Below are 55,140 nucleotides of genomic sequence, written 5' to 3' on the forward strand. Positions count from 1 at the left end.
GAGGGCTTCGGGGCCCATGCCGAGGCCGCGGTCCTCGATCTCGACGGCGTAGCCGGTGCCGACCTGTTCGCCGCGGATGTGCACCTTGGTGTGCGGGGGCGAGAACCCGGTGGCGTTCTCGACGAGTTCGGCGAGCAGGTGGGTGAGGTCGGCGACGGCGGGGCCGGTGACGGCGGCGTGCGGGAGGCGGTGGACGTCGATCCGGGCGTACTCCTCGACCTCGGCGACGGCGGCGCGGACCACGTCGGTGAGCGGGACGGGTTTGCGCCAGGCGCGGCCGGGGGCGGCGCCGGAGAGGATGATCAGGCCTTCGGCGTGCCGGCGCATCCGGGTGGTGAGGTGGTCGAGCCGGAACAGGTCGTCGAGTTCGGCGGGGTCCTCGGTGCGGCGTTCCATGGCGTCGAGCAGGGTGAGCTGGCGGTGCACCAGGACCTGGCTGCGGCGGGCGAGGTTGACGAAGACGCCGGAGACGCCGGAGAGCACTTCGGCGCGTTCGACGGCGGCGGTGACGGCGGCCCGCTGCACGGTGTCGAGGGCCTGGTGGACCTGGCCGATCTCGTCGCCGCCGTGGTCGCGCAGCGGCGCCTCGGCGTCCACGTCGACCTCTTGGCCGGACCTCAGCCTGCGCATGGTGGCGGGGAGTCGGCGTCCGGCGAGTTCGAGGGCGGAGTTGCGCAGGGCGTGCAGTTCGGCGACCAGTCCGCGGCCGATCCGGACGGAGATCAGCAGGGCGGCGAGGACGGCGAGCAGGCCGAGCAGCACGGTGGCGCCGGAGGTGGTGAACAGGCCGAGGGCGTAGGGGTCGGCGCGTTCGGCGGCGGCCTGGCCGGCCTGCTGTTCGACGGCGGCGAGGTCGTGGGCGGTGGTGGCGGCGACGGTGTTCCAGCGGTCGGCGGGGACGGCGGCGAGCGCGGCGCGCGGGTCGGCGGCGGCGGTGAGGGCGTCCTCGTAGCGGCGCAGTTCCCGGTAGTCGCTCCCGTCGGTGACGGCGGCCAGCGCGGTGCGGTCGGCGGGGCGCAGGTCGGGGGCGGCGGCCTGTTCGAACTGGGTGCGGGCCGAGGCGGCCTGTTGGACGGCGCGGAACTGGGGGTCGTCGAGTCGTCCGGCCCGGGCGGCGGCGCGTAACAGGGCGTCCTCGCGGGCGAGTTGTTCGCGGGAGCGGGCGAATTCGAGCAGCACGCGGGCGTCGGCGGCGACCCGGTGGTCCTGAAGGGCGGTGAGCGAGCCGGCCACGGCGAGGGCGTGGTCGACGGCGGTGGTGTAGGCGGTGCAGGCGTCGTCCCAGCGGACGCCGTGGCCGAGGATCTGGCGGCGCAGCGCGGGGAGGGCGGCGAGGGAGCGGGTCAGGGTGTCGAGGCGGTCGGCGGGTTCGGCGCCGAGCCCTTCGGCGTCGGCGAGGTTGTAGCCGGGGGCGAGGGCGAGCGGGGCGGCGGCCCGGTCGGTGTTCTGGGCGGCGGTGCGGAGTTCGGCGTCGCGGGCGGGGTCGGGGCCGGTGGTGGCGAGGAGTTGTCCGGCGGCGGTGCGTTCGGCCTGTAAGGCGGTGACGGTGCGGTCGAGGGGGCCGCGGAGGGTGGTGTCGACGTCCTTGATCCGCAGCAGGTTCCAGACGTCGCTCGCGGTGCTGACGGTGGCGAACGACCAGAGGGCCATCAGGGCGACGACGGGGAGGATCAGGACGGCGACGATCCGGGCGCGGACGGTGCGCGGGCGCAGGCTCGGCCGGGTCGGCGGGGCGGCGGGGGGCGGGGTCTCGTCGGCGGGCGGTCCGGCGTGGGCGCCGCGGCGGGGGGCGCCGGGCCTGCCGCGGGCGGGTCCGCGGGGGGTGCTGGGGGCGGGTGGGCCGTTGCGGGCGGTGCCGCGGGGCGGGCGCATGGGCGGGAGGGCCTTTCGGGGGGACGGGCGGTCAGGCGGCGCGGCCGAGTTCTTCGACGGCGATTTCGCCGGCTTCGCGGTAGGCGGCGTTCTCCTGGGCGGTCGGGGAGAGCGAGACGAACGCGGCGGTGAGGAAGAGGAAGGAGCCGAGTCCGACGGCCAGCGGGAAGACGAACTGCATGGGGGTGGCGCCGCCGAGTCCGCTGCGGGCGGGTTCCATGTGGACGTGGACGGCGGCCATGCCGGTGTAGTGCATGCAGCTGACGGCGATGCCCATGACGAGCGAGGCGGCCGCGGCGGCGTACACGTTGCGGATGGTGACGGCGGCCCAGAGGGCGGCGGTGGCGGCGCCGACGGCGATCAGCACGGACAGTGCGACGGTGCCGAACCGGTAGTGGAGTTCGCCGTGGATGCGGACGGCGGCCATGCCGATGTAGTGCATCGCGGCGACGCCGAGGCCGGTGGTGAGACCGCCGAGCAGCAGGCTGCGGCCGCGGTGCCGGCCGTGGCCGACGACGAACACGCCGAGGCCGACGACGGCGACGGCGACCAGCAGGCTGAGCACCGTCAGCGGTATGTCGTAGCGGAGTTCGGTGCCGCCGACGGTGAAGCCGAACATGGCGACGAAGTGCATGGTCCAGATGCCGGAGCCGATCGCGGCGGCGGCGGTGAGCAGCCAGTTGCGGCGGGAGGCGCCGGTGGCGGAGAGCGCGCGCAGGGTGCACCGGAGGCCGAGGGCCGCGCCCACGCAGGCCATCGCGTAGGAGAGGACTGGGGTGAGCCAGCCGAAACTGAAGTGGTCCATCGATCCCATGGGTGCCTCCCGCGAGTGCCCGGCGGCGCTCGCCCACTCTGGTGTTGTGCAGGGCTCCTGGGTGCCAGGGCTCCTGTGGTCCGGGGACGCTGGACGCTACCCAGAGTTGAGAGATGGTCACCAGAAGATCTGAAAAACACCACGCGTCGTAGGCGCGGTGTGCTCGAATGGGCCTGCGGCCTATGCCCGTTGCATGCTCCGCCGGCCCCCACCGCGCGCTCCGCGTACCGCCGGCGGATATCCCGGGTGCGAACTGTCGGCCGGAGCCGATACCCTCCGCGTGCTTCCCTGTTGGAACATCAATTCGAGGGTGTCCGTTGTCCTATCCTGTCCCGCCCCCGCCGACCGGTACGTTCGGCGCCCCCATGGACGCCTTTCCGGGCGCGGAGGGCGCAGTCGGCCCGCAGGGGCCGTTCGCCGGGCCGTTCTGCCGCTTCTGCGGTTCGGTCCCCGCCGTGGAGGCCACCGTCCGCGGTCACCAGGGCATCGTGGTGATCATGCGCTTCCTCAAGCTGGGGGGACCGTTCTGCCGCGACTGCGGCCTGGCGACGGTGCGCCGGATGACCGCGCGCAGCATGTGGCAGGGCTGGTGGGGCTTCGCCTCGATGGTGATCAACCCGATCACCATGCTGTACAACCTGGCGGCCTGGTCGAAGATCCGCCGCCTGCCCGCGCCGCTGCCGGGCGCGCCGGGCACCCCGGCCGCGCCGGGCCGTCCGCTGTGGCAGCGGGCGGAGGTCCTCGGCCTGCTGCTGCCGGTACTGCTGGTCTCCGCGCTGGTGTGGAACGGCGGCCACTCCTGGCGCGACACGGGCAGCGGCCCCGCCCCGACCCGGATCGACGTCAGCCCGTACCCGACCCCGACAAGCTCCGTCGCCGACCCGGCCACCATCAAGGCCGGCGACTGCGTGCGCCAGACCGGCAGTTCCTCCCGCACCTTCCTGGTCGTGGTCGACTGCGCCGCCCCGAACGCCGACGCCAAGGTGGTCGGCCGCTCCTCCTCGACCGCCGACGACGCCTGCGACGCCTTCCCCGAGAGCGACAGCGCTCTCGTCCGCAAGGACGGCCCCAACCCCGTCACGCTCTGCCTGGTGAAGGTCACCCACCCCACCGCCTGAGCCACCCGCACCGCCCGCTCCCCCGTCTGCACTCCGGGAGCGGGCGGTGCGCGCTGTCTACCGGCGGGTCAGGCGGACCCGGACCGGGCCGCGGACCTCCAGGGTGATGCCGGTGCCCAGCGGGACGTCGGTGTCGACGGCGCTCACCTCGAACTCCCGCAGCAGCATGGCCAGCGCGAGCACCGACTCCATCATCGAGAAGTGCTGGCCGATGCAGGCGCGCGGGCCGCCGCCGAACGGGAACCAGGCGTAGCGGTGCCGGGCGGCCTCGCGCTCGGGGGTGAACCGCTCGGGGTCGAAGCGCTCGGGGTCCTCCCAGTGGTCGGGGTGGCGGTGCGTCACGTACGGGGCGACCAGTACGTCCGCGCCGGCCGGGATCTCGACGCCGCCGACCACGGTGGACTTCACGGCCCGCCGGCCGACCGAGTAGGCGGCCGGGAAGAGCCGCATCGTCTCCTTCAACACCTTGGTCAGGTACGGGAGTTCGGCGTAGTCGGCGGCGGTGGGGCGACGGCCGTCGGCGAGCAGGTCGACGGCCTCCCGGTACGCCAGGCGCTGTTCCTCGGGGTGCTTGCCGAGCAGGTGCAGGGCGAAGGCCATCGAGGTGGCGGTGGTCTCGTGGCCGGCCAGCAGGAAGATCAGCACCTGTTCGCGCAGTTCGGTGGCGTCGAGCTGGTTGCCGTCCTCGTCGCGGGCCTTGGCGAGCAGGCCGAGCAGGTCCTCGCCGTCCCGGTCGTCCGTGACGCCCTCGGCGGCGCGCCGGGCGATGATCCCGTCGCACACCGCGTACAGGGTGCGTTCGGCCTCCAGCGCCTTGCGGTGGCCGGGCAGCGGCCATTCGCGCGGCAGGCGGACGGGGGACATGCCGCGGCTGCGGACGAACGCGGCGAGGGTCGGGAAGGCGTCGTGGACGGTCTCCACGGCCTGCTCGACGTCCTGCCCGAACAGGATGCGGGCGACGGTGCGCAGCGCGAAGCCGGACATCTCCTCGGCCAGCTCGACCGTGGCGTCGGGCCGGGCGGCCCAGCGCCCGATCAGCGATTCGGTCTCGACGGCGATGGCGTCGGCGTACTGGTCGACCCGGCGGCGGGTGAACAGCGGCTGGACCAGGCGGCGTTGGCGCAGGTAGTCCTCGTCCTGGGAGGTCAGCAGGCCGTTGCCGAAGCTGGCCCGGATCTCGCCGTAGAAGACGTTGTCCTTGCGGAAGTTGGCCGATTCGGTGGCCAGCACCTGCTGGGCGCCCTCGGGCGAGGCGACCAGGTAGATCTGGGCGCGCAGCCCGGGCGGGCCGGCCTGGATGCGCAGCACGTCTCCGTGTTCGCGGCGGGCGGCGAGGTAGGTGGCGAGCGCGTCGCGCTTGAGGTCGAGCAGCGAGCCGATCAACGGCAGTCCGGCCGGGCCGGGCACGCGGGTGGTCGCGGTCATGGAATTCCCCCTCTGTCGGCGGGCGAACCCCCGACTGGCAGGGGCACGCTGACTGTGCGTCAGTATTCCCTGGTGGGACGCGGTTTGGCGAGGAATGTGCGCGGTGGCCGGATCCGGCGCTTGAGGGCGGCACATGCGGCCCTTAAGTTGGCCTTAAGGTCGCTGGTGCGAGGGGAAGGGGCTGTCGATCCCCGCAGCTGCGGCACTATGCTGCGGCACTATGATCTGCTGATCGGCCCCCGACCACCGCCGTGTCCGCCCACCACGACCAGGGGAACCCCTCCATGCGCAGCGCCAGAAGCCTCCTCGCCGCCACCGCCGTGCTCGCCCTCGCGGTGGGCCTGACCGCGTGCACCGCCAACAACTCCCCGTCGAACAACTCGGCGCAGAACGCGCCCAAGGTCGAGGGCACGGTGACGGTGTTCGCGGCGGCCTCCCTCAAGGAGTCCTTCACCGAGCTCGGCAAGCGCTTCGAGACCGCCTACCCGGGCGCCAAGGTGACCTTCAACTTCGGCGGCTCCTCCGCACTCGCCCAGAGCATCGTCTCCGGCGCGCCCGTGGACGTGTTCGCGGCGGCCAGCCCGGCCACCATGAAGACCGTCACGGACGCCAAGCTGACCGGCCAGGACCCGCGGGTGTTCGTCCGCAACACGCTGGAGATCGCCGTCGCCAAGGGCAACCCGAAGCACATCGCCGGCCTGAAGGACCTCGGCGGCGCGAAGACCGCGCTGTGCGCCAAGGAGGTGCCGTGCGGCGCGGCCGCCGTCACCGCGCTGAAGGCCGCCGGCGTCGAGCTCACCCCCGCCACCTACGAGCAGGACGTCAAGGGCGCGCTCACCAAGGTCGAGCTCGGCGAGGTGGACGCCTCGCTCGTGTACCGCACCGACGTGAAGGCGGACGCGGCGAAGATCGACGGCGTGGAGTTCCCCGAGGCCGCGCAGGCCGTCAACGACTACCCGGTCGTCGCCCTCGGCAAGGCGCCCAACGCCAACGGCGCCGCCGCGTTCCTCGGCTACCTGAACTCCATGGACGCCCGCCGGGTGCTCACGGACGCCGGCTTCCAGGTGCCGTGAGCACTCCCCGAACCACCACCGCACCACACCCCCGGGGCCGGCGGCGGCCCCGGGGGACCCCCCGCGTCCCGGCAGCGCTGCTGCTGCCCGCCCTGCTCGGCCTCGCCTTCCTGGTGCTGCCGCTGCTCGGCCTGCTGATCCGCGCGCCGTGGAGCGCGCTGCCCGAGCTGCTCACCGGCCCCGAGGTGTGGCAGGCGCTGCGACTGTCGCTGATCTCCGCGACCGCCGCCACCGGCGTCTCGCTGCTGCTCGGCGTCCCACTGGCCTGGCTGCTGGCCCGCACCGAGTTCCCCGGCCGCCGCCTGCTGCGCGCCCTGGTCACCCTGCCTCTGGTGCTGCCGCCGGTGGTCGGCGGCGTCGCTCTGCTGCTGGTGCTCGGCCGCAACGGCATCGTCGGCCGCTGGCTGGACTCCGCGACCGGCATCACCCTCCCGTTCACCACCGCCGGCGTGGTCGTCGCCGAGGCGTTCGTCGCCATGCCGTTCCTGGTGATCAGCGTGGAGGGCGCGCTGCGCGCCGCCGACCCGCGCTACGAGGAGGCCGCCGCGACCCTCGGCGCGTCCCGGCTGACCGCGTTCCGCCGGGTCACCCTGCCGCTGGTCGCCCCCGGCATCGGCGCGGGCGCGGTGCTCGCCTGGGCGCGCGCGCTCGGCGAGTTCGGCGCGACCATCACCTTCGCCGGGAACTTCCCCGGCCGCACCCAGACCATGCCGCTCGCCGTGTACCTCGCCATGGAGTCCGACCCCGAGGCGGCCATCGCGCTCAGCCTGATCCTGCTCACCGTCTCCGTCGCGGTCCTCGCCGGACTGCGCGACCGCTGGATGTCCACGCCGTGACCGCCGCCCTCGACGCCCGCCTGTGCGTCGCCCGTGACACCTTCACCCTCGACGTCGCGTTCTCCGCGCAGCCCGGCGAAGTCCTCGCCCTGCTCGGGCCCAACGGCGCCGGCAAGTCCACCGCGCTGCGCGCCCTCGCCGGGCTGCTCCCGCTCACCTCCGGCCGACTCGCCCTCGACGGCTCGGAGTGGGACTCCCCCTCCGCGGGCGTCTTCGTTCCCGCCGAGCAGCGCCCGATCGGCGTGGTCTTCCAGGACTACCTGCTCTTCCCGCACCTGTCCGCGCTCGACAACGTCGCCTTCGGCCTGCGCTGCAAGGGACGTCGGCGCGCCGCCGCCCGCGCCGAGGCACTGCCCTGGCTCGACCGCATGGGCCTCGCCGAGCACGCCGGGCAGCGCCCCGCGAAGCTCTCCGGCGGCCAGGCCCAGCGCGTCGCCCTCGCCCGCGCCCTCGCCGTCCGCCCCCGCCTGCTGCTCCTCGACGAACCGCTGGCCGCGCTCGACGCCCGCACCCGGCTCGACGTCCGCGCCGAACTCCGCCGCCACCTCGCCGAGTTCGAGGCCGTCGCGGTGCTCGTCACGCACGACCCGCTGGACGCGATGGTGCTCGCCGACCGCCTCGTCGTCATCGAGGCCGGCCAGGTCGTCCAGACCGGCCGCCCCGCCGAGGTGGCCCGCCGGCCGCGCACCGACTACATCGCCCGCCTGGTCGGACTCAACCTGTACCAGGGCACCGCCGACGGCCGCCGCGTCACCCTCCCCGAAGGCCAGGTCCTCACCACCGACGAGGAGTTGACCGGCCCCGCGTTCGTCGCCTTCCCGCCCGACGCGGTCACCCTGCACCGCCACCGCCCCGAGACCAGCGCCCGCAACCTCTTCCCCTGCACCGTCGCCGGCCTCGACCTCCACGGCGACCGCTTCCGCGTCGACCTCACCGGCCCCCTCCCCCTCGCCGCCGACCTCACCCCCACCGCCGCCACCGCCCTCGACCTCACCCCCGGCACCCCCGTCTGGGCCGCCGTCAAGGCCACCCAGACCCACGCCTACCCGGCCTGACGGGCGGGCGGCCGCGCCCGCCGTTTCGCGTTCAGGCCTGGACGGGCTCCGCCGCGCAGCGTCGGGAACGGGGCGTCCGTTCGTCGCGGGTGGTCGCCGCGGCCACCGCGCACGCCGCCAGCGCGAGTGCCGCCGCCGCGAGCGGGAACCAGCGCCCGCCCAGCAGCCCGATCGCCGCCGACCCGGCCACACCGCCGGCCGCCGTGCCCAGGTACAGCGCGCTGCTGTTCAGCGAGATCAGCAGCGGCGCGCTGTCCGGATCGATCGACGCCAGGCGGTGCGGCAGCGCCACCGACACCGCCCACCCGGCCAGCGGCACCACCAGGGCGTACCCGAGCGCCCCCGGCATGGAACGCCCCAGCCAGGGCAGCGCGGCGAACGCGCCCGCCGCTGCCGCCGAGCCGACCAGCAGCACCCGGCGCACCCCGAGGCGGTCCACCAGGCGTCCGCCCAGCCAACTGCCGGCCACCGACATCACGCCGACGGTCAGCAGGATCACGCTCAGCCGACCCCCGTCGCCGCCGGTGGCGCCCGAGACGGCGGTGGCCAGGTAGATGTAGACGCTCTGGAAGGCGAGGAAGAACACCAGCGTGGTGGCCGCCGCGCCGAGCACCCGGGGCCGGGCCAGCGGCGCGAGGCGCGACCGGAGGGTGGGGGCGGCGACGGGGGTGGGCAGGCCGCGCAGCAGCAGGGCCAGGCCCGCGAGCGCGGCCAGTCCCAGCGCGGTGACCAGCCACATCGTCAGCCGCCAGTCGGCGCGCCCGACCCAGGTGCCCACCGGCACGCCCAGCGCGGTGGCGACCGTCATCCCGCCGAGCACGGTGGCCAGCGCCCGTCCGCGCCGCTCGGGGGCGACCAGGGTGGTGGCCACCGCGTTGGCGGTCGGCGTGTAGAGGGCGGCACCGGCCGCCGCCAGCACCCGGGTGGCCAGCAGCAGCCCGTAGCTGGGAGCGACCGCGCTGAGCGCGTTGGCCGCGCTGAACACCGCGAGCGCGGTCAGCAGCAGGCGCCGGCGCGGCCAGCGGGCGGTGAGCGTGGCCAGCACCGGGGCGAGCAGCGCGTAGCCGAGCGCGAAGACGGTGACCAGTTGGCCGGCGGCCGGCACCGACACCCCCAGGTCGGCGGAGACGGGACCGAGGATGCCGGCCACCACCATCGAGTCGGTGCCCACGGCGAAGGTGCCGAGGGCGAGCAGGAGCAGACGTACGGGCACAGGAAGCCCCCCGGGGCGCAGGAACGGGTTCGGCGAATGGCAGGACTGCGCCACGGACTGTTGGACGAGCATGCAACAGTTGGACGCTCGTCAAACATTCGGGGATGGGTGGATGATTGTCAAACAATCACTGCCCCGACCCCAGCCCCGGCCCCGGCCCCGAGGAGCACGCGCCACCGTGACCGACACCGACCGGCTTCCCCAGCCCGCCACCGCCGACATCGACCTCGTCACCGTCCTGCACGCCCTCGGCGACCCCGTGCGCATGACGCTGCTGCTCAGCTACGCCGACGGCGCCGAGCACTCCTGCGACCCGGGGGGCCTCGGCCTGGAGCACCTCCACAAGTCGACCGTCTCCCACCACATGCGCGTCCTGCGCGAGGCCGGCGTCACCACCACCCGCGTCGCCGGCCGCAACCGCCTCGTCAGCCTGCGCCGCACCGACCTCGACACCCGCTACCCCGGCCTGCTCGACGCCCTCCTCGCAGCCGCGTCCTCCTGACCGACCGACACCGACTGCTGTGCGCACGGGGCAGGCGACGACGCCGCCGTCGGACCCGTCCGCCCACCGAAGCAGCGGCACCCGCGGCCGGCCCCACCGCAGCAATTCGGCACCCGTCCCCACGCCGGCCCGCCGGGACGCGAGGTCCGAATGCCGCCAGCACCCGGCCCCCGGTCGGACGAGGATCGAAACCCTCCGGTACTGCGCCGCCCCGCCCCCGCAGGGCCCGTGGACGCCGCCGTCGCCGACGGGCCGTTGCCGTCCCGCTCGCCGACGGGACGGCCCCGGTCTCCGTACCGCCGCCCGACCCGCACCCGAGGACATCCCGTGCACACCGCCACCGCCCCGACCGCCGCCGAACGCGCCCTCGGCACCGCCGACTGGTCCGCGCTGACCGCCGAACTCGACTCCCACGGCTGCGCGTTGACGCCCCGCCTGCTCGACCCCGCCCAGTGCCGGCAACTCGCCGCGCTCTACGACCGGCCCGAACTGTTCCGCAGCACGGTCGACATGGCCCGCCATCGCTTCGGCTCCGGCCAGTACCGCTACTTCACCCACGACCTGCCCGAGCCGGTCGCCGCCCTGCGCGAGGCCCTCTACCCCCGCCTGCTGACCGTCGCCCGCGCCTGGGCCGACCGGCTCGGCCGCCCCGCGCCCTGGCCCGACACCCTGGCCGAGTGGACCGCCAGGTGCCGCGCGGCCGGCCAGGACAAGAGCTCCCAGATCCTGCTGAGCTACGGCCCCGGCGACTGGAACGCCCTGCACCGCGACGTCTTCGGCGACCTCGTCTTCCCGCTCCAGGTCGTCGTCGGCCTCGACGTTCACGGCACCGACTACACGGGCGGCGAATTCCTCCTCGTCGAACAGCGGCCCCGCACCCAGTCCCGCGGCACCGCCACCGTCCTGCCGCAGGGCCACGGCCTGGTCTTCACCACCCGCGACCGCCCCGTCCCCTCCGCCCGCGGCCACTACGCCGCGCCCGTCCGGCACGGTGTCAGCACCGTCCGCAGCGGCCGCCGTCACACCCTCGGCCTGGTCTTCCACGACGCCTGACACACTGCTCACCATGATCAACGACGGCATACCCGCCACCGCCCAGACACCGGCCCCGGCCCCGGCACGCACCTACACCCTCATCGGCCCCGACGGCCGCCCGTACACCAGTACCACCCCCGGCACTCTCGGCGGCTACCGCCGCGATCGCCTCTACGGCCGCCTCGACTGCCCCTCCGCCCTGCGGTTCATCGCCGCCGGCGGCTACGTCAGCCACCGCGTCTTCTTCCCCGACGAGGCCACCGCGATCGCCGCCGGCTACCGGCCCTGCGCCAAGTGCCTGCCCGAGAAGTACCGGCAGTGGAAGACCCGAAGGACCCCCGAATCGTGAACGCCCGTTCCCCCTTGATCCCCACCCCCGAGGCCGCCGCCTACGGGCCGTTGCCCGCGCCCGCCGCGCACACCGCCGCCGAACTCGCCGCCCTGCTGCGCCTGCTCGCCGAGCACCGCCGCCCGCCCCTGCACAGCGTCACGATCGGCCACAGCCGCGACGACGCCTCCCGCGCCGCCGCCACCGCGTTCGCCGACGCCTGGCGCGCCGCCGGCCGCACCGTCCTCGCCGTCGTCGACTGGCCCGAACAGGCCGCCTCCTGGCTGCGGCCCGCCCACCGCCTCACCGACCCCGGACCCGACGCCCTCGTCATCGCCGCCGCCCCGCTCGGCTGGGCCCAACTCGCCCGCCGCCTCGCCCGCAGCACCCCCTGGCGCCCGGAGCGCACCTTCGGCTTCGCCTCCCTCGCCGAACCGGCCGCCACCGCACTGGCCGGACCGGGCGTCCTGGACGGCGTGCGCGGCGCGGGCCCGGACGGCGACACCTGGCGGATCGGTCCGTTTTCGGTCAGATGCGAGTCGACACGCATGACACGTTCAGTCGCCGGATACACACTCTCAGGCACCTGAGCGTCTTCCGGGCTACATGTGAATGAACACAAGGATGTGTCAACGCATGGTGAATGTCGCAACAGTCGATTCGCAGTTACGGGGCTTTCGCGAGCGGGGCTACCTGGTCCTGCCGGGCTGGCTCCCGGACGACTTCGTCCAACGTCTCGCGCAGGAGGTGGACTTCTGGGTGGACACGGGCTGGCGGCAGCGATCGATCGATGCCTGTGGGCGTCCCGCCGACGGCGAGGGGCCCGAGGTCGTGGAGCTCGATCTGGCGGCACACGGCGAACTGGCCGTGCATCCACCGCTGTTGGAGCTGATCTCCCGCAACGAACTGCTCGGCCGCTCCTTCGTCTTCCACCATCTGCACAGCGACCGCCGCCCGTGCGCCGGTGGCGGCAAGAGCTGGCACCACGACTACGAGCAGCCGGCCGGCGGCGGACGCCGGCACCCGATGGTCCACGCCCTGCACTACATCCGCGGGTTGCGTCCGGGAATGGGCGGGCTGGCGGTGCTGCCCGGTTCCCACCGGGAGCCTCTCGGCAAGGACGCGCGCGGCCACCTGGGCACCGACGCGCTCCCGGGCGAGGTGCTGATCGACGACCTGCCGCCGGGATCGACCGTGATCCTGCACTCCGCCCTCTTCCACACCCGTCGGGCTCCTGTCGCGCCGGAGACCGGGGTGCGGTACATGATCGACGCCTCCTACTGCCGCACCGGCGTACAGTGGCCGCCGGTCAAGCCGTACTGGCGGCAGATCCTGAACGCCGCGAACCGCCGCGGTCTGGCCCGCGACCGCTGGCCGGAGCTGTTCGCCGCACGGCACTTCACGGAGTACGTCCGCCCGGCGGAAGGGGCAAGGGCATGAGGGTCCTGGAGGCCGTGCCGTTCGAGGCGGTGATGGAACACTTCTCGCGGCAGCACCCGCACGACCCGTCGGACGCGGCCAACTCCAATGACGAGGCCCTGCGCCACGTCACCAATGCGCAGCGCATCCTGCGGGGCCGCTGGCACAAGGTGCTCCTGGACGGGCCGGAGGTCCTGCGGGTGGTGCTCCCCTGGCACCTGGGCGAGGCCGGCGAGGTCGAGCTGGTCCCTCGCACGGGCCTCACGGTGACCGATGCCGCCCGTCGGCTGAGCCGTCTGCACGCCACCTACGCCACCACCAATCCGCTGTGCGCGGCCAAGCTCGCCCGGCAGACCGGCGCCCCGCCGCTGCCGCTCTTCCTGAGCACCGTGCCGATGCCCGGCCCCGACTACGAACTCCTGTCGGTGCGCCACGGCTTGATCCATCTGGACGGTCTGCACCGGATGCTCGCCTGGGCCACGGCCGGGCGCCTGACTCCGGGCCGCTGGACGCCGGCGTACGTCGCGGGGCTATCCCCGTCCGACGTAGGGCATGGCGCTGGGCATGACCAGGACCGACTGGATGTTCACGCCGAGCGGCAGGGCGGCCATCGCCCGGACCATGTCCACGACGTGGCGCACGTCCATCGTGGGCTCGACCCGCAGTGACCCGTCCGCCTGCCGCACGGCGGGCTGGGGCCGGTCCTCGGGGGTCACGTTGCCGATGTCGATCTGGCCGCAGGAGATGTCGAAGCGGCGGCCGTCGAGGGACAGCGATCGGGTCAGGCCGGCCACGGCGTGCTTGGCCGCGGTGAACGCGATCGAGTCCGGCCGCGGTACCTGGGAGGAGGGCGCGCCGTTGTTGATGATCCGTCCGCCGCAAGGGTCCTGGTGCTTCATCAACCGGAACGCGGCCTGCGAACAGAGGAAGGTGCCGGTGGCGATGGATCCCATGACCCGGTTCCAGTCCGCCGCGCTCACCTCCTCGACCGGGACGTACGGCATGGTGTCGGCGGCGTTGTTGAAGAGCAGGTCGAGCCGCCCGAACCGGTCCGCCACCGCGTCGAAGAGGGCTGCCACGGCGTCGGGGTCGGTGATGTCGGCCGCCATGGGGACGGCACGGTCACGCCGGTCGACCGGGGCGAGGGCGGCGGTCTTTTCAAGCCGTTCGACGCGACGCCCGACGAGCACCACCGTCCAGCCGTCGGCCAACAGGCCCAGCGCGCAGGCCCGCCCGATGCCGGTCCCCGCTCCCGTCACGATCGCGGTCTTCCTGACCATCCGTCATCTCCCTCTCCACAAAGCCCACTTGGGCGCGCCACCCGAGCGTGCCCACCGGCCCCACCCTCGAACCGGGAGCGACACATGATTGGCGACATCCAGGCACTGGGCGGCACCGAAGGCAGCCGCGCCTGGTACGAACGGGCACAGGCGTCCCTCGCCGGCGGCATCAGCTCCTCCGCCCGGCTGACCTCCACCGGTCCGCACCCGTACCCCCTGTACATGGCCGGCGGACGCGGCGCGCGGATCCGCGACGTCGACGGCAACGAGTACATCGACTACCTGGCCGCCTACGGCAGCGCCGTCCTCGGGCACGCTCCCTCGGTCCTCACCGATGCCCTGGAACCGGTGCTGCACGGCGGCACGATGTTCGGCACCTGCAACACCGCGGAGGTCGAACTCGCCGAACTCATACAGGAGATGGTTCCCTGCGCGGACCTGGTGCGGTTCGCCAACTCCGGCAGCGAGGCGGTCCAGGGGGCGGTCCGCGCCGCCCGCGGCCACACCGGGCGGACGAAGATCCTCAAGTTCGAGGGCCACTACCACGGCTGGACCGACGTGCTGGCCGTCTCCAACCGGCCCGGCGCCGACGAGGCCGGCCCCTACGACCACCCCCACCCCGTGCCGCACTCGCCGGGCATCCCGGCCGGAGTCGTGGACGACGTGGTGGTCTGCCCGTGGAACGACCCCGACGCCCTGCGCGCCGTGCTCGACGCCCACCGGGGCGAACTGGCCGCCGTCATCTGCGAGCCGATCGTCGCCAACAACGCCTGCACGATGCCCGCGCCCGGCTTCCTGGAACTGCTGCGCGAGGAGTGCACGCGGCGCGGCATCGTGCTGATCTTCGACGAGATCTGCACCGGCTTCCGGACCGCACCGGGCGGCGCGCAGACCCTGTTCGGCGTGGTTCCCGACCTCGCGACCTACTCCAAGGCCCTGGGCGGCGGTCTCCCCATCGCCGCCTTCGCCGGCCGGCGCGAGCTGATGGAACCGCTCGCCACCGGTCGTCTCAAGCACGGCGGGACCTACAACTCCTCCCCCCTGTGCGCCACCGCGGGCCTGGCCACCCTGCGGGAGTTGAACCGCCCCGAGGTCGTCGAGCACATCGACGCCACCGGCCGCCACATCATGGAGACCATCCGGCGGGCCGCCCACGACCGACGCGTGCCCTGCGCCGTCCAGGGCGTCGGCGCGCTCTTCCAGGTGGTGTTCACTCCCGGCGGTACCCCCACGACGCAGTACCGGGACCTCTTCGACGCCGACACCGCCCGCTACGCAGCCTTCCGCCACGAACTGCTCAAGCACGGCGTGCACACCAACGCCTACGGCCTGGCCTGCTGGTTCGTCTCCGCCGCCGTCACCGCCGACGACCTGGCGGCCACCTGCAAGGCCATCGAGCGGTCCTTCGACGCGCTGTCCGCCAAGTGACCTCCGATCACCGGACGTTCGGCCCCGCCCGGCCGCCGCCGCCGCGGCCGCATCGCGGAGGATGGTGCCCATGCGCGCACTCTTCGACCGCTCCGAGCCCCGTCGCGTCCTGCCGGGCGAGCACCCCGCGTGGGACCGGGCCCTCGCCCTCCTCGATCGCGACCTGACGGCGACCCTTCCCGAGCAGGGCCCCCTGCAACTGCTGGCCCTTCCGCCCCACGACGAGGACGGGCCGGAGAACGTCCACGTCGCCCCCACCGGAAGGGGCGACGGACGAGGTGAGGTCCACCACCTGACGCCGAGTCCCGCACCCGAACCGGCACCGAGAACGAGGCATGACTCCTGGCCCGCTCGCGGACGCGGTCGTGGACGGTCGAAGGACGCGTCAGCTGCCCCGAAGACCCACCGCCAGGGTCAGTTCGAGGACCCGGTGCGGCGAGGCGAGATCCGGGAACAGCTCCCGCAGCTGCGACATCCGGTACCGGACTGTCTGCGGATGGACGAACAACGCCGCCGCCACCTCGTCGCGCCTGCCCTGGTGCAGCAGCCACGCCCGCAACGTCTCCTCCAGCCGCCCTGCGGTCGCGGCAGGCAAGGCCCGCAGCGGCGCGAGGGCTCGGGCACGCAGGTCTGCGAACGCATCCACGTCCGCGCTCAGCACCAGCTCGGGCAGGTGGTCCTCGGTGTCGCGAATCTCGGCGGAGAGGGAGCGCGCGCGGACGGCCCGGGCGTACGACGCGGACGCACGAGTCCACGGCCGGGCCGGGCCGACCACGGCGGTGCGGTCGGTCAGCTGCCGCAAGAGGTGTGATCGGTCGGCGTCGGGGACGAGCAGCACACCGGTGGCGTCCGGCAGATCGTCGAGGACGAGAGTGCTCGGGTCGAGCCCGCGGTAGGCGGGCCGGGCCTGGGCGGCGGGCAGCAGGACCGCGGTCAGCGAAACCGGAGGCTGCCACCCGGCCCGTTGAACGGAGGCCAGCAGCACGTCCGGGCTCGCGCCGGCGAGGAGGTCGCGGGCCAGGTGTTCCAGGTGGCGCTCCTGGGCCCTGCCCCGGGCGGCCAGTTCGTCGGCATGGCCCGCGGCGCTCGCGGCGGAGAGCTCGTCGATGTAGGCGAAGGTCAGCTCGGCGAACTTGGCGACCCCGGCGGCGGGCAGACCTGCGGGCACGGCACCCGCTGCCAGGCATCGCCAGGCCACGCGGGCGCCGACGCGGTAGGCGCTGAGCAGAGCGTCCATCGAACGGCCGTCGCGCACCTCGCCGCGGCCCAGCTCGTAGGCTGCGTCACCGGCGTCGCCACCCGTGGCGTTCCCGCTCGCGAGGTCCAGGTAGTGCCCCAGGGCGGTGCGGACGGCTCGGCGGATGGTGCCGCCCATCCGGCCCGACAGGGCGTTGGCGTAGGGAGGGACCTCGTCGATGATCGCCTCGACGACCTCGTCGGCGGTGGCCGCCAGCGCGGCCCGCAGCGCGGTGACCGTCGTCTCGTCCAGGACCAGCTCACTGGCCCTCCGAATTGCATGGCTCACGTTTTTGTTCCCTGCGAACAATTCATCCGACCAGATTCACGTCCTACGGTCAGGACTTTACGCCCAGAGGCGCAGCAAGCTGGAGTCATGACGAGTGCAACCCTCCGCAGCAGAACGTGGCAACTGCTGGAGATGGTCACCACACCGCTGCTGCCGTCGGACTACCTCGACCTGGTCAGCCCGCTGCGTGCGGGCGCCGACCTGCGTGGGCGCATCGAGGCCGTGCAGCCCGAGACGGCTGACGCGGCGACCCTCGTGATCAGGCCGGGACGGGGCTGGCGCGGCCACACGGCCGGCCAGTACGTGCGGATCGGGGTCGACGTCGACGGGAGGCGCCTGTGGCGTGCCTACTCCATCACCTCGCCGACAGACCGTCAGGACGGCCGCATCACGATCACCGTGAAGGCGATCCCGGACGGCAAGGTCAGCAACCACCTCGTCCACAGGGCGCGACCGGGCACGCTGATCCGGCTCGACCAGCCGACCGGTGACTTCGTGCTGCCGCAGGCCAAGCCCGCCAAGGTGCTCCACCTGACGGCCGGCAGCGGCATCACGCCCGTGATGGGCATGCTGCGCGACACCGAGCTCGACGACGTCGTCCTGGTCCACTGCGCGCCGCAGCCGCAGGACGTGCTCTTCCGCAACGAACTGCACGGCCTGGTCGCGGGCAGGAAGCTGCGCCTCACCGAGGTGCACACCGCCACGGACGGCAGGCTCGACATCGCCCGTCTCGACGAACTCGTGCCCGACTGGGCCGAGCGCGAGACCTGGGCCTGCGGGCCCGAGGGCCTGCTCGACGCCGCAGAGGAGCACTGGACCGAGAACGGCGTCCGGGAGCGCCTGCGCACCGAACGCTTCCGCCCCCGCATCGTCGTCGCCGGCGACGGCGGCGAGGTCACGTTCAGCGCCACCGGCAGGACCGTCGACGCGGACGGCGCCACGCCGTTGCTGGACATCGGCGAGGAGGCCGGCGTGCTCATGCCCTCCGGGTGCCGCATGGGCATCTGCTTCGGCTGCGTCACGCCGCTCAAGGCGGGCGCCGTCCGCGACCTGCGCACCGGCGAGATCACCGAGGCCGAGCCGGGCGTCCTCATCCAGACCTGCGTGTCCGCCGCGGCGGGCCCCTGCGACATCGAACGGTAGAAGCGCCTTGACCGCCATCGACCCCACCGCCCACCTGACCGCGGAGCAGATCGAGGAGCTCGGCCGCGAGCTGGACGCGATCCGCGACGAGGTGCTCGCCGACCGCGGCGAGCAGGACGCCGCCTACATCCGCAAGGTCATCTCGGCGCAGCGCAAGCTCGAACTGGCCAGCAGGGGCGTGCTGCTGTTCTCGATCTTCCCGCCCGCGTGGCTGCTCGGCACCGCCGGCCTCTCCGTGGCGAAGATCATGGAGAACATGGAGATCGGCCACAACGTCCTGCACGGCCAGTGGGACTGGATGCGGGACCCGAAGATCCACTCCACCACCTGGGAGTGGGACCACGTCTCGCCGTCCGAGCAGTGGAAGCACTCGCACAACGAGCTGCACCACACGTACACCAACGTGATCGGCAAGGACAACGACCTCGGCTACGGCATCATGCGCGTCGACGAGGACCAGAAGTGGCACCCGCTCCACCTCGGCCAGCCGCTGTGGAACCTCGTCAACGCCTGCTTCTTCGAGTACGGCATCGCGGCGTACGACCTCGAACTCGGCAAGAACCTGCGCAAGCACCGCCGCAGGAACCCGGAGTTCCGCGCGCGGGCCAGGGCCGTGGGCCGCAAGATCCGCAAGCAGGTGCTCAAGGACTACGTGATCCACCCGCTGCTGTCGGGCCCGTCGTTCCTCACCACGCTCGCCGCCACGTTCACCGCGAACCTGGTCCGCAACATCTGGTCCCACTCGGTGATCATGTGCGGGCACTTCCCCGAGGGCGTACAGGTCTTCGAGCGCCGGTCGGTCGAGGGCGAGACGCGCGGCCAGTGGTACCTGCGCCAGATGATGGGCTCGGCGAACATCAGCGGCAGCAGGGCCATGCACTTCATGACGGGCAACCTGTCCCACCAGATCGAGCACCACCTGTTCCCGGACCTGCCGAGCAACCGGTACGCCGACGTCGCGGTGAAGGTGCGCGCGCTGTTCGAGAAGTACGAGCTGGAGTACGTCACCGGGCCGCTGCCCAAGCAGGTGTTCTCCGCGTGGCACAAGGTCTTCCGGCTCTCGCTGCCGAACAAGAAGCCCAAGGTCAGGACACCGGCCCGCGAGAAGGAGCTCGTCGCGTCCTGATCCCCGGTCCTGGTTCCCCGGGCAACGACAGCCGCACGGGAGCCCTCGCCGCGCTCGCCGGCCCGCCTCGTCAGCGGGCGCGGAGGGCCGGGTGGTCGGCGACGACGGTGCAGCTGCCGGGGGCGATCTCGGTGAAGCCGGCGTCGCGGACCACCGGGAGGCGGCCGTCGGTGAGGGTGGGCCAGTCGGCGGCGGAGGCCTTCCTGACGGCCAGTGGGAAACCGCTTTCCGCCCACTCCTTGCGCTGCGCGTCGTCCAGTTGCCACCAGGCGAGCTGCGCGGCGTGGCCGGTCTGCGCCATGGTCTTGCCGGCGCTCATCTCCAGCTCCGGGTTGAGCCACAGCACGGGGACGCCGTCGGGTGCGGGGCCGGGCGGGTCGGTGTCGTCGAGTTCGGTGCCCGAGACCTGCAGCTTGGCGAGTTCCTTGGGCCAGCCGTCCAGCGGGATCGGCGGGAAGACCCGCACCTCGGCGCTCTCGCCGGTGACGGTGATGCCGGGCAGTTCGCCGGCCTTGCGCCACTCGCCGCCGCGGGCCCGCCGCACGACCTTGCGGATCCGGGCGTCCTCCCAGGCCCGGACGCGTTCCGCCCACTCGCCGTCGTCGGCCGTGACCCGCAGGTCGGACAGCAGGGTGAGCACGGCGCGCGCGGAGGTCTCCAGGGCGTCGGTCCGGCCGGGCGGGGTGGCCCGCTCCAGGCGCACCACCAGCGGCAGCACGTACTGGTCGTGGGAGTCCCGGTCCTCGGCACCGCCGCCGACCGCGGGAGCCGCGGCGGGAACAGCGGCCGGAGCTGCGGCCGAAGCTGCGGCAGGAGTGGCGGCGTCGGGGGCCTCGGCAGTCGGTTCGTTCGGTGAGCTCACTCGTCCAGCATGCCAGTTCAGCGCCGGTAGCCCCGCCCGGGGTCACGCTCCTCGGCGTCCTGGTAACCGAGGAACCAGCCCTCGGGGTGGGTGGCGGCGAGGAGTTGGTCGATCCGCTCCCCGGTGTCCAGGCCGTCGTCCTCGTCCTCCTCGGGGCCGTAGACGCCGAAGAGTTCGTCGCCGCAGCCGTCCCAGTCGTAGTCGTACAGGTCGGCGGGCAGGTCGCCCATCATGTCGGCCACGGACTCGGGTTGGGAGCCGAGCAGCAAGCGGGCGTCGGCGAGCGCGAGGCGCAGCGCGACGTCCTCGGCGAGGCTGCGGGGCAGTGGCCACTCGCCGAGGGCGAGGTCGTCGGCGAGGTCGTCGAAGGCGCGGGCGAAGGCGCGTCGCCAGCCGCGGTGCAGGTTCCAGGTGCGTTGCTGGAGGCGGCCGAAGACGGTCCAGTCTCCGTCGTCGACGACGGTGACGGGGTCGTCGCCGTGTTCGTCGAGGTCTTCGTAGGCGGCGTCGGAGAGGCTGATCAGCTGGGTGTGCAGCAGGCACGCGGTGCGCGGGGTGAGGGTCCAGTCACCGGTGTCGCTGTCGTCGTCGAGCGGGAAGAGTTCGGCGAAGTCGGGGGCGAAGTCGTCGGTGACGCTGATCTCCAGGGTGCCGCCGAGGGCTTCGATGCCGGGGATGGCGGCGACCAGCCGGTCGGGGTGGAGCAGTGCGCCGAGGGCCGCGTTGGGGTCCTCGGAGACTTCCCGCAGCAGTTGGCGGCGCTGCCCGTCGGGGTCGATCCCGGCGAAGTCGAGGTCTTCGACGGCCGCTTGCGCGGCGGCCCGCAGCGCCGGCCAGTCGGTGATCCGGATGCCCAGCACCACGGTGGCCTCGATCTCCTGCGCGCCGGAGTCCTCTGCCGCGCCCGGCCCTTGTGGATGATCGCTTCGCTCGCCCATGCCTCAAGGTTGACAAACCCGGGGGTCCGGTGTCCATCTGCTCTCCGGATCCGGTGCCGAAGGGACTTGCCCGAACCGTGCGGAATACGCTTTCCCGGCGTGCCGGACCGGAGTGCGGACCGGGCGTTGACGGAAGGTGGAGCACATGAGTGAACTGAACGATTTCGGCGGCGGCCAGGACCCGTCCGGCGGCGTGCTGGTGGTCACCACCAACGATGTGCCGGGCTACAAGGTGGATCGGGTGATCGGTGAGGTGTTCGGGCTGACGGTCCGTTCGCGGCACATCGGCTCGCAGATCGGCGCGGGCCTGAAGTCGCTGATGGGCGGCGAGTTGAAGGGTCTCACCAAGACGCTGGTGGAGACCCGGAACCAGGCGATGGACCGGCTGGTCGAGCAGACCCGGGCGCGCGGCGGCAACGCCGTGCTGATGATGCGCTTCGACGTGACGGAGGCCGCGGACGTCGGCACGGAGGTGTGCGCGTACGGCACCGCGGCGATCATCTCCCCGATCGGCTGACCTGATCAACTGACCTCGGACAACGGTCGCAGACGACCACAGGCCGGTCGTCTCGTCCGACAGTCGGCCGATCCGACAGTCGGTAAAGCGGTTGACACTGCTCACGGGTGCATTGGAGCCTCGCTGCCGGACCTTCCCGCGCACCGCCAGGAGCACCCGTGAGCACTCCGTTGAACCCCGTCACCCCGCCGCCCGGCCCGAGGGTCGCGTACGCCACCTGCCGGGGCATCGAGGACGTCGAGCTGCTCCCCGTGCTGGCCGCGTTCGCCCGGGCCGGGGTGGCCGCGGAGGCCGTGTTCTGGGACGACCCGGAGGTTGACTGGGGCGGCTACCAGCTGGTGCTGATCCGCAGCGTCTGGGACTACATCCTGTACCGGGACGCGTTCCTGGCCTGGTCCCGCCGGACGGCCGCGCTGACCCGGGTGGCCAACCCGGTGTCGGTGCTGGAGCGCAACACCGACAAGACCTACCTGCGCGACCTGGCCGGGGCCGGGGTGCCGATCGTCCCCACCGTCTGGGTCGCCCCGGGCGAGGAACTCACCGGCGCCGACTGGCCGGAGCTGGTGGTGAAGCCGACGGTCTCCTCCGGCGCCCGCGACACCGTGCGCACCGCCGACCGCGCCGAGGCCGTCGCGCACGTCGCCGCCCTCACCGCCGCCGGCCGCACCGCGATGGTGCAGCCGTACCTGCCGATGGTCGAGGTCGAGGGCGAGACCTCCCTGCTGTTCCTGGGCGGTGAGTTCAGCCACGCGGTGCGCCGCGGCCCGATGCTCGGCGGCGGCTTCGAGGACGCCGCCCGCGAGCCCGACGCCGACCAACTCGCCCTCGCCGAACGGGTTCTGGCGGCCGTCCCGGAGCGCGACGAGCTGCTGTACGCCCGGGTCGACCTGGTGCGGCTGCCGGACGGGCGGCCGGTGCTGATCGAGCTCGAACTCACCGAGCCCCGGCTGTTCCTGGACCTGCGCCCGGACGGCCCGGAGGCGCTGGCCGCCGCCGCGCTGCGCCTGCTGCCGGGCGGCGGGAACACCCGTCCGCGGGGCGTTGTTCCACGGCCGTGACCATTGACCGCGCAACGATCGCTCCCGAAGGGCCGACCCGCGAGGATCCGACCCCCGAGGATCCGACCCCCGAGGGGCCTGCCCGCGAGGTGGACGCGCTGGTGATCGGCGCGGGCCAGGCGGGCCTGTCCGCCGCCTACCACCTGCGCCGCCGCGGCTTCGCCCCGTACACCGGCTTCGTGGTGCTGGACGCGGACGACGCCCCCGGCGGCGCCTGGGCGCACCGTTCCCCGTCGTTGACGATGGCCACCGTGCACGGCTTCCACGACCTGCCCGACTTCGACCTGCCCGCCACCGACCCGGCCACCGAGGCCCGGGTCGCCGTGCCGGGCTACTTCGCCGCGTACGAGGCCCGGCACGCCCTGCCGGTGGTGCGGCCGGTGAAGGTCCTCGCGGTGCGCGACCGGCCGGACGGGCGGCTGCTGGTCGAGACCGATTCCGGCAGCTGGATCACCCGGGCGCTGCTGAACGCCACCGGCACCTGGACGCGGCCGTTCCTGCCGCGCTACCCGGGCCGCTTCGCGGGCCGCCAGCTGCACTACGCGGACTACCGGGGCCCGGCGGAGTTCGCGGGCCTGCGCGTGCTGGTGGTCGGCGGCGGCGCGTCGGCGATCCAGGTGCTGTCGGAGGTGGGTGCGGTCGCCGGGACGGTGTGGGTGACGCGGACCGAGCCGGTGGTCCACCGGGGGCCGTTCACCCCGGAGTACGGCCGCGAGGTGGTGGCCAGGGTGGCGGAGCGGGTCGAGGCGGGCCTGCCGGTGCGCAGCGTGGTCTCGGTGACGGGCCTGGGCCCGAGCGTCGCCTACCGCCGGGCCGAGGAGCTCGGCGTGCTGAACCGCCGGCCGATGTTCGACCGCCTCACCGAACACGGGGTCGCCTGGGGCGACCGGGAGTTGCCGGTGGACGCGATCATCTGGGCGACGGGTTTCCGCGCCGAGCTCACCCACCTCGCGCCGCTGGCGCTGCGCGGCCCGGGCGGCGGCATCCGGATGTCGGGCACGCACGTCGCCGACGACCCGCGCGTCCACCTGCTGGGCTACGGTCCGTCGGCGTCCACGGTGGGCGCCAACCGGGCCGGTCGCGCAGCGGTCAACGAGATCGTCCACCTGCTGCGCGACAGCGAGCCCGCACCGGCCCTCGGGTAGGGCCTGTCCGGCCGACCTTGCCGCACCGGCCCTGGTGTAGCGCGGGTCAGCGGTCGTAGTCCACGGTGACCTGGTCGGAGACCGGCCGGGCCTGGCAGGTCAGCACGTAGCCGGCGGCGAGTTCGGACTCCTCCAGCGCGAAGTTGCGGCGCATCTCGACCTTGCCCTCGCACAGCAGCGCCCGGCAGGTGCCGCAGACGCCGCCCTTGCACGCGAACGGCAGGTCGGGGCGGGCGCGTTGGGCGCCGTCCAGGATGGAACGGTCGCGCGGCAGGGCGAGCGTGCTGGAGCGCCCGTCGAGCACCAGCGTGACCTCGCTGGCCGCGGCGTCGGGGACGGGTTCCAGGTGCCGTTCCTCGGCCTGTTCGTCCTCGGCGTGGAACAGCTCCTGGTGCACCCGCCCGGCGGGGACGCCGAGTTCGGCGAGCAGGTCCTTCGTGCCGGCCACCATGCCCAGCGGCCCGCACAGCCACCAGTGGTCGACCGCGGGGACGTCCACCAGGGCCTCCAGCAGCGCCTTGACCCGGTCGGGGTCGAGGCGGCCGCTGAGCAGTTCGGCGTCCCGGCTCTCCCGGGACAGCACGTGGACCAGTTGGAAGCGGCCCAGGTGGACGTCCTTCAGGTCGGCCAGCTCGTCGGCGAACATCACGGTGTCGCTGCGCCGGTTGCCGTACAGCAGGGTGACCCGCGCGTCGGGGTGGCCGGCCAGCACGGAGGCGGCGATGGACAGCATCGGGGTGATCCCGGAGCCCGCCGCGATCAGCACGTGCTCGCCGGGCTCGGCCGGGTCGGCGGTGAACATCCCGCTGGGGGGCAGGACTTCGACCGTCTCGCCGACCGCGGCCTGGTCGACCAGCCAGTGCGAGAACAGCCCGCCGGGCACCTCGCGGACGGCGATCCGCAGCGGCCCGCCGACCGGCGAGCACAGCGAGTACGAGCGGCGCTCGTCCACCCCGTCGACGATCCGGCGCAGCGTCAGCGTCTGCCCGGGCTTGAACGTGAACTCCTCGGCCAGCGCGGGCGGGACCTCGAAGGTCACCGCGACGGCGTCCTCGCAGAGCCGTTCCAGGTTGCCGATCGGCAGCGGGTGGAACTGCGGGCGGCGGGCGGCCATCAGATCTCCTTGATCCGGTCGAAGGGTTCGCGGCAACTGCGGCACCGCCACAGCGACTTGCAGGCGGTGGAGCCGAACCGGGACAGCTCCTCGGTGTCGCTGGATCCGCACTGCGGGCAGTGCACGGCCAGCCGGGTCGGGCCGAGTGTCAACAGCCCGCCGGGAACCGGCGGGGCGATGCCGGACTCGGCGAGCTTGCGGCGGCCCTCGGCGCTGATCCGGTCGCTCGACCACGGCGGGTCGATCCGCAGCCGCACCTCGACGTGCTCGAATCCGGCCGCGCGCAGCCGCCGGGCGACGTCGCCGGCCATCTCGGCGACCGCCGGGCAGCCGGAGTAGGTGGGGGTGATCCAGGCGGTGACCGTCCCGTCGTGCTCCTCGACGTCGGCGAGGATGCCCAGGTCGGCCAGGGTGAGCATGGGCAGTTCGGGGTCGGGCACGGCGGCGGCGACCTCCCTGGCCCGTTCGACGGTGGTCACCATGTCGCCCCCGGGTGCGCCCTGGCGACCACCTGGAGCTCCGCCAGCAGCGGGCCGAGCTCCTCGGTGTGCACGCCGTGCCGCCCGGCCCGCCCGTTCACGTACGCCCGCGGCGCGGCCTCGGGCACGCTCAGCGTGGCCTCGCCCAACACCCCTGCGAGACGGTCCAGTACGGGTTCGCGCAGCTGCAACGGGTCGACGCCGAGCCGCAGTTCGACCTCGTGCGGGGTGAACAGCTCGTCCAGCCACGGCCACAGCGCGTCCAGCGCGTCCTGCATCCGCTGCCGCGAGAGCTCCGTGCCGTCGCCGAGCCGCAGCACCCAGGACTGCGCGTACTCCCGGTGGTACGCCAACTCCTTGACGCCGAGCGCCGCGACGGCGGCCAGCACCGGGTCGGCGTGGTCGGCGAGCCGGCGGTACAGCTCCTCGCGGGCGGTGGCGAACATCAGCAGGCGGGCCACGCACTGGGCGAAGTCGCCGTTCTCCAGCTCCACCAGCCGCACGTTGCGGTAGTCGAACTCGTCGCGCCAGTAGGCGAGTTCGTCCTCGTTGCGACCGGTGCCGTCGAGCTGACCGGCCCGGGTGAGCAGTCGGCGGGCCTGCCCGAGCAGGTCGAGGCCGAGGTTGGCGAGCGCGACCTCCTCCTCCAACTCCGGTGCGCGGGTGACCCATTGGATCAGCCGCTGGGACAGCACCAGTGCGTCGTCGCCCAGCATCAGGCAGTACGCCGCGAGGTCCGCCGGGTCGATGCCCGGCGGCGGCGCGGCGTCCACGCCCAGCAGCGGATCGGCGAACCCCGTGCCGTAGGCCCAGCGGGCCTCGCCGTCCGGCTCACCCGCGGCGTCGGACAGTGAGAGGTACACGTGGTCGTCGGTCATGTCGCCTTCCCTGCTTGATCACTGACGGTGCGTCAGATGTGCGGAACGCCCTCGGGGATCGGGTAGAACGTGGGGTGCCGGTACACCTTGTCGCCGCTCGGCGCGAAGAACGGGTCCTGCTCGTCCGGGCTGGACGCGGTGATCGCGTCCGAGCGGACCACCCACAGGCTCACCCCCTCGTTGCGCCGGGTGTACAGGTCCCGTGCCGCCAGCAGCGCCATCCGGTCGTCCGCCGCGTGCAGCGATCCCACGTGCACGTGGTTCAGACCCCGTCGCGGCCGCACGAACACCTCGTACAGCGGCCAGGACGCCCGTTCCCCGCTCATTCCGCACTCCCCTTCCGCGCCGCGTGCTTGGCCGCGTACGCCGACGCCGCCTCGCGCACCCAGGCGCCGTCCTCGTGGGCGGCGCGCCGCCGGTCGATCCGCTGCGCGTTGCACGGCCCCTGGCCCTTGATCACCTGCATCAGCTCCGACCAGTCCGGCTCGCCGAAGTCCCAGCTGCCGCGTTCCTCGTTCCAGGCGAGCGCCGGGTCGGGCAGTGTCACCCCGAGGTGCTCGGCCTGCGGAACGGTCATGTCGACGAAGCGCTGCCGCAGGTCGTCGTTGCTGTGCCGCTTGATCCGCCACGCCATCGACCGCTCGCTGTTCGGCGACGCCCCGTCCGGAGGGCCGAACATCATCAGCGACGGCCACCACCAGCGGTCCACCGCGTCCTGCACCATCCGGCGCTGCGCCTCGGTGCCGGCCATCATCGTCATCAGCAGCTCGTAGCCCTGCCGCTGGTGGAAGGACTCCTCCTTGCAGATCCGCACCATCGCCCGCGCGTACGGCCCGTAGCTGCACCGGCAGAGCGGCACCTGGTTGCAGATCGCCGCGCCGTCCACCAGCCAGCCGATCACGCCGACGTCGGCGAACGTCAGCGTCGGGTAGTTGAAGATCGACGAGTACTTCTGCCGCCCGTCGATCAGCTTCTCGGTCAGCTCGGCCCGGTCCACGCCGAGCGTCTCCGCCGCCGCGTACAGGTACAGCCCGTGCCCGGCCTCGTCCTGCGCCTTCGCCAGCAGGATCGCCTTGCGCCGCAGCGACGGCGCCCGGGTCAGCCAGTTGCCCTCCGGCTGCATCCCGATGATCTCCGAGTGGGCATGCTGCGCGATCTGCCGCACCAGCGTCGCCCGGTACGCCTCCGGCATCCAGTCCCGGGGCTCCACCCGCTGTTCGTTGGCGATCACCGCCTCGAACCGCGACTGTGCTTCCGCGGTTGCCTCCACCACCCACCTCCCGACTGACCGTTCGGTCGGTTCCATTCTGTACACAGGGCGCACCCCGTGACAAGCACGGTCACGAAACCGGCGGCGCGGGCAGCCGCACGGTGAACACCGATCCCTCCCCCACCGTGCTGGCCACCCGGACCTCGCCCCCGTGCAGCTCCACGATCTTGCGCACGATCGCGAGCCCGAGCCCGCTCCCCCCGCTGCGCCGACTGCGCGACCTCTCCGCCCGCCAGAACCGCTCGAACACCAGCGGCAGGTCCTCCGCCGCGATCCCGCTGCCCGTGTCCGCGACCTCGATCAGCACCGCGTCCGTCCCGCGCCGCGCCCGCAGCGCCACGCTGCCGCCCGCCGGCGTGTACCGGACGGCGTTGGACACCAGGTTCCCCAGCGCCTGCCGCAGCCGCACCGGATCCGCGAACACCTCCGGCGCCTCCGCCTCGACGGTCAGCGCCACCTCGCCCGCCCGGGCCCCGTGCGCGCTCGCGACCTGCCCCAACATCTCTTCCACGTCCACGAGTTCGCGGTACAGCACGAGCTCCCCCGCGTCGGCCGCCGCCAGGTCCCGCAGGTCGTCGATCAGGTGCTGCAGCAGCATCGCCTCCTCCAGCAGCGAACCCGTCAACGCCCGGTCGGCGGTCGCCACCCCGTCCTCCACGGCCTCCAGCCACCCGCGGATGTTGCTGAGCGGCGTGCGCAGCTCGTGCGCGATGTCGCCGACCATCGCCTTGCGCAGCTCCTCCAGCTGCCCCCGCCGCTCCGCCATCGCGTTGAACGCGGCCGCGAGCCCGGAGATCTCGTTCCGCCCGGTCACCCGCACCCGCGCCGTGAGGTCCCCGTCGGCCATCCGCCGGGCCGCGTGGGTGAGCGCGTGCAGCGGCTTGGACAGCCGGAGCCCGACCGCCACGGTGACCGCCACCGTCACCGCCAGCACCAGCGCCGACACCTCGGTGACCCGCCCGGGGTGGGCGGCGGTCAGCACGGGCGGCCCACCGGAGGAGGCGGCGGCCGGCGTGCCGACGAACAGCAGCACGGGCGGCGCCACGTACTGGACGAGCTGCTGCCGCCGGGCGTTGGTGACGCACGCGGACGTCGCCCGGTCCTGCCCGGAGTCGTCGGGCGCCCCGTCCGGCCCGAGCGACAGCGTGACGGGCCGGAGCTGCCGGCGCGCCAGGCAGGCGTTGGCGAGGTCGGTGAGGTCGGCCAGGGCGGCGGCCTCGGTGCGGGTGGGGGCGCTCACCACCAGGGGGGTCGTGCAGCGCCTGCCGAGGGTCCGGCCGTCGGCGGTGCGCAGCTGCGGCCGCCCGGCGAGGTCGTCCACGACGGTCGCCTCGACGCCGAGCAGCGAGCGCACGCAGCCGGCCTGCTGCTCCAGCTCGTTCCGCAGCGCCTCGTGCTCCTCCGCCGTCAGCCGGAACGGCCCCACCGCCCGGGCGTCGATCCGGTCGGCGGGCGCGTCGGGCAGCATCGCGAGGTCGACGGAGAGCGGGTCGACGATGGCCGTCGGCGTCCGGTCCGCCGCGAGGCCCTGGGCGGGCGGCCCGCCGGCCGCCGAGTCGACGACCTGCTCGAAGCGCGGCGTGGCGAGGACGATGCGCTGCCCGGTGGCGGCCGCGAGCTGCCGCACGGTGTCCTGCGCGCCGCTCCAGTCGGGGTGGGTGGCGGCGTAGCCGAGCAGCTGCCGGTAGATCCGGGTGTGGTCCGCGACGGCCTGGGTCTGTTCCTGCTGGATCGCGCCGGTGGTGGTGCGGGCGGCCAGCCAGGCCGTCGCGGCGATGGAACAGAGCGACACCAGCGCGGAGAGGGCGAGCAGCCGGGCGGTCAGGCTGCGGCGCAGCGGGGTTTCACGGCGCAAGGCGCGGCACCTCGGCGATCTTGTAGCCGATGCCGTAGACGGTCAGCAGGGTGGTGGGGCGGCGTGGCTGCGGCTCGATCTTGCGGCGCAGGTTCATCACGTGGGTGTCGACGGTGCGGGCGGTGGTGTACCGGTCGATGCCGTTCAGGTGTTCCAGCAGTTGGGCCCGGGTGAAGACCCGGCCGGGCCGGCCGGCCAGCACCTCCAGCAGCCGGAACTCGGCGGGCGTGCAGTCGACGGGCCGTCCGTGCGCGGTGATTTCGTGGCGCAGCGGGTCGACGGTCAGCGGCCCGACGCTCAGTACCCCCGTCGCCGGGCCCTCGCGGATCGCGGCGGCGGAGCCGCGGCGCAGCAGCGCGCGGACCCGGGCGACGAGTTCGCGGGGGCTGTAGGGCTTGGTGAGGTAGTCGTCGGCGCCGAGGTCGAGGCCGAGCAGCAGGTCGTCCTCGGCGGTGCGGGCGGTCAGCATCAGGACCGGCAGGGCGGACTCGGCGCGCAGGGCCCGGCAGACGTCGAGGCCGTCGAGCTCGGGCATCATCACGTCCAGGACCAGGAGTTGGGCCGTTCCGAGGCGGGCCTCGCGGAGCGCGGCGCGGCCGTCGTGGACGACGACGACCTGGTGTCCTTCGCGTTCCAGGTACCGGCGGACGAGGTCGGCCTGCTTGGGGTCGTCCTCGGCGACGACGACATGTGCACACATGCCGATGATCGTAGAACGGCCTGCACTTGACGGTCCGTCGGTCGCGGTCCTGGCCACGGGCACCGCTTCCGGACCGGTTCCTGACAACTTCCTGACACCGACCGGCCAGTGTGGCGGAGTCCGCCGGGACGATCCCCGGTTCCGCTCCGAAAGGCCTCCGTGTGAAGTCCTCGCTCCGCCTGCTGCCCCTCGGGGCGGCCCTGGCCCTGTCCCTCCTCCCCGTCCCCGCCATGGCCGCACCCGCCATGGCCGCACCTGCCGGCCACGCGGCCCCGAGCGTCGCGGAGCAGGACGTGATGCCGCACCTGCGCGCCCTGCAGCAGATCGCCGACCGCAACGGCGGCAACCGCGCGCACGGCACCCGGGGGTACACGGAGTCGGTGGCGTACGTCCGGCACGCGCTGGACCGGGCCGGGTTCCGCACCGAGCTCCGCCGCTTCGAGGCCGACGGCCGGGCGGGCTACAACCTGATCGCCGACTGGCCGGGCGGCGACCCGCGCCACGTGCTGCTCACCGGCGCCCACCTGGACAGCGTCGAGCAGGGCCCGGGCATCAACGACAACGGCTCCGGCTCGGCCTCGGTGCTGGCCGCCGCCCTCAAGGTCGCCGAGGCCCGGCTGAAGCCCGCCCGGCACCTGCGGTTCGCCTGGTGGGGAGCGGAGGAGGGCGGGCTGTTCGGCTCCGCGAACTACGTCGACGGCCTGTCCGCCGCCGACCGCAGCGCGATCGACCTCTACCTCAACTTCGACCAGACCGGCAGCCGGAACACCCGGCAGTGGCTCGTGGTGCAGGACGGGCCGGGGGCCGACGAAGCGGCCGGGCGGGCCTTCGCCTCCTGGTTCGCGGCCCGCGGGCTCGCCACCTTCGACATCGGCGTCGGCGGCTCCGACAACGAGTCGTTCGGCAAGGCGGGCATCCCGTCCTCCGGCTTCAGCACCGGCATTTCGGACTGCATCCACGAGGCCTGCGACAACCTCGCCAACGTCGACCCGGCCACCGAGACCACCAGCACCAACGCCCTGATCGACGTGGTGTGGCAACTCGCCGCCACCACCCGCCCCTGACCGCCTCACACCCCGGGACACCCTGATGCGCACACGACGCACCGCCACTGCCCTCGCGATCGCGACCGCCCTCGGCGTCGCCCTGACCGCCCTGCCCGCGTCGGCGGCCACCGGCCTCGGCGACCCGTACTTCCCCGACGACGGCAACTCCGGCTACGACGTGGGACATTACGACGTCCGGATCGCCTACGACCCGGCCCGCACCGACCACCTCGACGGCGACACCACCGTCACCGCCCGCGCCACCCGGGCCCTCGACCGCCTCAGCCTGGACCTGAAGGGCTTCACGGTCGCCTCGGTCACCGTCAACGGCACGCCGGCCCGCTCGTTCTCCCGTTCCGGCGCGCACAAGCTGAACGTCGTCCCGGCGCAACGAGTCGCCAGGGGCGCCGAGTTCACCGTCCGCGTCAGGTACGCGGGGAGGCCCGACGCCGAGGGCTGGCACACCCTGGCCGACGGCGGCGCGAACGTGGCGGGCGAACCGCACTCCGCGACCTCCTGGTACCCGTCCAACGACCACCCGTCGGACAAGGCCACCTTCTCCCTCACCGCGACCGTCCCGAACGGCTGGACCGCCATCGGCAACGGCCTGCCCGGCCCGACCACCACCGGCAACGGCACCACCACCTTCCGCTGGAACGAGGACCGCCCGCTGGCGACCTACCTCAGCACCGTCGCCATCGACCGCTTCACCGTCCACCGCGCCCAACTCCCCGACGGCACACCGGTCATCACGGCCTACAGCCCGGACGCCACCGTCGACCCGGCGGCGGAGGCCGAGCAGCAGGAGATCCTGACCTTCCTGGCCTCGAAGTTCGGCCCCTATCCGTTCTCCTCGGCCGGCGCGATCATCGTGGGCGCCCACCGGGACCAGGGACCCGGCCCGGTCGACCTGGAGACCCAGAGCCGGCCCACCTACAGCGGTGCCTTCTTCGACGCGGCGGTCGTCCACGAGAACGCCCACCAGTGGTTCGGCGACAGCGTCTCCTTCACCGACTGGCGCGACGGCTGCCTCGCCGAGTGCTTCGCCCAGTACGCCAACCAGCTGTGGGAGGAGCACAAGGGCGCCGACCTCGACACCGGCTTCTACGCCTCCGAGATCGCCGCCAACCGGGACAACCCCGACTACTGGTCCACCAAGCTCTACGACCCCGGCGCGGGCAAGGAACTCGCCCCCGCCCTGTACTTCAAGGGCGCCCTGATGCTCCACGCCCTCCGCCGCACCGTCGGCGACGACGCCTTCTTCACCACCCTCCGCCGCTGGACCGCCGAACACGCCTACGGCAACGCGTCGTTCCCCCAGTTCGAGGCCCTGGCCGCGAAGGTCTCCGGCCAGGACCTCACCCCCTTCTTCACCGCCTGGGCCCACAGCACGACCCGCCCCGCGGACCAGTACCTGTTCCCCAGCCGGTAGAGCAACCAGGGGCGCGTGGGGGTACCTCCCGGCCCGCTAGGGCTGGGGGAGAACTGCGCGAGGCGGGAGGCGCCCGTCGGCCGGATCGCGACGCAGGACGTGCCGTGCACGTGGTCGCGACCCAGCAGACGGTCACTCATTCAGCGAAGCCGCGGCAACGGCACCGCAAGCAGCGCCGCCAGCAAGGCAATTCGCGGTCCCAGCTGATCGATCCGCACATGCTCCTGCCGCGCGTGCGGCCCCGCCCCCACCGCGCCCAGCCCGTCCAGCGTCGGCACTCCTCGCGCCCCGGCAAGGTTGGTGTCGCCCGCCCCGCCCGCCGGCGCCCCGTCGAGGTGCTGGCCGAGCGCCGCCGCGAGCGAGCGGACGTGCCGCAGCAGCGGATTCGCGGGCCGTTCGGGCCATGCGGGCCGCGAGGACAGCACCTCGGTGCGGACGTTCGCGCCGGGCCGGTTCGCGGTCAGGTGGGCGAGCGTGTCGAGGGTGCGCAGCTGGGCTTCGGTGGTGGCGAAGCGCAGCCCGATCTCGGCCTGGGCGCGGCCGGCGACGACGTTGGCGCGGGTGCCGCCGTCGATGCGTCCGGTGTTGAGTTCGGTGCCGGGCTGCCGGGTGAGGCCGCGGACGGCGATGAGTTGGTCGACGAGTTCGTCGATCGCGGAGATGCCGTCGGCGGCGTCGTTGCCGGCGTGCGCCTCGCGTCCGGTGACGCTGAGGCGGACTCGGGCGGTGCCTCGGCGGGCGGTCTTGAGGCGGCCGTCGGGGTGGGCGGGTTCGAGCCCGAGGACGGCGGCCGCGCCGCGCAGGTGTTGTTCGAACAGGCGGCGGCCGTCGGGGCTGCCGATCTCCTCGTCGGAGACCACGATCATCCGCACGGGTCGGTGCGGGCGTTGGCCGAGGTCGGCGAGGAGGGCGAACGCGCCTTCCAGCAGGGCGAGTCCGCCCTTCATGTCGAGGACGCCGGGGCCGGTGAGGCGTCCGTCCTGTTCCTCGACGGGCCAGTCGGCGAGGGTGCCGGCGGGCCAGACGGTGTCGTGGTGGCCGACGACCAGCAGGTGCGGGAGGTCTTCGTGCCGGCCGGGCCAGTCGAGGACGAGGTGGTCGCCGTGGTCGCAGGCCTCGCGGGCGGCGGTGGCGCCGGTGGCGGTGTAGCCGGCGGCGAGTTCTTCGGCGAGGGTGTTCAGCCGGGGCGCGTCGCCGGACGGGGTTTCGATCCTGGCGAGGTCTTCGCAGCGTCTGCGGACGGCGGCGGCGAGGGTGCGGGCCCTGCTGGTCAGGGTGCGGGGCAGGCCCGGTAGTGCGGCGGTGGCCAACGCCGGTGCAGCGGTGGGCGGTTCGCCGTCGGTCTGGGGTGTGGCGCGGTGTGGCTCGGGGGCCACGGTATGGGCGCTCATCGTTCACCCCCGGTGGGGCGCGAGGCACTGGGAGGTATGGCGGGAACGGGCGTGGCGGGGATCTGTTGCGGTTCGGGGCTCGGTTGTGGTGTCCGGTGCGATGTGGGGCTGGGCAGCACTGCGTCCTCCTCGCTTCGGTCCGCGGACCCCGGCTCGACCCGGGGTTCGCGGGGACGGTCGGTCTCCTCCTCGGTGCAAACGGGCGACCGTGGCAGGGACCGGGAAGCGAGCCTAGAAGATTCGTTCAGCTCCCTGCGAGGTGGCCTCCGCATGCGAACTCGCCGCCCTACCCGTCCTGATCGGCCCGGACGGGGGCCGCGGCCCGGGGTCCGGTGCGGCGAGCGGGACGCGGACTGCGCGCACGTCCCGCTCTCACCTTGAACCCGCGAGGGCGAATCGGCAGCACGAATCGCCCACGATCGAGCGAACCCCGCCCGATGGGTGACACCCGTAATCGGTTCGACGGGCGCCCTCGCGGCTGGCCAGAATCGGCGACGTCCGTCCGTTCGCCGGGGAGTCGCCGAGGAGTCGCCATGTCCCGCACCGTCCCGCCGCCCGTCCTCGACAGCCTGCGCGGGCTGGCCCTGGGTGATGCCTTCGGCGACCGCTGGTTCCACCCGCCGGTGGACGAGGCGTCGGCGGAGGTCGCGTCCCGGCTGGTGCGCCCGGGGCCGTGGCACTGGACGGACGACACCGCGATGGCGCTCGTCCTGGTGCGCCACCTGCGCGCGCACGGCGAGGTCCGATCGGCGGCGCTGGCACGGGAGTTCGCGGCGGAGTACACGGCGGTGCCGCACCGCAAGTACGGGCCGTCGATGCATCAGGTGCTGCGCGCGGTGCACGCGGGCGAGGACCATGTCGCCGTCACGGGTGCGCTGTTCGGCGGTCAGGGCTCGCACGGCAACGGCGCGGCGATGCGGGTCGCGCCCCTCGGCGCGTGGTTCGCGGACGATCTCGCGGTCGTCGCCGAGCAGGCCGAGCGTTCCGCCCGGGCCACCCACGCGCACCCGGAGGCCGTGGCGGGGGCGCAGGCGGTCGCGTTGGCGGCGGCGCCGGCCGTCCGCTCGCGCGGCGAACGGGCCCTCCCCCGGCCGGAGTTCCTGCACGAGGTGGCGTCGCTGCTGCCGGCCACGGACGTGCGGTCGGGTCTGCGGATCGCCGCGCGTCTGCCGGCGGGAACCAGCGTCCGGCACGCGGCGGTGGTGCTCGGCTCGGGCCACCTGGTCTCGGCGCAGGACACCGTCCCGTTCGCGCTGTGGTCCGCCGCCGGGCACCTCGACGACCTGGTCGAGGCGCTCTGGGGGACGGTCGCCGGCTGGGGCGACATGGACACCACCTGCGCGATCGCCGCCGGCGTGGTCGCCGCCCGCTCCGGCACGGACGCCGTCCCGCCCGCCTGGTCCGCCGCACAGGAGCCGCTGCCGGACCTCTGACCCGCCGATCCGCACAGGACTCCGCAACAGACCTCCGCAACAGACCTCCGCAAAAGACCGAGCCCCGGCCGAACTCCTCGGCCGGGGCTCCCTGTTGGCGGTGTGCGTCAGTCGCGGGACTTGCCGAACAGCAGCCGGTAGACGATGAGCAGGACCAGGGCTCCGGCGATCGCGGAGATCCATGTCGGCAGGTCGAAGAAGTGCACGTTCACCGACTTGTGCAGGATCTTCGAGGACAGCCAGCCGCCGATGAAGGAGCCGGCGATGCCGATCAGGGTGGTGATGACGATGCCGCCCGGGTCCTTGCCGGGAAGCAGCAGCTTGGCGACGGCTCCGGCGAGGAGCCCGAGGATGATCCAACTGATGATGCCCATGTCGTTCTCCTGCCCTGCGCCACGAGGGCCAATCCCGTCGTGCTTCTCGCCGACAAGGACGAATGGCTCAGCCGTTCGGTTCCGGCCGGGTCGGTGCGCCTGCTGCGGTACCGTCCCTGGGACGAGAGGGGTGGCACGGTGCGGTGGAAGGTGTACGGGGAGCGCCCGGTGTACCAGGACCCGTGGCTGAACGTGTGGGTCGCGGACGTCGAACTCCCGGACGGGAAGCGCTTCGACCACCATCTGGTGAAGCTGCGCGACCTCGCGGTGGCGGCGGTGGTGAACGACCGCAGCGAGGTGCTGATGCTGTGGCGGCACCGCTTCATCACCGACACCTGGGCGTGGGAGCTGCCGATGGGACTGGTCGAGGCCGGTGAGGACCCGGCGGCGGCCGCGGCCCGGGAGGCGCTGGAGGAGACCGGCTGGCGGGTGTCTGGCGTCCGCCCGCTGATCTACGCGCAGCCGGCGGCGGGCATCACCGACTCCGAGCACTTCGTGTTCCGCGCCGACCCGGTGGAGCTCACCGGCCCGCCGACCGAGCAGAACGAGTCCGACCGGATCGCGTGGGTGCCGCTCGCCGACCTGCGCGGGATGATCGCCCGCCGCGAGATCGTCAGCAGCGCCACCCTGGTCGGCGTCCTCGCCCTGCTGCTCGACGCAACTCCCTGACCACCGAGGTCACTTCGGCCTCGGCGCGCCGATCGTCGCGACCGGCGCCGGACGGTGGCCGGCCGCGCCCGCCGTCCAGTGGATCAGCGCATGCACGTAGCGCACCAACGACTCGGCGTGGCGGCGCACTTGGGTGGGCCAGTGGGAGCCGCGGGCGATGCCGTCGGCGAGGAATTCGAGGGTGGTGAGCTCGGCGGCGCACAGGGCGGCGACCGTGGCGGCGGCGACGTGGGGCGGGAGGCCGCGGTGGACTTCCAGGGCGCGCAGCAGGTGTCGGCCGGAGCCGAGGTCGTCGATCCAGCGCACGAGGTGCTGGAAGCGGGTCCGCAGGTCGGTGAGCTGGGGGTGGCGGTGCAGGTGGTCGGGCAGGTCGAGGCCGTGGGCGAGTTCCACCCACCCGGCCGCCCCGGTGCGGCCGCCGTGCGTCAGGTACTGCGGGACGGTCAACGTCACGCCGGATTCCCGGCGGGCCAGTGAACTCTCCAGGTGGGAACGGAAGTCCGCGGCGCAGCGGGCCTGCCAGTCCGGCCCGGCCAGCGTCGTGCTCTCCCGCCACAGCCACTCGAACGCCCGCACCAGCCCCGCGGCCGCGCCGTCCGTGCCCGTGTCCGCGTCCGCGCAGGTCCGCGTCCCCGACGCCTGGCCGCCGCCCAGCAGGGCCTGGAGCGCGCCGACCGTCCGCCGTGCGACGCCGCTCTGCTCGCCGGCCCATCCGTCGGCGAGGTGCGCGTCGAGAATCCGGGTCAGCACCAGCCACTTGGTGGCGGCCCGCAGCCCGGGCCCGGCCGGGACGTCGCCCCAGCAGCGCGCGGCGAGGTCCAGGCTGCCGTCGGCGGGGGTGGCGAGACCGGTGCCGGCGAGCCAGTGCGTGATCTCGGAGCGCAGCGCCTCGCCGTGCGGGTGCGGCGCCAACGCGGGCGTCCGGGCGAGCAGTTCGGCGAGCGGCCCGGTCGTGGTGGCTGGACTCGTCATGGGCTGGCTCCTCCGCCGTTCGGGGGCGATCGACGTGACGAAGTCTGGTCGACCGCCCCCGGCCGACGGCGCAGAACCGGCGGCCGTTCCCCCGCCCGGCCGATCCGCCCCGATCGTCCGATCATGGGCCCGATCGTCCGTTCATGGGCCCGGTCGTGCCCGCCCGAGGGTGCACTGCCCGTCGTGGCACTCGCGTCGCAGCTTCCCCCGGGAGAGCGTCTGCGCCAGCCCGATCGCCCAGCACATCGGGCAGCCGCGCAGCACGACCAGGCCGAGCGGCGCCAGCAGCAGCGAGAGCGGCCCGGTCAGCGGCATCAGCGCGAACGCGGCGGCGATCCCCCCGAAGCCGATCCCGCCGCGCACCAGATGCCGCGTCAGCGAGGAACTGGCGAAGTCGTTCCGCCCGCTCATCGGGGACCCGACCGGACAGGCCCGAGTTCGGCCCGGACGGAGGCTCGGACGGCGGCCCGGGCGCGGTGCAGCCGGGACTTCATCGCGGCGGTGCTCAGCCCGAGCGCCTCCGCGACCGCCGGCCCGCTCCAACCCTGGAGGTCACGCATGATCAGCACCCGCCGCTGGTCGTCGGGCAGTGCGGCGATCGCCGCGCCGACCCGCGCGGTGTCCAGCCGCCGCAGCGCCTCCTGCTCGGCGGAGTCCACCGGCCCGGCCGGCAGCTCGGCCGCGGCGGGCAGCACGCGGATCCGCCGCAGGCACTCGTGGCGGACGATCCGGAACAGCCAGGACGCGAGCGCCCCGGTGGCCCGCAGCATGCCGATCCGCCGGTAGAGGATGATCAGCGCCTCCTGCGCGGCGTCCTCCGCATCCTCGGGGCTGGCGCACAGCGAATGGGCGAACCGGCGCACCCGCGGGTGGGCGCCCGCCACCAGCGCGTCCAGCGAGTCGGGGTCGCCGCACCGCGCGGCGTCGATGACCGCCGCGCTGGGCCAGTCCGTCTCAACCACGCCTGCCCCGCTTCGACTTGAGCACGAGCACGCAGGTGCAGATCAGCACTGCGCCGGCCCCGACGGCGATGGCCACCACCATGGGATTTCCTCCGAGCTGTCGCGTCCGGCGGCGGTCCGCCGGTCCATGTGCTCGTAAGAGAGGAGAACCCCCGAAAAGGATTCGGCCCGGGCCGGAGCAATGTTCCGGCCGATGTCCCGATCAATGCGCCGGTCAACGTCCCGGTCATTGTTCCGGTCCGGGCCGGCCGGGTCTCAGGCCGCGCGCTCGGCCTTGCTGCGCTCCACGCAGAACTCGTTGCCCTCCAGGTCGGCCAGCACGGCCCAGCCGGTGCCGTCCTCGTTCCGCCGGTCGTCGACCAGGACGGCGCCGAGGCCGAGCAGCCGGGCGACCTCCTCGTCCCGGGTGCGGTCCTGCGGCTGGAGGTCGAAGTGCAGGCGGTTCTTGCCCGCCTTGGGCTCGGGGACGGTCACGAACAGCAGTCCGGCGCCCTCGATCAGAGCCTCCGGGTCTCCGGGGAAGTCGTCGGGGTGCAGGGGCTGGCCCAGCGCCTGCGCCCAGAACGATCCGAGGGTGTAGGCGTCGAGACAGTCGATGGTCACGTGGCGAATCACAGAGCTCATGGCGCGGATTGTCGCCCGCACCCGTTCGGCCCCGCAATGAGATTTCACACTTCCGCCACGCCCCCGTTCGGCCCGCTTTGGCCTCCAGCATGGAGGGCGGCCACGATGGCGCGTCGATGGTGGGTCGGACTGATCGTCGCGGACGGGCCCGTCACTTCTGGCGGGCCCGTCCGTATTTCTCTGCCCACCGACCGTCCGTGGGCGGTACTGTTCCGATCATGTCGCTTCCGCTCCCGCTTCCCGAGGTCAAGGCCGAACTCGACCGCCTCACCGCCGAGTTCTTCGACGCCTTCGACAACCGCGACGGCCGCAAGGCCGATGTCGCCCGGCTGCGCCGCCTGATGCTCCCCGAGGCGATCATCGTGGTCACCACGCCCAACTACGTCACCTACACCGTCGAGGAGTTCATCGCCCCGCGCGAACTCCTGCTCTCCGACGGCCGGTTGACCGACTTCTACGAGTGGGAGATCAGCGAGCACACCGACGTCATGGACACCGTCGCCTGCCGCATCGGCCGCTTCGGCAAGGCCGGCGTTCTCAACGGCGAACCCTACGAGGGCGTCGGCACCAAGACCTTCCAGTTCGCCCGGACCCCCGACGGCTGGCGGATAGCCGCCTTCTCCTGGCACGACCAGCCCTGACCCCTCGCCCCCACCGACCCACCCACCCTCGCAAGCCCGTCCACCGCCCTTCCCGTCTCCCCCTCATCCCGCTGTGCGAAAGTCGGTGCCCTTGCAGGGTGCGGGCGGACCGGAGGTGGGCGGGTGGTGGGTCGGGTGTTGGTGGTGGACGACGATGCGGCGATCCGGCGGAGTCTGGAGCGGGGGCTGCGGCTGAGCGGGTTCGCCGTGGTACTGGCGGCGGACGGGCCCGGTGCGCTCGCGCGACTCGCGGAGGCGGCGCCGGATGTCGTCGTCCTCGACGTCGGGCTGCCGGGTCTCGCGGGGACGGAAGTCTGTCGGACGCTGCGGGCGCAGGGCGACGAGACGCCGGTCCTGATGCTGTCCGCGCTGGACGAACTCGCCGACCGGGTCGCCGGGTTGCAGGCCGGAGCGGACGACTACCTGGTGAAGCCGTTCGCCCTGGAGGAACTGGTCCTCCGCCTGCACGCCCTGCTGCGCCGCCGCCCGCCCGCGCTCTCCGACCGGCTCCGGGTGGGCCCGCTGCGGATCGACCAGGACACCCACCAGGCGTTCTGGGCGGACGAGGAACTCCGGCTCACCCGCCGCGAGTTCGAGCTGCTCACCCAGTTCGCCCGCAACCCGGGCATCGTCCTCTCCCGCGAACTGCTGCTGGACCGGGTCTGGGGCTACGACTTCGACGTCCGCAGCGACGCCGTCGACACCTTCGTCTCCTACCTGCGCCGCAAACTGGAGGCGTCCGGACAGCGCCCCCGCCTCATCCACACCGTCCGCGGCGTGGGCTTCGTCCTGCGCGTCCCCGACTCCCCCGGGGGCGAGGGCCGGTGAAGCTCTCCACCCGGATCGCCGTCGGCGCCGCCCTGCTGGTCCCGCTGCTGGTCGCCGCCGCCGCCGCGCTCCTCCTGCCGCTGGTCGACGCCGACCTGCACCGCCGCCAGGACAGTCGGCTCAACGACCGCGCCGCCGCGCTGCTCCCGAGCGCCCGCGCCCTGCTGACGGCCGACACGAAGGGTCGCCCGAAGGCCGAGCAGAACCAGCAGCGCAAGGTCCTCGACGCCGCACTCGACGCGGGCGTCCGCGTCACGTCCGCCGACGGCACCCTCCTGCTCGCCGCCGGTTCGCAGCCCGACGACCCCCAACTCCTGCCCGGCACCGGCACGATGACGATCCGGCAGCACGGGCAGTCCTGGCGCGTCCTGGCCGTGAAGCTGAACAGCGGCGCCACCACCGGCACGCTCTGGGTGCTCTCCCCCGCCGGGGAGCCGGCGGCCGAGCTGCGGGCGGTGCGGCGGCGGGTGCTGCTGGTGGCACTGTTGGCCGCGCCCCTCTCGGGGCTGATCGCCTTCGCCCTGGCCGAGCGCGCCACCCTGCCGCTGCGCCGCCTGGGCCGCCGGGCGGCCGCGCTGGATCCGCGGACGGGTCACGCGGTGTTCGCGCACACCCGGACGGGCACCGCCGAGGTGGACGAACTGTCCGGCGCGATCGCGCTGTTGCTGTCCCGGTACGACGAGCAGGCGGCCCGCACCGAGCAGGCCCTGGACACGGCGCGCTCGTTCTCCTCGGCGGCCTCGCACGAGCTGCGCACCCCGCTGATGAGCCTGCGCACCAACCTGGACGTGCTGTCCGCGCACCCCGACCTGCCGGCGGCCGACCGCGCCGAGATCCTGGCCGAGTTGCAGCAGGACCACGCCCGCACGGCGGACCTGTTGGGCGCGCTGTCGATGCTGGCCCGGGGCGATCTGGTGGAGGTGTCGGCGTTCGGCCCGGTGGACTTCGCGGAGTTGGTCGACGCCGCCGTCGCGGAGGCCGCCCGCCGCCACCCGCAGGCCGTCTTCCGCACCGAACTCCCGCCCGAGGCGCGGGTGTTCGGCTGGGATGCGGGCCTGCGCATCCTGCTCGACAACCTGCTGGGCAACGCGGCCGTGCACGGCGGCGGCGCCGGCCGTCCCGCCGAGGTGGACGTCCGGCTGCGGGTCGACGGCGGCACCGCGCACCTCACCGTCGACGACCGCGGCCCGGGCATCCCGCCCGCCGAGCGCGCCGCCGTCTTCCACCGCTTCCACCGCCGCCCGGACAGCCCGGGCTCCGGCCTCGGCCTCACCCTGGTCGCCCAACAGACCGCCCTCCACCGGGGTTTCGTCACCGCCACCACCCGCCCGGGCGCCCCGGGCTGCCGCCTGGACGTCCGCCTCCCGTTGCTGGGCGTCCACGCCCCGCCCCCTCGACTCCCGTCGCCCACCGCCTGGTTGATGCCGAAGGAGCACTGAGCCCGTCCCACAGGGTTTCCACAAGAAGCCTCCGTACGGTCCCGTTCACGGCCGGGCGCTCCGGTCGTGCGCAACGGAGTGGGAAGGGGAATGCCATGCGGATCAACCGGACGGTCGCCGCGGCCGGGGTGCTCGCGCTGGCGGGTGCGGTGCTGGCCGCGGGGCCCGCGCAGGCGGCGGGCGGGGCGCCGAAGGGCGACGGGGCGAAGGCGATCTGCAAGCGGCTGCCGAAGACCGAGGAGCGGGTCGACAAGGCGCTCGCCCGGCTGCACGGGGACGCCTCCGTGAACGGGTCGATCGCCCGGCTGGAGCAGCGGGTGGACAGCGCGCACAAGGCGGGTCACAGCGAGATCGAGAAGTACCTGAACGACCGGCTGACGGTCCGCCGCTCCCTGGTGTCGACGCTGGACACCCGCAAGGCGGACCTGAAGTCGGTGGCGGACTGGTGCGCGAAGAACGCCCCGGCGGCCGGCAAGTGACCCGCCGGGCGGCGGCGGCGTTCGTCGCGCTGTCCGCCCTCGCGCTGGCCTCCTCGGCCCTGCTGACGGCCTGCGGCCCGGACGCCCCGCCCGCGAGCGGCCCGGACACCGGGCAGGTCCAGCAGATGCAGCAGATGCAGCAGATGCAGCAGAAGGTGGACGCGGCGGAGAGCGCCGCCGCCCAGGCCGACGACAACGCCGGCCAGGACAACTGAGCACCGGGAACCGACGACGGCCCGCGCCCTCCCCCCAGGAGCGCGGGCCGTCGCCGTTCCCGCCATCCGAGACGGAATCGTCCACCGTTCGACCACCTGCGTGACGGAACTTGACGCGCCGCCACCGCGTCGTGAAGCATCGGCGGCATGAATCCCGGCACCTTCCTGGTCTGCCGCCTGCACGTCGATCTGCGACGCCAGGCGAGCGACATGTGTGCCTGTTGACCTTCCCCGCACGATCCCCGCACGCGTCCCTGTGAGTTGAGCCAGGGCCCGGTCGCGGCCTCGCGCAGCACCCCGCATCCGCCCGTTCGGCGGTGCGCCCCTCGCCGTCCCGTTCCCGCCGCCCGCCGTCCGCCGTCCCCCGGCGCCGGCCGTCGCGGCATCCCCGGAGGAGACCCATGCTCACCGTCCCGGCCGCCCCCGTCCTCGACGCCCCACCCCGCCCACCGCTGTCGCCGAACGCGCTGCGCCGGATCGTCCGCGACCTGGCCGAGCGGCCGGAGCGCTGGCTGCACCGGGTCCGGCTGTCCGCCGAGGAGCGCTGGTACGAGCGCCTGGAGCTGGCGCAGGACTACGAGGTGTGGCTGATCAGTTGGCTGCCGGGGCAGTCGACGGGGTTCCACGACCACGGCGGCTCGCGCGGGGCGTTCACGGTGGCGCTGGGCGAGCTGGAGGAGCTGGCGCTGGCCGGCCCGGAGCACGGGCTGTCGGTGCGCCGGCTGGCGGCGGGCGCCGAGCGGGCGTTCGGGCCGCAGTACCTGCACGATGTGCGCAACACCTCTCCGGGCCCCGCGGTGACGCTGCACGCGTACTCGCCGCCGCTGGCCGAGATGTCCCGGTACGAGCTGCGGGCGGGCGGCCTGGTGCGGACGGCGACGGAAGGACCGGAGCAGTGGTGACCACGGTGGACGAGCTGGTGGCGCGGGCCCGGGCGGGGCTGGAACGGCCGGGGCCCGAGGAGGCCTGGGCGGCGGTGACGGCCGGCGCCCGGCTGGTGGACATCCGTCCGGCGGCGCAGCGCGCCCGGGAGGGTGAGATTCCGGGGGCGCTGATCATCGAACGCAATGTGCTGGAGTGGCGGCTCGATCCGACGGGCAGTCACCGGATTCCCGAGGCGACCGGACATGACGTGCCGTGGATTGTAGTCTGCTCGGAGGGCTACGCCTCGTCTCTCGCGGCCGCTTCGTTGCGGGAGTTGGGGCTGTTCCGGGCGACCGACCTGGCCGGCGGCTTCGTCGCCTGGGCGGCGGCCGGTCTGCCCACCCGTTCGGTGGATCAGGGTTTGCGGTGACGGCGGCCCGGGAAGCCGGACAGACATATTCCGATCAGTGTTCGATAATCCGCTCGGCCATCGCTAGGACCCTTCCGTGATCAGATTCGAGGGCGCCGCCAAGCGCCACCCCGACGGCACGGTTGCCGTCCGAGGCCTGGACCTGGAGGTCCCGGCGGGCCGCACCACGGTCCTGGTCGGCCCGTCCGGCTGCGGCAAGACCACCATCCTGCGGATGGTCAACCGGATGGTGGTGCCGACCGGCGGCCGGGTCCTGCTGGACGGGACGGACGTCGCCACCCTCCCGGCGGCGCAGTTGCGGCGCGGCATCGGGTACGTCATCCAGCAGGCGGGGCTGTTCCCGCACCGTCGGGTGATCGACAACGTGGCGACGGTGCCCCGGCTGCTCGGCTGGGACCGCAAGCGGGCCCGGGCGCGGGCGGCGGAGCTGCTGGAGCTGGTCGGTCTGCCGCCGGAGACGGCGCGCCGCTATCCGGCGCAGCTGTCCGGCGGTCAGCAGCAACGGGTGGGCGTGGCGCGGGCGTTGGCGGCGGATCCGCCGGTGCTGCTGATGGACGAGCCGTTCAGTGCGGTCGATCCGCTGGTGCGCGCCGGTTTGCAGGAGGAACTGCTGCGCCTGCAGGCCGAGTTGGGCAAGACGGTGCTGTTCGTGACGCACGACATCGAGGAGGCGGTGCGCCTCGGTGACCGGGTGGTGGTGCTGCGTGAGCACGGCGAGATCGCCCAACTCGCCGATCCGCACACCCTGTTGACCGCTCCGGCGGATGCCGGGGTTGCCGCCTTCCTGGGCCGCGACCGGGGCCTGCGCGGCCTGGGTCTGCGCCCGGCCGCCGAGGTTCCGCTCGCCAAGCTGGAACCGGCTTACGACGGCTGGCAGTTGACGCTGGACCCGGAGGGCCGCCCGGTGCACTGGGTGCGCGAGGGCCGCTCCCACCCGGTGCCGGTGTTCGACCCGGCGCGGGACACCCTGCGGTCGGCGTTGGACGCGGCGGTGCTGGCCCCGTCCGGGCACGCCGTGGCGGTGGACGCCGACGGCCGGGCGGTCGGGGCCGCGAGCCGGGCCGCCGTGGTGGCCGCGCTGGCCGAGTCCGCCGCGCCGTCGCCCCAGGCAGGGGCGCAGGTGAACCATGCTTGACGGCGAGCCGCTGGTCCGCTGGCGCTGGCTCGGCGACCACCTCGGCTATCTGGCCGGCCTGACCGGCGACCACGCGGTGATCGCGCTGGTCCCGGTGCTGATCGGCCTGCTGCTGGCGCTGCCGCTGGGTCTGGCCTGCACCCGCTGGCCGCGGCTGTACCAGCCGCTGGCGGCGGTGTTCAACGTGGTGTACGCGCTGCCGTCGCTGGCGGTGTTCGTGGTGCTGATCCCGTACACCGGCCTGGCCACCCGGGAGACCGTGATGGTGCCGCTGACGTTCTACGCGCTGGCGGTGCTGCTGCCGACCACGGTGGACGGGCTGCGGGCGGTGCCCGATCCGGTGCGGCAGGCCGCGACGGCGATGGGCTACGGTCCGTGGCACCGGCTGGCGGCGGTCGAACTCCCGGCCGCCGTGCCGTACTTGATAGCGGGCCTGCGGGTCGCCGCGGTGTCCTCGATCTCGCTGGCGGCGATCGGCGCGCTGATCGGCCGGGGCGGTCTCGGCTACCTGTTCGTGGACGGCTTCCAGCGGACGTTCCCGACGCCGATCCTGGCCGGGATCGTGCTGGTGGCGCTGCTGGCGCTGGTCTGCGACCTGGTGCTGGTCGCGGCCCGCCGGCTGCTCGCGCCGTGGGCGACGGGGGTGGCGCGGTGAACTGGCTGACCTGGCTGAACGACTTCTTCGTCGCCCCGGCGCACCGCTCCGGGCCGGACTCGGTCCTCCACCGGGTCCTGGAGCACCTGGTGTTCTCCGCCGAGGCGCTGGCCCTGGCGACGCTGCTGGCGGTGCCGCTGGGCCTGCTGATCGGCTACACCGGGCGCGGCCTGTTCCTGGTGACGGCGCTGACCGGCATCGCCCGGGCGCTGCCAACGCTGGGCCTGGTCACGCTGGCGGTGCTGCTCGCGGGCGTCGGCGACACCGCGGTGCTGCTGCCGCTGACGGCGCTCGCCGCGCCGCCGCTGCTGGTGGCGACCGCCGAGGGCATCCGCGGCACCGATCCGGACGTCCGGGACGCGGCCCGCGGCATCGGCCTGACGCATCCGCAGACGCTGTTCCAGGTCTGCCTGCCCGCCGCGCTGCCGACGCTGCTCGCGGGGGCCCGCACCGCCGCCGTCCAGGTGATCGCCACCGCCACCGTCGCCGCCTACGTCGGCCTCGGCGGGCTCGGCCGCTACGTGATCGACGGCCTCGCCACCCGCGACTTCCCGACCACCGTCGGCGGGGCGCTGCTGGTGGTGCTGCTGGCCGTCGCCGTCCAACTGCTGTTCGCCCTGCTCATCCGGTACGCGACCCCACGCGGCGCGCGCACCGTCCGTGTTGATGAACCAGCGGGCTCTTCGCCCGCGCTGTCGAAGGAATCGATATGACGACCCGTCCGGTCCGAACCGCCGTCGCCGCCGCCGTGCTGATGCTCGGCGCGGCGGCCTGCTCCTCCTCCGGCGGAGGCGACCCACTGGCCGCGAAGTCCCCCGCCGCGCAAGGGGGTTCGGGGAAGACCGTGGTGGTCGGCTCGGCGAACTTCCCGGAGAACGTGCTGCTGGCGTCGATCTACTCGCAGGCGTTGCAGGCCAAGGGCGTGAAGGTGGAGGAGAAGTTCAACATCGGCAGCCGGGAGGTGCTGTACGGGCAGCTGCAGTCCGGCGCGCTGACGGTTCTGCCGGAGTACAACGGCGCGCTGCTGGGCTACCTGGACGCCAAGTCGACGGCCACCGGCAAGGACGCGGTGAACACCGAGCTGGCCGCGAAGCTGCCCGCCGCGCTGGGGATCCTCGACTCCGCGCCGGCCGAGGACAAGGACTCGCTGACGGTCACCCAGGACACGGCCGACCGGCTGGGCCTGAAGTCGATCGGCGACCTCGCGGACAAGGCGCAGGACCTGGTGATCGGCGGCCCGCCGGAGTTCAAGTCGCGGCGCGAGCAGCAGTTCAAGGACGTGTACGGCCTCACCTTCAAGGAGTGGAAGCCGACCGCCGACACCACCGCCAACGCCCTCAAGGACGGCACCGTCCAGATCGGCAACGTGTTCACCACCGACCCGAAGATCGTCCAGCTGAAGCTGGTGTCGCTGAGCGACCCGAAGAACCTGTTCAGCTCGCAGAACGTCACCCCGCTGGTCAACAGGGCGGGCCTGGACGCCACCGGGACGGCCGCGCTGAACGCGGTCTCGGCGAAGCTGGACACCGCCGGGCTGACGGCGCTGATGAAGCGCGTCGCGGTGGACAAGGAGGACCCGTCGGCGGTCGCCAAGGACTGGCTGAAGAGCAACGGCCTGAACTGACCCGCACCGCCCGTCGGCCCCGCACCCCTCGACACCGGGTGCGGGGCCGACGGCATGTCAGGACACCTGGTGGGACGGACAGTTAGGAGTCTTGACAGATGAGTGGTCCAGACCAACCATGGGAGCGTTGTTCTTCCCGACCGGAAAGCATCGTGGGGGTGTGACCACCGGCCGGGGCTTCGTACGCCCCGCACCACCCCGGCACTCCCTGAACCAGGCCGACCCTTGCCCCGTGCCCGAACTGCGGCACGAGGCCATCCTCCCATGCCTGATGGAGCCTCGATGCGCCTTCACCGACCACTCCGAGCGCTGCTCGCCACGGGCGCGATGGCGGCCGCCTCGCTGGGGCTGATCTCCGCCCCCGCGCAGGCCGCCACCCCGCTGCCGCAGCACGTCTTCGCCCCGTACTTCGAGTCCTGGACGGGCGAGAGCCCGGCCGCGCTGGCCGCCCAGTCCGGCGTCAAGCACCTCACCATGGCGTTCCTGCAGGCCGCCACCAAGGGCTCCTGCACCGCGCTGTGGAACGGCGACACCTCGATGCCGGTGTCCAACTCGGTCTTCGGCGCCGACATCGCGACCATCCGCGCCAACGGCGGCGACGTGATCCCGTCCTTCGGCGGCTACACCGCCGACAACACGGGCACCGAGATCGCCGACTCCTGCACGGACGTCAACCAGATCGCCGCCCAGTTCGAGAACGTCATCACCACCTACGACGTCTCCCGGATCGACCTGGACATCGAGGACAACTCGCTGACCAACACCGCGGGCATCGACCGCCGCAACAAGGCGATCAAGATCGTCGAGGACTGGGCGGCCGCCAACGGCCGGAACATCCAGTTCAGTTACACCCTGCCGACCACCACCACCGGCCTGGCCTCCAGCGGCCTCGCGGTGCTGAAGAACGCGGTCACCAACAACGCGCGCATCGACGTCGTCAACATGATGACGTTCGACTACTACGACAACCAGTCGCACGACATGGCCGCGGACACCCAGACCTCCGCGCAGGGCCTGTACAACCAGCTGGCGAAGCTGTACCCGACGAAGACCGCCGCCCAGCTCTGGGGCATGATCGGCATCATCGAGATGCCCGGCATCGACGACTTCGGCGCCGCCGAGACCTTCACCGTCGCCAACGCCACCACGGTCTACAACTGGGCCGTCGCCAAGGGCATCAACACGCTGTCCTTCTGGGCGCTGCAGCGTGACAACGGCGGCTGCGCCGGCACCGGCGGCCGCGACGACTGCTCGGGCATCGCGCAGAACAAGTGGGACTTCAGCCACATCTTCTCGCAGTTCACCAGCGGCTCCACCACCCCGGCGAACGACTTCTCGGTGGCGCTGAACCCGGCCTCCGGCTCGGTCGCGGCGGGCTCCGCCGCGTCGACGACCGTCAACACGGCCGTCACCTCCGGCTCCGCGCAGAGCGTCAACCTGTCGGTGTCCACCGTGCCGGTGGCCGGCATCACCGCCTCGCTGAGCGCCTCCACCGTCACCGCGGGCGGCTCCGCCACGCTGAACGTCACCACCACCGCGGCCGTGCCGAACGGCAGCTACCCGCTGACCGTGACCGGCACCGGCGCGAGCGGCACCCACTCGGCGACGTACACCCTGACCGTCACCGGCGGCACCACCGCCTCCGACTTCTCGGTCTCGCTGTCCCCCGCCGCGGGCACCGTGCAGGCCGGCTCCTCCGCCACCGGCACGATCAACACGGCCGTCACCTCCGGCGCCGCCGCGACCGTCGGCCTGTCGGTCTCCGGCGCCCCGGCCGGCGTCACCGCCACCGTCAACCCGGCGAGCGTCACCGCGGGCGGCTCCGCCACGCTGAACGTCTCCACCACCGCCGCGGCCGCCCCCGGCACCTACAACCTGACCGTCACCGGCACCGGCGCGGGCAAGACCCACACCGCGACGTACGCGCTGACCGTCACCGGCACCACCCCGACCGGCGGCCTGGTCAACGGCGACTTCGAGACCGGCTCGCTCGCCCCGTGGACCTGCCAGAGCGGCGCGGCCGTCGTCGGCAGCCCCGTCCACGGCGGCTCCAAGGCGCTCCAGGTCACCCCGACCGCCGGCGCCACCGGCGAGTGCGACCAGACCGTCACCCTCGCCCCGAACCACGCGTACACCCTGACCGCCTGGGTCCAGGGCCCGTACTCGTACGTCGGCGTCAGCGGCGGCGCGACCGCCTCCACCTGGGCCAACGGCACCTCGTGGACCAAGGTGAGCGTCCCGTTCACCACCGGCGCCAGCGGCACCGTCACGGTCTACCTGCACGGCTGGTACGGCCAGGGCGCGGTCTACGGCGACGACTTCTCCATCGCCTGACGATCCGAGCAATGAGCCGCGCCCGGTCGGCGGGACTCCCCACCGGCCGGGCGCGGTCGTTCCTCCGGCGGGTCCGTCAGCCGCGCCGGTACAGCGGCAGGACGGTCAGCAGCGCCAGCAGCGAGCAGCCCAGCACCACCGCGCCGAGCGCGGTCGCGGACGGGTGCCCGCCGAGGCTGCTCAGCGGCGCGACCAGCGAGCCGCACAGGAACGTGCCGGCGCCGAGCAGCGCGGACGCCGAACCGGCGGCGTGCGGGGCCATGGTGAGGGCCTGCCCGTTGGCGTTCGGCAGGATCACGCCCATCGTGCCCATCAGCACGGCGAGCGCGGGCCACACCCCGGCCAGGCCGGTGTCCCACACGGTCGTGCACAGCACCACCGCCGCCCCGGCCGCCACCGCCACCGCCAGCGCGGCGACCAGCAGCACCGGCCCGCGGAAGCGCTGCACCAGCACCCGCCCGTTCAGCTGGGTGACGACCAGCAGCACGATCGAGTTGACGGCGAACACCAGGCTGTAGGTCTGCGGGGAGATCCGGTACACGTCCTGCAGCACCACCGAGGAGCCGGCGATGTACGCGAACAGCGCGCCGAACGCGAAGGTGCTGGTCAGCAGGTAGCCGCGGAACGGCCGGTCGGCCAGCAGCCCGCCGATGGCGCGGACGGTGCTGCCGAGGCCGTCGCCGTGGCGGCGTTCGGGCGGCAGGGTCTCGCGGATGCCGAGCGCGGAGCCGACGGTGAGCAGCGCGCCGAGCACCGCCAGGGTGACGAAGGTGCCGCGCCAGTCGGTGACCCGGAGCAGCTGGGCGCCGGCGACGGGGGCCAGGATCGGGGCGAGGCCGGATATCAGGCCCATGGTGGCGAGGAAACGTATCATCGGGACGCCTTCGAGGCGGTCGCGGACGATCGCCCGGCCGATCACCAGCCCCGCGGAGCCCGCCGCGCCCTGCAGCGCGCGGCCCGTCACCAGCATCGGCATCGAGGTGGCGAGGGCGCACATCACGCTCGCCGCGGTGTAGAGGGCGAGCCCGGCCAGCAGCGGGCGGCGCCGGCCGGTCCGGTCGCTGAGCGGGCCGAACAGCAGCTGGCCGAAGGCCATGCCGAGCAGCGAGCCGGTCAGCGTCAACTGGGCGGCGGGCGCGGTCGAGCGCAGGTCGGCGGTCAGCGCGGGCAGGGCGGGCAGGTACAGGTCGGTGGTGAGCGGCCCGAGCGCGGCGAGGCTGCCCAGGACGGCGACGGTGGCCGCCGCGAACGGCGCCGTGCTGTTCGCGGTGTCGGACCGGTCGGGGGCGGTGGGGACGTTCTGGTCGCCGTCGACGTCGACGGTCGGGCCTGGCATGGTGCTCCTCGGGGTGGCGGGTATGCGCACCGTCCTATCGCATCCGCCCGGCCGCCCGACAGACCGGGGTTCAGTGCAGCGGCATCCCGCCGGGCCGGGCGCCGGCCACCACCGCCGCGTCCTGCCACCCGTACAGCTGGTCGCCGATCAGCACGACGTCGTACAGCCCGCAGTGCGCGCCGGCCTTCTTCGGCACGTCCGTCGGGAACCAGTGCGCCCGCAGGTGCACCGCCCCGACCGGCCCGCCCGCGGTGCAGCCGGCCGGCAGCGAACGGTCCGGCAGCGTCGCCCGGATCAGCCGGTCGCCCTTCTCGCCGCCCGTCAGGAACGCGACCCGCACCGCCGTGTCGGGCAGCCAGTTCGGCACCTCGGCCCCGCCCGCCTTGGCCGCCGCCCCCGTCGGGTACCGCAGCGTCTGGTCCATCCGGTCCTGCGCGTCCTGGATCGCGGCGGGCGCGACCATCACCAGCAACGCCGCCACCGCCGCCCCGCCGGCCACCACCGCCGTCGCCTGCCGCGCACTCATCTCCGCCCGCCCCTCCCGCCGCTCACCGTCCACTCCATGGTGGCCCCGCCACCACGCCCCGGACATGCGCACCAGGTACCGACCGGAGTCGTCCCCCAGGCGGACCCCCCGCCCCCCACCCCCGACTTCCGGCGGACCCCACCCCACCCGCAAGGGGGATCAGCGGAACTCGTGCACCACCTGGATCCCGCCGACGATGTGCTGGTTGAACTCGGTCAGTTCCTCGGCGGGGACCCAGAGTTCGAGGATGGTGCGGCCGCCGGCCTGCTGGACGGGGTAGCGCTTCAGGAACTCGGTGTCGACCTCGAAGCGGGTGACGTAGCCGGCACCGGAGGCGGGGACGTTCCAGTCGCGGGCGATCCGGATCGCGTAGTCCTCGTTCAGGACGGGGTAGAAGATCGGCTGCTCGGGCAGCCGCGGGGGCCAGGCGCGCCGGCCGGAGGCCGCGACCAGGGCCAGCTCCTCGGGGCCGGTGGGGCGCCAGAGGGTGGTCGTGGTCGGGGGCTGTCGCGTCGTCATGGGGACGAGGGTAGAGCGGCGGCGGGCGGCCCGGCCAGCGGTTTTACGGTCAGCGGTAGGCGGATTCGCCGGTGATGGCCTCGCCCAGGACCAGGGTGTGGATCTCGGAGGTGCCCTCGTAGGTGAGGACGGATTCGAGGTTGTTGGCGTGCCGCAGGACGGGGTAGGCGGTGGTGATGCCGTTGGCGCCGAGGATGGTGCGGGCGGTGCGGGCGATCTCCAGCGCGGTGCGGACGTTGTTGAGCTTGCCGAAGGAGATGTGCGCGGGCTGGGCGCGGCCCTCGTCCTTGAGGCGGCCGATCCGGACGGCGACCAGGTAGGCCTTCTCCAGTTCGAGGGCCATGTCGACGAGCTTCTGCTGGGTGAGCTGGAAGCCGCCGATGGGCCGGCCGAACTGTTCGCGGTCGCGGGCGTACTCGACGGCGGCCCGGTAGCAGTCGCGGGCGGCGCCGACGGTGCCCCACAGGATGCCGTAGCGGGCCTCGCCGAGCGAGGACAGCGGGGCGCGCAGACCGCGGGCCGCGGGCAGCATCGCCTCGGCGGGCAGCCGGACGCCGTCGAAGGCGAGTTCGCTGGTGACGGAGGCGCGCAGGGAGAGCTTGCCGGGGATGTCGCGTGCGGTGAACCCGGGGGCGCCGCGCGGGACGAGGAAGCCGCGCACGCCGTCCTCGGTGGCGGCCCACACCACGGCGACGTCCGAGACCGAGCCGTTGGTGATCCACATCTTGGCGCCGTCGAGGATCCAGTCGCCGCCGTCGCGCCGGGCCCGGGTGCGCATCGCGGCCGGGTCGGAGCCGACCTCGGGTTCGGTCAGGCCGAAGCAGCCGACGGCCCGTCCGGCGGCCAGTTCGGGCAGCCAGCGCTGCTTCTGCTCCTCGGAGCCGAAGGCGTGGATGGAGCGCATGGCGAGCGAGCCCTGCACCGAGACGAAGCTGCGCAGCCCGGAGTCGGCGGCCTCCAGCTCCATGCAGGCGACGCCGTACTCGGTGGCGGTGGAGCCGGTGCAGCCGTAGCCGTCCAGGTGCATGCCGAGGACGCCGAGCTTTCCGAGTTCGGGGGCGATCTCGCGGACCGGGAAGGTGCCGGCCTCGAACCAGTCGGCGAGGTGCGGCCGGATGTGCCGTTCGGTGAAGGCGCGGACCGTGTCGCGGATCAACCGCTCGTCCTCGGTGAGCAGTTCGTCGACGCCGAGCAGGTCGAGCGGGTCGGGTCGGCCGGCGGAGGCGGAGGCGGAGGCTGCGGAGGCGGCGGAGGCGGCAGGGGCGGTGGCCATCGGGCGGGCTCCTCGGAGGGTTGCGGGGAACGGGGCTACCGAGGAGTATGCCGCCCGCCCGGCCGGGAGTCTTGACGCGCCAGGAGCGAGCTGATTCCCTTTCAAGTCAGGAAACTTTCCTAACAGTTGAGCGGTCGGGCCCCCGCGCGGCCGCGTCCACGACTCCCGGAACGGTGACCCATGGCCAAGCGCTCCCCCGCCCGTCCGCTGCTCGCCCTCGCCGCCACCGCCGCCCTGACCGCCGGCGCGCTCGCCCTGGCCCCCGCCGGGCAGGCCGCCTCGCCGGACCCGGTCGGCCTCAACGCCCCCTACGAGTACCTGGGTTGGGGCAGCCCGCAGAACCCGGTGCAGGTGATGCAGGCCACCGGCGCCACCCAGTTCACGCTGGCGTTCATGCTCTCCGACGGCGGCTGCAACCCGAAGTGGGACGGCTCCCGGGCGCTCACCGGCGGCAGCGACCAGAGCACCGTCAACGCGATCCGGAACGCCGGCGGCGACGTGCTGGTTTCCTTCGGCGGCTGGAGCGGCAACAAGCTCGGTGAGAAGTGCAGTTCGGCCTCCGCGCTGGCCGGCGCGTATCAAAAGGTCATCGACGCCTACAAGTTGAAGGCGATCGACATCGACATCGAGAACACCGAGGCCGCCGACGCGACGGTCCGCCAGCGGGTGATCGGCGCGCTGAAGACCGTCAAGGCCAACAACCCGGCGCTGAAGGTGTACGTCACCTTCGGCACCACCCCCACCGGCCCGGACTCCGACGGCACCGACCTGATCAGGAAGGGCGCGGCGGCGGGCCTCGCGGTGGACGGCTGGACGATCATGCCGTTCGACTTCGGCGGCCACAGCGGCGCGATGGGCGCCGTCTCCACCCGGGCCGCCGACGGCCTGAAGAACGCGGTGGCGAGCGCCTACGGCTACGACTCGGCGACGGCCTACCGGCACATCGGGATCTCCTCGATGAACGGGAAGACCGACGAGTCCGACGAGACGGTCTCCACCGCCGACTTCACCACGATCCTGAACTACGCCAAGGCCCACCACCTGGCCCGGTTCACCTTCTGGGCGGTCAACCGCGACCGCCCGTGCCCGTCCGGCACCTCGGCGGGCGACACCTGCAGCGGGATCGGCCAGTCCGCGTACGCCTTCACGAAGCTCGTCGCCTCGTACCACGGCTGACCATCCACCGGAGCAGCACCGGCCCGCCCAGCCCCGCCCGCATCACCGGCCCGTGCCTCCGCGAGGAACGGCGCGGGCCGACACGCGCCCGGGGCGCGGCGGGAATGCCCGGCGGCCGTGGAAGGCTGACGGGTCCAGGAGGTGTCCCACCATGGCGGACAGCAGGAACGAGCAGGGCCGGCGGACCGAGCACGACTCGATGGGCGAGGTGCGGGTGCCGGCCGCGGCCAAGTGGCAGGCGCAGACGCAGCGCGCGGTCGAGAACTTCCCGGTGTCGGGGCAGCGCCTGGAGCGCGCCCACATCGCGGCGCTGGCCCGGATCAAGGCGGCGGCGGCCACGGTGAACGCGCGCCTGGGCGTGCTGGAGGAGCCGGTCGCGGCGGCGATCCGCTCGGCGGCGGAGGAGGTCGCCGAGGGCCGCTGGGACGACGAGTTCCCGGTGGACGTGTTCCAGACCGGCTCCGGCACCTCGTCGAACATGAACGCCAACGAGGTGATCGCCACCCTGGCGAGCGAGCGCCTGGGCCGCCCGGTGCACCCGAACGACCAGGTCAACGCCTCACAGTCGTCGAACGACGTGTTCCCGTCCTCGATCCACATCGCGGCCGCCGGCGCGGTGACGCACGAGCTGATCCCGGCGCTGGAGCACCTGGCGGGGGCGCTGGGGGCGAAGGCCGTGGAGTTCGCCGAGGTGGTGAAGTCCGGCCGCACGCACCTGATGGACGCCACGCCCGTCACCCTCGGCCAGGAGTTCG

58 protein-coding genes and 1 pseudogene (2 of these 59 running past the window's edge) are annotated in these 55,140 nt (G+C 73.5%); 34 read left to right on the forward strand and 25 right to left on the reverse strand.

Annotated features, from left to right (window positions below; genetic code table 11):
- Positions 1–1,872, reverse strand: partial view of a nitrate- and nitrite sensing domain-containing protein gene (locus ACFV4P_RS08410; protein WP_380468645.1) — the 5' portion only. Its footprint begins 615 nt before the window's first position; 1,872 of the gene's 2,487 nt are visible here — the first part of the coding sequence; its start codon is at positions 1,870–1,872; its stop codon lies beyond the left edge, outside the window.
- Positions 1,873–1,903: 31 nt separating this feature from the next.
- On the reverse strand, positions 1,904–2,686 hold the full coding sequence (locus ACFV4P_RS08415) for an MHYT domain-containing protein (RefSeq protein ID WP_380468647.1): 783 nt from the start codon (positions 2,684–2,686) through the stop codon (positions 1,904–1,906).
- 365 nt (positions 2,687–3,051) lie between these two features.
- Between ACFV4P_RS08415 and ACFV4P_RS08420 the strand changes: the two genes are divergently transcribed.
- Positions 3,052–3,804: a hypothetical protein gene (locus tag ACFV4P_RS08420; protein ID WP_380468649.1), complete on the forward strand. Its 753-nt coding sequence runs from the start codon at positions 3,052–3,054 to the stop codon at positions 3,802–3,804.
- Between the two features lie 57 nt (positions 3,805–3,861).
- On the opposite strand, the gene ACFV4P_RS08425 is transcribed toward ACFV4P_RS08420, so the two are convergent.
- A complete protein-coding gene (locus ACFV4P_RS08425; protein ID WP_380468651.1) occupies positions 3,862–5,229 on the reverse strand; it encodes a cytochrome P450 in 1,368 nt (455 codons plus the stop codon).
- A 284-nt stretch (positions 5,230–5,513) separates the two neighbouring features.
- Here ACFV4P_RS08425 and modA point away from each other — a divergent pair, with 284 nt between their 5' ends.
- From modA to ACFV4P_RS08440, 3 genes are read left to right on the forward strand one after another with little or no spacing between them, the layout of a single operon-like run.
- Positions 5,514–6,302 carry a molybdate ABC transporter substrate-binding protein gene (modA, locus tag ACFV4P_RS08430; protein WP_380468653.1) on the forward strand — a complete coding sequence of 263 codons (789 nt, stop codon included), beginning with the start codon at positions 5,514–5,516 and terminating at the stop codon, positions 6,300–6,302.
- Entirely contained in the window at positions 6,299–7,138 is an 840-nt protein-coding gene (locus ACFV4P_RS08435; RefSeq protein ID WP_380468655.1) for an ABC transporter permease, read from the forward strand. The genes modA and ACFV4P_RS08435 overlap by 4 nt, the downstream gene beginning before the upstream one ends.
- Positions 7,120–8,193 carry an ABC transporter ATP-binding protein gene (locus ACFV4P_RS08440; RefSeq protein ID WP_380469129.1) on the forward strand — a complete coding sequence of 358 codons (1,074 nt, stop codon included), beginning with the start codon at positions 7,120–7,122 and terminating at the stop codon, positions 8,191–8,193. The genes ACFV4P_RS08435 and ACFV4P_RS08440 overlap by 19 nt, the downstream gene beginning before the upstream one ends.
- 31 nt (positions 8,194–8,224) lie before the next feature.
- Here ACFV4P_RS08440 and ACFV4P_RS08445 read toward each other — a convergent pair whose 3' ends face one another.
- Positions 8,225–9,406: an MFS transporter gene (locus tag ACFV4P_RS08445; RefSeq protein ID WP_380468657.1), complete on the reverse strand. Its 1,182-nt coding sequence runs from the start codon at positions 9,404–9,406 to the stop codon at positions 8,225–8,227.
- Positions 9,407–9,584: 178 nt separating this feature from the next.
- Here ACFV4P_RS08445 and ACFV4P_RS08450 point away from each other — a divergent pair, with 178 nt between their 5' ends.
- From ACFV4P_RS08450 to ACFV4P_RS08475, 6 genes and pseudogenes are all read left to right on the forward strand, one after another.
- A complete protein-coding gene (locus tag ACFV4P_RS08450) occupies positions 9,585–9,908 on the forward strand; it encodes an ArsR/SmtB family transcription factor (protein WP_380468659.1) in 324 nt (107 codons plus the stop codon).
- Between the two features lie 327 nt (positions 9,909–10,235).
- Positions 10,236–10,961 carry a 2OG-Fe(II) oxygenase gene (locus tag ACFV4P_RS08455; protein ID WP_380468661.1) on the forward strand — a complete coding sequence of 242 codons (726 nt, stop codon included), beginning with the start codon at positions 10,236–10,238 and terminating at the stop codon, positions 10,959–10,961.
- A gap of 13 nt (positions 10,962–10,974) precedes the next feature.
- The gene (locus tag ACFV4P_RS08460) at positions 10,975–11,292 is read left to right on the forward strand and encodes an Ada metal-binding domain-containing protein (RefSeq protein ID WP_380468663.1); all 318 of its coding nucleotides are present in this window, start codon (positions 10,975–10,977) and stop codon (positions 11,290–11,292) included.
- On the forward strand, positions 11,289–11,861 hold the full coding sequence (locus ACFV4P_RS08465) for a hypothetical protein (protein WP_380468665.1): 573 nt from the start codon (positions 11,289–11,291) through the stop codon (positions 11,859–11,861). Before ACFV4P_RS08460 ends, ACFV4P_RS08465 begins: the two co-directional genes overlap by 4 nt.
- Positions 11,862–11,907: 46 nt before the next feature.
- Entirely contained in the window at positions 11,908–12,711 is an 804-nt protein-coding gene (locus ACFV4P_RS08470) for a phytanoyl-CoA dioxygenase family protein (RefSeq protein WP_380468667.1), read from the forward strand.
- A 32-nt stretch (positions 12,712–12,743) separates the two neighbouring features.
- Positions 12,744–13,178 (forward strand): annotated as a pseudogene (locus ACFV4P_RS08475) (DUF6309 family protein); the annotation flags it as partial.
- A gap of 42 nt (positions 13,179–13,220) precedes the next feature.
- Here the strand turns inward: ACFV4P_RS08475 and ACFV4P_RS08480 are convergent.
- On the reverse strand, positions 13,221–13,970 hold the full coding sequence (locus tag ACFV4P_RS08480; protein ID WP_380468669.1) for an SDR family oxidoreductase: 750 nt from the start codon (positions 13,968–13,970) through the stop codon (positions 13,221–13,223).
- Positions 13,971–14,054: 84 nt separating this feature from the next.
- Between ACFV4P_RS08480 and ACFV4P_RS08485 the strand changes: the two genes are divergently transcribed.
- Positions 14,055–15,398: an aspartate aminotransferase family protein gene (locus ACFV4P_RS08485; protein WP_380468671.1), complete on the forward strand. Its 1,344-nt coding sequence runs from the start codon at positions 14,055–14,057 to the stop codon at positions 15,396–15,398.
- Between the two features lie 385 nt (positions 15,399–15,783).
- On the opposite strand, the gene ACFV4P_RS08490 is transcribed toward ACFV4P_RS08485, so the two are convergent.
- Positions 15,784–16,923, reverse strand: coding sequence for a PucR family transcriptional regulator (locus ACFV4P_RS08490; RefSeq protein WP_380468674.1), 1,140 nt, complete (start codon positions 16,921–16,923; stop codon positions 15,784–15,786).
- Between the two features lie 87 nt (positions 16,924–17,010).
- Between ACFV4P_RS08490 and ACFV4P_RS08495 the strand changes: the two genes are divergently transcribed.
- Both ACFV4P_RS08495 and ACFV4P_RS08500 read left to right on the forward strand, forming a co-directional pair.
- Positions 17,011–18,066 (forward strand): ferredoxin reductase, encoded by a 1,056-nt coding sequence (locus tag ACFV4P_RS08495; RefSeq protein WP_380468676.1) that lies wholly within the window; start codon positions 17,011–17,013, stop codon positions 18,064–18,066.
- A 7-nt stretch (positions 18,067–18,073) separates the two neighbouring features.
- Entirely contained in the window at positions 18,074–19,192 is a 1,119-nt protein-coding gene (locus ACFV4P_RS08500; protein WP_380468678.1) for a fatty acid desaturase family protein, read from the forward strand.
- Between the two features lie 70 nt (positions 19,193–19,262).
- On the opposite strand, the gene ACFV4P_RS08505 is transcribed toward ACFV4P_RS08500, so the two are convergent.
- Positions 19,263–20,054: an aminoacyl-tRNA hydrolase gene (locus ACFV4P_RS08505; protein ID WP_380468680.1), complete on the reverse strand. Its 792-nt coding sequence runs from the start codon at positions 20,052–20,054 to the stop codon at positions 19,263–19,265.
- Positions 20,055–20,071: 17 nt separating this feature from the next.
- Positions 20,072–20,992 carry a hypothetical protein gene (locus ACFV4P_RS08510; RefSeq protein WP_380468682.1) on the reverse strand — a complete coding sequence of 307 codons (921 nt, stop codon included), beginning with the start codon at positions 20,990–20,992 and terminating at the stop codon, positions 20,072–20,074.
- 145 nt (positions 20,993–21,137) lie between these two features.
- Between ACFV4P_RS08510 and ACFV4P_RS08515 the strand changes: the two genes are divergently transcribed.
- From ACFV4P_RS08515 to ACFV4P_RS08525, 3 genes are all read left to right on the forward strand, one after another.
- The gene (locus tag ACFV4P_RS08515; protein ID WP_380468684.1) at positions 21,138–21,509 is read left to right on the forward strand and encodes a YbjQ family protein; all 372 of its coding nucleotides are present in this window, start codon (positions 21,138–21,140) and stop codon (positions 21,507–21,509) included.
- 158 nt (positions 21,510–21,667) lie between these two features.
- Entirely contained in the window at positions 21,668–22,567 is a 900-nt protein-coding gene (locus ACFV4P_RS08520) for a RimK family alpha-L-glutamate ligase (RefSeq protein WP_380468686.1), read from the forward strand.
- Positions 22,568–22,656: 89 nt separating this feature from the next.
- Positions 22,657–23,712: an NAD(P)-binding domain-containing protein gene (locus ACFV4P_RS08525; RefSeq protein WP_380469131.1), complete on the forward strand. Its 1,056-nt coding sequence runs from the start codon at positions 22,657–22,659 to the stop codon at positions 23,710–23,712.
- Between the two features lie 46 nt (positions 23,713–23,758).
- On the opposite strand, the gene paaE is transcribed toward ACFV4P_RS08525, so the two are convergent.
- The 7 genes from paaE to ACFV4P_RS08560 are packed head-to-tail and all read right to left on the reverse strand — an operon-like array spanning position 23,759 to position 30,008.
- Positions 23,759–24,826 carry a 1,2-phenylacetyl-CoA epoxidase subunit PaaE gene (paaE, locus tag ACFV4P_RS08530; protein WP_380468688.1) on the reverse strand — a complete coding sequence of 356 codons (1,068 nt, stop codon included), beginning with the start codon at positions 24,824–24,826 and terminating at the stop codon, positions 23,759–23,761.
- A complete protein-coding gene (gene paaD / locus ACFV4P_RS08535) occupies positions 24,826–25,308 on the reverse strand; it encodes a 1,2-phenylacetyl-CoA epoxidase subunit PaaD (RefSeq protein ID WP_380468690.1) in 483 nt (160 codons plus the stop codon). The genes paaE and paaD overlap by 1 nt, the downstream gene beginning before the upstream one ends.
- Positions 25,302–26,183 carry a 1,2-phenylacetyl-CoA epoxidase subunit PaaC gene (gene paaC, locus ACFV4P_RS08540; RefSeq protein WP_380468692.1) on the reverse strand — a complete coding sequence of 294 codons (882 nt, stop codon included), beginning with the start codon at positions 26,181–26,183 and terminating at the stop codon, positions 25,302–25,304. The genes paaD and paaC overlap by 7 nt, the downstream gene beginning before the upstream one ends.
- Before the next feature lie 32 nt (positions 26,184–26,215).
- Positions 26,216–26,509, reverse strand: coding sequence for a 1,2-phenylacetyl-CoA epoxidase subunit PaaB (gene paaB / locus ACFV4P_RS08545; protein ID WP_380468694.1), 294 nt, complete (start codon positions 26,507–26,509; stop codon positions 26,216–26,218).
- Complete coding sequence (gene paaA / locus ACFV4P_RS08550; protein WP_380468695.1) at positions 26,506–27,489, reverse strand: 1,2-phenylacetyl-CoA epoxidase subunit PaaA; 984 nt, start codon at positions 27,487–27,489, stop codon at positions 26,506–26,508. The genes paaB and paaA overlap by 4 nt, the downstream gene beginning before the upstream one ends.
- Before the next feature lie 34 nt (positions 27,490–27,523).
- A complete protein-coding gene (locus ACFV4P_RS08555; protein WP_380468697.1) occupies positions 27,524–29,308 on the reverse strand; it encodes a sensor histidine kinase in 1,785 nt (594 codons plus the stop codon).
- On the reverse strand, positions 29,298–30,008 hold the full coding sequence (locus ACFV4P_RS08560) for a response regulator transcription factor (protein ID WP_380468699.1): 711 nt from the start codon (positions 30,006–30,008) through the stop codon (positions 29,298–29,300). Before ACFV4P_RS08560 ends, ACFV4P_RS08555 begins: the two co-directional genes overlap by 11 nt.
- A 161-nt stretch (positions 30,009–30,169) precedes the next feature.
- Between ACFV4P_RS08560 and ACFV4P_RS08565 the strand changes: the two genes are divergently transcribed.
- Entirely contained in the window at positions 30,170–31,072 is a 903-nt protein-coding gene (locus ACFV4P_RS08565) for a M20/M25/M40 family metallo-hydrolase (protein WP_380468701.1), read from the forward strand.
- A gap of 25 nt (positions 31,073–31,097) precedes the next feature.
- The gene (locus ACFV4P_RS08570; protein WP_380468703.1) at positions 31,098–32,486 is read left to right on the forward strand and encodes a M1 family metallopeptidase; all 1,389 of its coding nucleotides are present in this window, start codon (positions 31,098–31,100) and stop codon (positions 32,484–32,486) included.
- A gap of 140 nt (positions 32,487–32,626) precedes the next feature.
- Here the strand turns inward: ACFV4P_RS08570 and ACFV4P_RS08575 are convergent, their stop codons facing one another.
- A complete protein-coding gene (locus ACFV4P_RS08575) occupies positions 32,627–33,877 on the reverse strand; it encodes a M20 family metallopeptidase (protein ID WP_380468705.1) in 1,251 nt (416 codons plus the stop codon).
- A gap of 533 nt (positions 33,878–34,410) precedes the next feature.
- Here ACFV4P_RS08575 and ACFV4P_RS08580 point away from each other — a divergent pair.
- Positions 34,411–35,310, forward strand: coding sequence for an ADP-ribosylglycohydrolase family protein (locus tag ACFV4P_RS08580; protein WP_380468707.1), 900 nt, complete (start codon positions 34,411–34,413; stop codon positions 35,308–35,310).
- A gap of 107 nt (positions 35,311–35,417) precedes the next feature.
- On the opposite strand, the gene ACFV4P_RS08585 is transcribed toward ACFV4P_RS08580, so the two are convergent.
- Entirely contained in the window at positions 35,418–35,684 is a 267-nt protein-coding gene (locus ACFV4P_RS08585) for a GlsB/YeaQ/YmgE family stress response membrane protein (protein ID WP_073809137.1), read from the reverse strand.
- A gap of 138 nt (positions 35,685–35,822) precedes the next feature.
- Between ACFV4P_RS08585 and ACFV4P_RS08590 the strand changes: the two genes are divergently transcribed.
- Entirely contained in the window at positions 35,823–36,353 is a 531-nt protein-coding gene (locus ACFV4P_RS08590) for an NUDIX domain-containing protein (RefSeq protein ID WP_073809672.1), read from the forward strand.
- Between the two features lie 9 nt (positions 36,354–36,362).
- Here ACFV4P_RS08590 and ACFV4P_RS08595 read toward each other — a convergent pair whose 3' ends face one another.
- From ACFV4P_RS08595 to ACFV4P_RS08610, 4 genes are all read right to left on the reverse strand, one after another.
- Entirely contained in the window at positions 36,363–37,325 is a 963-nt protein-coding gene (locus ACFV4P_RS08595; RefSeq protein ID WP_380468709.1) for a terpene synthase family protein, read from the reverse strand.
- Between the two features lie 141 nt (positions 37,326–37,466).
- Entirely contained in the window at positions 37,467–37,736 is a 270-nt protein-coding gene (locus ACFV4P_RS08600) for a hypothetical protein (protein WP_380468711.1), read from the reverse strand.
- Positions 37,733–38,287, reverse strand: a complete 555-nt coding sequence (locus ACFV4P_RS08605) for an RNA polymerase sigma factor (protein WP_380468713.1) — start codon at positions 38,285–38,287, stop codon at positions 37,733–37,735. Before ACFV4P_RS08605 ends, ACFV4P_RS08600 begins: the two co-directional genes overlap by 4 nt.
- A gap of 255 nt (positions 38,288–38,542) precedes the next feature.
- Complete coding sequence (locus ACFV4P_RS08610) at positions 38,543–38,911, reverse strand: VOC family protein (protein WP_380468715.1); 369 nt, start codon at positions 38,909–38,911, stop codon at positions 38,543–38,545.
- A gap of 218 nt (positions 38,912–39,129) precedes the next feature.
- On the opposite strand from ACFV4P_RS08610, the gene ACFV4P_RS08615 reads away from it, so the two are divergent.
- The 12 genes from ACFV4P_RS08615 (at position 39,130) to ACFV4P_RS08670 (ending at position 49,555) form a co-directional block, all read left to right on the forward strand.
- Positions 39,130–39,552 (forward strand): nuclear transport factor 2 family protein, encoded by a 423-nt coding sequence (locus tag ACFV4P_RS08615; RefSeq protein WP_380468717.1) that lies wholly within the window; start codon positions 39,130–39,132, stop codon positions 39,550–39,552.
- Between the two features lie 123 nt (positions 39,553–39,675).
- Positions 39,676–40,380 (forward strand): response regulator transcription factor, encoded by a 705-nt coding sequence (locus ACFV4P_RS08620; protein ID WP_380468719.1) that lies wholly within the window; start codon positions 39,676–39,678, stop codon positions 40,378–40,380.
- Positions 40,377–41,819: a sensor histidine kinase gene (locus ACFV4P_RS08625; RefSeq protein ID WP_380468721.1), complete on the forward strand. Its 1,443-nt coding sequence runs from the start codon at positions 40,377–40,379 to the stop codon at positions 41,817–41,819. The genes ACFV4P_RS08620 and ACFV4P_RS08625 overlap by 4 nt, the downstream gene beginning before the upstream one ends.
- Before the next feature lie 95 nt (positions 41,820–41,914).
- Positions 41,915–42,298, forward strand: coding sequence for a hypothetical protein (locus tag ACFV4P_RS08630; protein ID WP_380468722.1), 384 nt, complete (start codon positions 41,915–41,917; stop codon positions 42,296–42,298).
- Positions 42,295–42,513, forward strand: coding sequence for a hypothetical protein (locus ACFV4P_RS08635; protein WP_380468724.1), 219 nt, complete (start codon positions 42,295–42,297; stop codon positions 42,511–42,513). Before ACFV4P_RS08630 ends, ACFV4P_RS08635 begins: the two co-directional genes overlap by 4 nt.
- Before the next feature lie 401 nt (positions 42,514–42,914).
- Entirely contained in the window at positions 42,915–43,415 is a 501-nt protein-coding gene (locus ACFV4P_RS08640; protein ID WP_380468726.1) for a cysteine dioxygenase, read from the forward strand.
- A complete protein-coding gene (locus ACFV4P_RS08645) occupies positions 43,412–43,807 on the forward strand; it encodes a rhodanese-like domain-containing protein (RefSeq protein ID WP_380468728.1) in 396 nt (131 codons plus the stop codon). The genes ACFV4P_RS08640 and ACFV4P_RS08645 overlap by 4 nt, the downstream gene beginning before the upstream one ends.
- A gap of 76 nt (positions 43,808–43,883) precedes the next feature.
- A complete protein-coding gene (locus tag ACFV4P_RS08650; protein WP_380468730.1) occupies positions 43,884–44,942 on the forward strand; it encodes an ABC transporter ATP-binding protein in 1,059 nt (352 codons plus the stop codon).
- Complete coding sequence (locus tag ACFV4P_RS08655; protein WP_380468732.1) at positions 44,935–45,597, forward strand: ABC transporter permease; 663 nt, start codon at positions 44,935–44,937, stop codon at positions 45,595–45,597. The genes ACFV4P_RS08650 and ACFV4P_RS08655 overlap by 8 nt, the downstream gene beginning before the upstream one ends.
- On the forward strand, positions 45,594–46,310 hold the full coding sequence (locus tag ACFV4P_RS08660; protein ID WP_380468734.1) for an ABC transporter permease: 717 nt from the start codon (positions 45,594–45,596) through the stop codon (positions 46,308–46,310). The genes ACFV4P_RS08655 and ACFV4P_RS08660 overlap by 4 nt, the downstream gene beginning before the upstream one ends.
- Positions 46,307–47,221 carry an ABC transporter substrate-binding protein gene (locus ACFV4P_RS08665; RefSeq protein ID WP_380468736.1) on the forward strand — a complete coding sequence of 305 codons (915 nt, stop codon included), beginning with the start codon at positions 46,307–46,309 and terminating at the stop codon, positions 47,219–47,221. The genes ACFV4P_RS08660 and ACFV4P_RS08665 overlap by 4 nt, the downstream gene beginning before the upstream one ends.
- Before the next feature lie 282 nt (positions 47,222–47,503).
- Positions 47,504–49,555: a glycosyl hydrolase family 18 protein gene (locus ACFV4P_RS08670; RefSeq protein ID WP_380468738.1), complete on the forward strand. Its 2,052-nt coding sequence runs from the start codon at positions 47,504–47,506 to the stop codon at positions 49,553–49,555.
- A gap of 76 nt (positions 49,556–49,631) precedes the next feature.
- On the opposite strand, the gene ACFV4P_RS08675 is transcribed toward ACFV4P_RS08670, so the two are convergent.
- From ACFV4P_RS08675 to ACFV4P_RS08690, 4 genes are all read right to left on the reverse strand, one after another.
- On the reverse strand, positions 49,632–50,891 hold the full coding sequence (locus ACFV4P_RS08675; RefSeq protein ID WP_380468740.1) for a multidrug effflux MFS transporter: 1,260 nt from the start codon (positions 50,889–50,891) through the stop codon (positions 49,632–49,634).
- Positions 50,892–50,961: 70 nt separating this feature from the next.
- Positions 50,962–51,417: a hypothetical protein gene (locus ACFV4P_RS08680; RefSeq protein WP_073809164.1), complete on the reverse strand. Its 456-nt coding sequence runs from the start codon at positions 51,415–51,417 to the stop codon at positions 50,962–50,964.
- A gap of 159 nt (positions 51,418–51,576) precedes the next feature.
- The gene (locus tag ACFV4P_RS08685; protein WP_380468742.1) at positions 51,577–51,936 is read right to left on the reverse strand and encodes a hypothetical protein; all 360 of its coding nucleotides are present in this window, start codon (positions 51,934–51,936) and stop codon (positions 51,577–51,579) included.
- Between the two features lie 49 nt (positions 51,937–51,985).
- Positions 51,986–53,209 carry an acyl-CoA dehydrogenase family protein gene (locus ACFV4P_RS08690; protein ID WP_380468744.1) on the reverse strand — a complete coding sequence of 408 codons (1,224 nt, stop codon included), beginning with the start codon at positions 53,207–53,209 and terminating at the stop codon, positions 51,986–51,988.
- 180 nt (positions 53,210–53,389) lie between these two features.
- Here ACFV4P_RS08690 and ACFV4P_RS08695 point away from each other — a divergent pair, with 180 nt between their 5' ends.
- Both ACFV4P_RS08695 and ACFV4P_RS08700 read left to right on the forward strand, forming a co-directional pair.
- Positions 53,390–54,385 (forward strand): chitinase, encoded by a 996-nt coding sequence (locus ACFV4P_RS08695; protein ID WP_380468746.1) that lies wholly within the window; start codon positions 53,390–53,392, stop codon positions 54,383–54,385.
- Positions 54,386–54,536: 151 nt separating this feature from the next.
- Positions 54,537–55,140, forward strand: partial view of a class II fumarate hydratase gene (locus ACFV4P_RS08700; protein WP_380468748.1) — the beginning only. It continues 812 nt past the right edge of the window; 604 of the gene's 1,416 nt are visible here — the first part of the coding sequence; it begins with the start codon at positions 54,537–54,539; its stop codon lies off the right edge, out of view.

The sequence above is a fragment of the Kitasatospora sp. NPDC059795 genome (assembly GCF_042732175.1).
Lineage (GTDB): Bacteria > Actinomycetota > Actinomycetes > Streptomycetales > Streptomycetaceae > Kitasatospora.

Excerpts from the sequence above, each read along its gene's own strand:
- ACFV4P_RS08415 (WP_380468647.1), bottom strand. The coding sequence starts at position 2,686 with ATGGGATCGATGGACCACTTCAGTTTCGGCTGGCTCACCCCAGTCCTC.
- ACFV4P_RS08420 (WP_380468649.1), top strand. The coding sequence starts at position 3,052 with ATGGACGCCTTTCCGGGCGCGGAGGGCGCAGTCGGCCCGCAGGGGCCG.
- ACFV4P_RS08425 (WP_380468651.1), bottom strand. The coding sequence starts at position 5,229 with ATGACCGCGACCACCCGCGTGCCCGGCCCGGCCGGACTGCCGTTGATC.
- modA (WP_380468653.1), top strand. The coding sequence starts at position 5,514 with ATGCGCAGCGCCAGAAGCCTCCTCGCCGCCACCGCCGTGCTCGCCCTC.
- ACFV4P_RS08460 (WP_380468663.1), top strand. The coding sequence starts at position 10,975 with ATGATCAACGACGGCATACCCGCCACCGCCCAGACACCGGCCCCGGCC.
- ACFV4P_RS08470 (WP_380468667.1), top strand. The coding sequence starts at position 11,908 with ATGGTGAATGTCGCAACAGTCGATTCGCAGTTACGGGGCTTTCGCGAG.
- ACFV4P_RS08480 (WP_380468669.1), bottom strand. The coding sequence starts at position 13,970 with ATGGTCAGGAAGACCGCGATCGTGACGGGAGCGGGGACCGGCATCGGG.
- ACFV4P_RS08485 (WP_380468671.1), top strand. The coding sequence starts at position 14,055 with ATGATTGGCGACATCCAGGCACTGGGCGGCACCGAAGGCAGCCGCGCC.
- ACFV4P_RS08495 (WP_380468676.1), top strand. The coding sequence starts at position 17,011 with ATGACGAGTGCAACCCTCCGCAGCAGAACGTGGCAACTGCTGGAGATG.
- ACFV4P_RS08510 (WP_380468682.1), bottom strand. The coding sequence starts at position 20,992 with ATGGGCGAGCGAAGCGATCATCCACAAGGGCCGGGCGCGGCAGAGGAC.
- ACFV4P_RS08515 (WP_380468684.1), top strand. The coding sequence starts at position 21,138 with ATGAGTGAACTGAACGATTTCGGCGGCGGCCAGGACCCGTCCGGCGGC.
- paaE (WP_380468688.1), bottom strand. The coding sequence starts at position 24,826 with ATGGCCGCCCGCCGCCCGCAGTTCCACCCGCTGCCGATCGGCAACCTG.
- paaD (WP_380468690.1), bottom strand. The coding sequence starts at position 25,308 with ATGGTGACCACCGTCGAACGGGCCAGGGAGGTCGCCGCCGCCGTGCCC.
- paaC (WP_380468692.1), bottom strand. The coding sequence starts at position 26,183 with ATGACCGACGACCACGTGTACCTCTCACTGTCCGACGCCGCGGGTGAG.
- paaB (WP_380468694.1), bottom strand. The coding sequence starts at position 26,509 with ATGAGCGGGGAACGGGCGTCCTGGCCGCTGTACGAGGTGTTCGTGCGG.
- paaA (WP_380468695.1), bottom strand. The coding sequence starts at position 27,489 with ATGGAACCGACCGAACGGTCAGTCGGGAGGTGGGTGGTGGAGGCAACC.
- ACFV4P_RS08560 (WP_380468699.1), bottom strand. The coding sequence starts at position 30,008 with ATGTGTGCACATGTCGTCGTCGCCGAGGACGACCCCAAGCAGGCCGAC.
- ACFV4P_RS08570 (WP_380468703.1), top strand. The coding sequence starts at position 31,098 with ATGCGCACACGACGCACCGCCACTGCCCTCGCGATCGCGACCGCCCTC.
- ACFV4P_RS08575 (WP_380468705.1), bottom strand. The coding sequence starts at position 33,877 with ATGAGCGCCCATACCGTGGCCCCCGAGCCACACCGCGCCACACCCCAG.
- ACFV4P_RS08580 (WP_380468707.1), top strand. The coding sequence starts at position 34,411 with ATGTCCCGCACCGTCCCGCCGCCCGTCCTCGACAGCCTGCGCGGGCTG.
- ACFV4P_RS08585 (WP_073809137.1), bottom strand. The coding sequence starts at position 35,684 with ATGGGCATCATCAGTTGGATCATCCTCGGGCTCCTCGCCGGAGCCGTC.
- ACFV4P_RS08595 (WP_380468709.1), bottom strand. The coding sequence starts at position 37,325 with ATGACGAGTCCAGCCACCACGACCGGGCCGCTCGCCGAACTGCTCGCC.
- ACFV4P_RS08600 (WP_380468711.1), bottom strand. The coding sequence starts at position 37,736 with ATGAGCGGGCGGAACGACTTCGCCAGTTCCTCGCTGACGCGGCATCTG.
- ACFV4P_RS08610 (WP_380468715.1), bottom strand. The coding sequence starts at position 38,911 with ATGAGCTCTGTGATTCGCCACGTGACCATCGACTGTCTCGACGCCTAC.
- ACFV4P_RS08615 (WP_380468717.1), top strand. The coding sequence starts at position 39,130 with ATGTCGCTTCCGCTCCCGCTTCCCGAGGTCAAGGCCGAACTCGACCGC.
- ACFV4P_RS08630 (WP_380468722.1), top strand. The coding sequence starts at position 41,915 with ATGCGGATCAACCGGACGGTCGCCGCGGCCGGGGTGCTCGCGCTGGCG.
- ACFV4P_RS08640 (WP_380468726.1), top strand. The coding sequence starts at position 42,915 with ATGCTCACCGTCCCGGCCGCCCCCGTCCTCGACGCCCCACCCCGCCCA.
- ACFV4P_RS08655 (WP_380468732.1), top strand. The coding sequence starts at position 44,935 with ATGCTTGACGGCGAGCCGCTGGTCCGCTGGCGCTGGCTCGGCGACCAC.
- ACFV4P_RS08665 (WP_380468736.1), top strand. The coding sequence starts at position 46,307 with ATGACGACCCGTCCGGTCCGAACCGCCGTCGCCGCCGCCGTGCTGATG.
- ACFV4P_RS08670 (WP_380468738.1), top strand. The coding sequence starts at position 47,504 with ATGCGCCTTCACCGACCACTCCGAGCGCTGCTCGCCACGGGCGCGATG.
- ACFV4P_RS08675 (WP_380468740.1), bottom strand. The coding sequence starts at position 50,891 with ATGCCAGGCCCGACCGTCGACGTCGACGGCGACCAGAACGTCCCCACC.
- ACFV4P_RS08680 (WP_073809164.1), bottom strand. The coding sequence starts at position 51,417 with ATGAGTGCGCGGCAGGCGACGGCGGTGGTGGCCGGCGGGGCGGCGGTG.
- ACFV4P_RS08685 (WP_380468742.1), bottom strand. The coding sequence starts at position 51,936 with ATGACGACGCGACAGCCCCCGACCACGACCACCCTCTGGCGCCCCACC.
- ACFV4P_RS08690 (WP_380468744.1), bottom strand. The coding sequence starts at position 53,209 with ATGGCCACCGCCCCTGCCGCCTCCGCCGCCTCCGCAGCCTCCGCCTCC.
- ACFV4P_RS08695 (WP_380468746.1), top strand. The coding sequence starts at position 53,390 with ATGGCCAAGCGCTCCCCCGCCCGTCCGCTGCTCGCCCTCGCCGCCACC.